This window comes from Gemmatimonas sp. (genome assembly GCF_046594945.1).
Taxonomy (GTDB): Bacteria; Gemmatimonadota; Gemmatimonadetes; order Gemmatimonadales; family Gemmatimonadaceae; genus Gemmatimonas.
In genome coordinates this window covers 1-57,671 of sequence record NZ_JBKJRB010000070.1, presented here as the reverse complement: position 1 = coordinate 57,671, position 57,671 = coordinate 1, and the positions used below count along the sequence as shown (strand labels likewise).

Below are 57,671 nucleotides of genomic sequence, written 5' to 3'. Positions count from 1 at the left end.
CGAGTCGATCTTCCGGCTGCTCATGCGATCGAGTCGCGATCATCAGGCCGCCTTGCGCGCCGAAGTGCCGATGGATGCCGCGTCGTACACGATCGCGATCATCGGTGGGAATGGACGCATTGGCCGCGTGATGGCGCGTCTCTTCGGTGACCTCGGCCATCGACTGCTGCTCGTCGACACCGACACGTCGTTGCGCGCGGAAGAGGCGGCCTCGGTAGCCGACGTGGTCGTGGTGAGCGTGCCGATCGATGTCACCGATGCCGTGATTCGCGCCGTCGGTCCACATGTGCGCGAGGACGCCCTGTTGATGGACGTCACGAGTGTGAAGCAAGCCCCGTTGCAGGCCATGCTCGAGGTCACCGGCGCCAGTGTGGTCGGCACACACCCGATGTTCGGGCCGAGTGTGCACACCCTCCAGGGACAGCGCGTGGTGATCTGTCGGGGTCGCGGCGACACATGGGCGGATTGGGTCGCGCAGTCGTTCGCGGCTCGTGGCCTCGTGATAACGGAAACCACCGCCGCGCAGCACGATCGGGCCATGTCAGTGGTGCAGGTGCTCACGCACTTTCAGACGCAGGTGCAAGGACTCACCCTCAGTCGCCTTGGGATCCCATTGTCCGAGACGTTGCCGTTCACATCGCCGGCGTACTTACTCGAGTTGTATGTGGCGGCGCGACATTTCGCGCAGGATCCGGCCCTGTACGGCTCGATCGAAATGCGGAATCCGCGAACTGCCGAAATCACGTCGGCGTTCGGTCAGTCGGTGCAGGACGTCGCCGATATTCTCGCCCGCGGCGATCAGGCGGCGTTCTCGCGGTTGTTCGACGACGTGCGCGAATTCTTTGGAGACTTTACCGCCGAAGCGCTCGAGCAGTCCAGTTTCCTCATCGATCGCATTGTGGAGCGCGCCTGATGTCGGAGCACAATCCGCCCGTCGGCGTGGTCGAGCAGATTTGGCTCAAGCGTGCCAAGCGCGGACCGATGGATCCCGTCGCGTCGGCACGTGTGCGGACACAGCGCGGACTCGTTGGCAACGCCAACCAGGGTGGCCGTCGGCAGATCACACTGCTTGAAGCCGAGCGCTGGGCCGAACACCTCTCGGCGGTCTCGCGCGAAGACGATCCATCGATGGGCCCCGCACGGCGACGCGCCAACGTGCTGGTGCGCGGGTTTCCGCTGGCGAATTCACGCGGGCGCGTGCTGCGTATCGGCGCGGTACGGATACAGATCGCCGGCGAGACGAAGCCGTGTCATCAGATGGATGAGGTGTGCGCCGGGCTGCAGGCCGTCATGCGGCCGGAATGGGGCGGTGGTGCGTTCGCCATGATCCTCGACGACGGCGAGATTGCAATCGGTGACACGATCCGCTGGGATGACGCGTCAAACCCGCCATCGCTCTTCGATCGCGTGCCGGCATGAACGCGCGACTGCGATCGATGCTCATGCGCGTCCCCCCGGTGCGCTGGTTTCGCGCGCTGGAGCATGGCGTATTTCGATTGGCCAGCGAAGCCGAGTATCGCCTCCAGATCACGCCGCGCGCTACGAAGCTCGTGCCGAATACCTTCGATCGACGCATCGTCCGTCTATTTCTGATCGTCGTGCCGGTTCTTGTTTCCACCATCTGGGTCGATGGTCGGCCCATGCGCGCGCGCGTGCTGTTCGCGATCCTCGTGCTGGCGGCGCTGGCCTTGGCATTCATCTTTGTGGCGGACGCGTTCCCGACAGGAAAATCGTCACTCCCGCGCTCGCCCTCGTCGCGTCCGCCGACCCGGCCGCCCGCCAACAAGCCCCCGCCGTCCGCGCGCCCGCCTGCCCGTCGTCCGTAGTCTCCTCGCTCGTCCCCGCACCGGAGTGCTCGATGCCCCGCCGCACGACTTTTCGCTGGATGGCGCTCAGCGCCGCACTGGTCGGCAACAGCGCCGTCCTGTTCGCGCTCGCCCGTCCGATCACGGACTACGTGGCTACGCTGGCCGGCCAGGAAGGCCGCAAGGTGCATGGCACCGCGACCGTCACGCCCACCAAAGACGGCACCGGCACCGAGGTCGCGGTTACGCTGACCGACGACACCCCCGGCGCTACCAGGCCTTGGCACATTCACTCCGGGAGCTGCGTGAAGAGCGGCGGCGTGGTGGGTGGTGGCCGCGTGTACACGCCCATCGCGATCAATGACAAGGGGCAGGGCGCGGGCAAGGCCACGGTGCCCGTCGTCCTCGCCGATACCGCGACCTACTACGTCAACATCCACGACGCGGCGGCCGCGATGGGCATTGTCGTGGCCTGCGGCGACCTGACGCAGAAGTAGGCGCCACTGCGTGCGACTCCCTGAAGCCAGCGGGGTATGCCGGTAGCACACACGGAACGTCTCTTCGGTAAAGAGAAGCCGATATCTTACTACAATATGCCTAGAACACATTCCTTTTCAGCGAACCACGACCTGCGCCGACACCTTCGCCATGCGGCCGCTGTCATGCTAGTGCTGCCGTGTCTGTCCGAGTCAGCGGCGGCACAGGTGCGCCCGACGATCAAGGACCGAGTGGCCATCGAAAAGGAACGCGCTGCCGCGGCTGTCGCCGCACGCATGTCTGGCGAATTCGCCGTCATCGATGGGGTCGTTACGGACACGCTGCTGCACCCGCTCGGTTCAGCCGACGTCTCCGTAGTCGGTATTGGTGCGCGGGTTATCACCACGGAGAACGGGCGCTTCCGCATGCTGCAGGTGCCGTCCGGGCAGTATCTGCTCGTGGTGCGACGCATCGGGTACGCGCCGACCTCGGGCATCATTCAGGTTCCCGAGGGCGACACAGTACGTCTCTCGTACACGCTCGTCCGTTCCAACGCGTTGCTCGATACGGTACGCGTGCGTGAGCGTCGCGTGTCGATGCGCATGGCGGACTTTGAGGCCCGTCGGCGCCAAGGCCAAGGGCAGTTTGTCACGCTGGAGGAGATCGACCGGCGTGGCTCGTTGCAGACCTCCGACTTCATGCGCTCCATGCGCGGCGTCGAGATCTCGCGCGTAACCACCCAGGCCTTCGCTGGCACGCAGGTGTACTCGCGTCGTGAGGGTGGCGGCTTCGATGCGAACGGCCAGCAACAGTATTGCGCGATGCAGGTCGTGCTGGATGGAATCATTCTTCCGCGTAACTTCGATCTGGATCTGCTCCCACTGCCCAAGCAGATTGCCGGCATCGAGGTATACACCGGCGCGGCCACCATCCCACCGCAGTTCGGTGGCCCCGATCGGCGCTGCGGTGTCGTGGCGGTGTGGACACGCGACGGGTATTAGGCGAGTAGGGAGTACGCAGTCGGGAGTACAGGGTACAAAAACGCCCTCGTGAGACCAGTTCTCACGAGGGCGTTTCAATACTCCGTACTTCTCACTCCCAACTGCTTACTTCCTACTCGACTAGCATCCCGGGCCGGCCAGCGCGCCCGTCTTTCCGATGCGCTGCAAGCATTCAGCCTGCGGCAGCGGCTGCACCTTCGCCACGAAGTGCGCGTTCACGCCCGTCGTGATGTCACGCGGCAGATCGGCGAGGCGTCCGTAGCGGCGCATGTCGATCCAGCGATGACCTTCCAACAGCAGCGAGTACCGCTTCTGCAAGAGAAGTTCCGTCACGAACGCCGCGTCGGACGATGCCGCGGTGAGCGTGGACGGCGCCAAGCCACCCGAGTTCACGCGGATGCTGTTGATGAGGGTCAGCGCACCGGCCTTGTTGCCGGTCGCCAGAAGCGCTTCGGCACGGAGGAGGATGAGCTCCTCGTTGCGAATGATCGGAATCGACGTGCTGATCGCCGGATAGAGATTGAATCCGAGCGACGATGGGACACCAAGTCCGCTCGGCGCATTGCGCGCTGGCCGAGTGCCGATCTTGGCGAGGAATCGATTGTCCTTCGTGAGGTCGGCCTTGAGCGGCGCGTCGGTCTCGATGGACATGTGCGCGTACAGGTCCGTATTGGTGGCCTGCGCAAGCGGGTTTGACGCATCCGGTGCTGCCGCATACGGGTGGTACACGCCCGCGTTCAACTGCGCCGCCGTCGTGGCCGCCTCGTTGATGAACGAGCCGTTCAGCGCTGTGATCGCACGCTGCCAAGCCGTCGCTCCACCGCCTGCGGTGGCGTAGTACGCCGCCGCCCGCGCCGCCATAGCGCGGTTGAACAGCCGGAACGTCGTCGGCGTATTGAATCCCGTGAAGCCGGCGTTGAGCACGAACGGGAATGCGGTGCCACCGGCGCCGAGATCCGTGTTCGCCTCATCGAGCGTGTTCAAGATGTACTTGTAGACTGAGTCACGCGAAACGAATGCCGCCAGCTCGGCCGCGTTTTGCTTGATCTCGACCACGGCGCCGATCGTGTCACGGGTCGAAATGACCGTGAGCAGTTCGATGCCTTCGATCGTCTTCGCGAAGCCAAGCGCCGCCCGCTTCTGCTCGGCGCTGAGCGTCGACGCCGCTACCGTGTTCTTGAAGTTGAACACGTCGCGGAGGTTGCCGTAGGGGCCGCCCCAACTACCGACCGCGAAGCCGGTCGGATCGAGCTTGTTCTGGCCGGAAAGTCCGATCAGGTACGCCGATGTATTTCGTCCTTCCTGCGGCGTGTAGACATAAGCTTCGCGACCGAAGCGGCCCGTCTCGGTAATGAGCCCGCCGCGGCCGTTGCGGTTCTGCCGGAGCAGGCCCGTGGCCAGCAACTGGAGCGCCTGCGGATCAGCGCTGGCGCCGGCCACCGACGGGGTGTTCGGATTCGTGATGTCCAACGTGTCCTTGCTGCAGGCAGCCAAGGACATCGTGGCAAGCGACAGGGCACCAAAGGTGCGCAGGGGCAAACGGGTCATCTGCACGCGCGAAGCGCCGGAGAGGTTTTCAGTGGTCGTCATGGATTAGAACCCCACATCGACGCTGAGGAAGAACTGCCGACTCGACGGGAACGGCGCGAGGTCGATGAACCGGTTGAAGTTCGTGTTACCGAAGTTGTTGAACTCCGGATCGAAGCTCCAATAGTCCGTGAACAGCGCCAGGTTACGGCCACTCACGTTGAAGCGCAACGAGCGTGCGCCCGGGATCTTCTTGGCCCACGACTCCGGCGCCTGATAGTTCACGGTCACTTCGCGGAGTTTCACGTACGAGCCCTTCTGGATGTACGGACGGATGTCGCCGCCATTGAAGGTGGAATAACGGCACTCACCCAGCGTCTCCGTACCGCACGGGCGGGACCCCGGGAGGATCGACGTCGGAGCCGCGGCGTCGTAGTCACGCGCCTGTCCGCCTTCGTCCCACAGGTTGTTCGTCATGTTCGACACGTAGCCACCCGCGCGCCAGTCGGCGAGGAACGAGAACGTGAACGACTTGAAGGAGAAGTCGTTATTGAACGTGGTTGTGTGAATAGGATTCGCATCGGCCAGCAGCGTGTCGCGCGTGGCGCCGTTCACACCGAACGGAGCGTTGCCCCAGATCATCGAGGAGCGCGTATTCGCTTGAATGCGGTTACGACCGTAGGCGGCACCGTACGAGCCCGGTACGGCGAACGCCGGCACCGGGATACTGTCAGTGAACTGCGCGTTCCGATTGTAGATGATGCGGCTGGTCCACTCGAAGCTGCCGCGACGGATCGGTACAAGCGACAACACGCCTTCGGTGCCGAGGACGGCCAGCTGGCCACCGTTGATGATCTGGTTGCCCAGACCCGACGACGGCGGGAGCGGGAACGTGAGCAGCAGATCCTTGATCTGGCGCTGATAGCGCGTCACTTCGATACCAACGCGCGAGCCGAAGAGCGACGCGTCGAGTCCGAATTCGAGCTCGTTCATCACTTCCGGCTTGATGCCGGTGTTGCCAAGCAGGCCGGCCGACACGAGCGAGTTGTTGCCGCCGATCAGGCCGCCGTCGGCGTACAAAATGTCGCGATCGCCGAAACGTGGGCGGTTGCCCGACTGGCCCCACGCCGCGCGGACCTTGAACTCATCGATCTTCTCGGTAAGCGGCTTCACGAAACGATACGAGCTCGAGAACTTCGGGAATGTGTAGAACTTGTCGCGCTCACCGTTCGCGCTCGATCGGTCGGCACGGAAGCCGGCATTGACCGCCAGCTTTTCGTCGAGCAGCAACATCTGCTCGTTCACGTAGTACGACTGGTCGCGGAACTCGGAGCGGTCGTCGACCGTGGCGATGTCCTGCGCGCCGGCTGCCGTGCGGCGTGTCGGGAGCAGTCCTCGACCGCGGATGCGATACACGTCCTGTTTCTGACGCTCGTACGAACCGCCGAACGATGTCGTGAACGATGTGATGTACTTCGTCGTCGGGCTCCAGGTCCACACGGCGTTCATGCCGGAGTTGGTCTGCAGGCTCGACGCGTTGTTCTGACCGGCCGTGCCGAGGAAACCGTCGGCCGGCTCGAACTGCAGATAGTTGGGCGAGTATTGTACGCCTTCCTGTTGGAACCGGTCGAAGCCGCCGAGATAGGACAACTGTACCGTGTGGCGCGTCGTGCTGACCAACGCGTAGCCAAGGCGGATGTTTGCCGCCTGACGGAACACCGTCTCGTCACTCTGCATCGCGTTCAGGACTTCGAACGGATTGGCTGTGCCCGAGCCACCGCCATCGAACGGCATACGGATGTACCGTCCCGACGCGTCACGTGACCGCAGGTCGACGATCGCCGGCGTGTAGCCGAACGTGTACGTCGGGCTGACACCGGCATTGTTATTGTTGCCGATACCGCGCTGGAAGAAGTTGCGCGTGACGTCGATGCCCATGCTCGCCGTGAGCTTGGTGCCAATCGTCTGGTCGAGGTTGATGCGGCCACCGGTACGACGCGCGCCGGTGTTGATCATGATACCCGATTCCTGACGGTCGCTGAGCGACGCGAAGTAGCGGGTGTTGTTTGCGCCGCCGGAGGCCGACAGCAACGTTTCCCACGACGGATCGGTGCGGCCGTAGAGCTGCTGCTGCCAGTCGTAATTCGTGCACGTCGGGGTGCAGGCGGCAGTCGCCGCCGCGAGTCCGATCGGGCCGCCAACGAAGTCCTTGACATCGTCCAGTGTGCCGTATTGGCGATGTCCAAGGGAGCGCATGAGCTGCTGCGTTCCGGCGCGCTGCGTCAGGTTCCAGCGCGGTGCGCCGGACGTTCCCCGCTTGGTCGTGATCACGACCACGCCGTTCGTTGCACGTGATCCGTAGATGGCCGTGGCGGCGGCCGACTTCAGCACTTCGATGTTCTCGATGTCGTTCGGATTCAGGTCGGCCAATCGATTCACCACCTGGTCTTGGTTTGAACCGGTCGAGCCGCTCGCACGCGTGATGGCGCTCTGGCCCGATGAAATACCCGCGTTCGAAATGATGATGCCGTCGACCACGTAAAGCGGGTCGCCCTGTCCAAGCACCGACGTGGCGCCACGGATCTGGATTTGCGCACCACCGCCCGGCGCACCGCCGTTTTCAAAGATGCGCGCACCGGCGACCTTGCCGGCAAGGTTGCTTTCCACCGAGCGAGCCGGAACGCGATTGAGTTCGAGCGAGCTGACCGTCGCCACGGCCGTCGCCGCCACCCTGCGGTCGGTCGTGGTGGCTTGACCGGTCACGGTCACGCCTTCCAGCTGCAGTACGTCCTTGTCGAGGACGAAATTCGCCGTGTTCTCGGTCGCGCCGAGGCGGATCGTCTGTCGCTTGTAGCCAAGCTGACGTGCGAGCACGACGACTTCGCCCGACGGCACGCGCATACGGAATTCACCGCGTTCGTTCGTGCGAACACCGACCTGCTGTCCGACGATACTGACCGTCACGTCAGCGAGGGGAGTGCCGACGACCGCTTGAGTCACCTTGCCCGAGATATCTCGGGTCTGCGCGTCCGCACCAAGCGGCAGCATGGCCACCGCGAGCGCCGCGGCGAACGAGAAAAACCTACCCATAAAGGGTCTCCGATGGAGGGGAATGCCGAGCGGGAGCGCAACGGCCGATGACGCGACAATCCCGCGTCGCGCCGTCAACCGCCTATTCGTTGTCGGGTTGGGACGAAAGCGTCACACAACCCCGACAGTTGTCACTAACAACAAGGTATCGCGGACGAACGTCACAGGGCTAGGTCACAAAAGGCGCCTGACAGGGATAGGGCGCAGTTTGGGACATACCGTCACCGGCCCCGGAAAACGAGGCAGCGGCGTGCGTGGGAGGACGTCGGTCAGGGACGAGGTGTCGCTTCGCCGAACGCCTGCCGGATCCGTACCGTCCGCTCGAGCTCGTCTCGGCTTTGCCGGACCTTCTGCTGCAGGTCCGCCGCCAGCGTAGGATGCGCCGCCAGCCAGCGATCAACCTGCTGCAGAGCCTCGGCATCGCTCTGCCCGCCCATCGTGGCCCCGAGCCAACTGCCCAAGAAGAAGATGCGGCGGTTCCGCTGAATCCACGGGAGCGTATCGAGGGCCGGCACGAGGAACCGTTTCGTCATCGCCGCCTGATCGCCGTCGTGAAAGCTCCGCAGGCTCGACGTCACCCATTCTTCGTTGAGCGCCGCATCGGCGAACCACTGCGTGAACAGCGCCTGTTTGTGCGCCGAATCCGGGCGAGCGGCATCGGCCACGAACGCCAAACGCTGTCCTTCGCTCGTGGAATCGCGACGGGCTTCGGCCGCCAGGCGCGATGGCGCCGACGGTGCCCCGCGCGCTACCAATCGCGTCACGATCGACCACCGCGTAGGCGCGCGCAGCGCCAGTCCCGCCACGCTGTCACGATCCAGCCACCCGTCCAGTCGCTGCAACGATGCCCGTGAACGTGCCAGCCCGATTACCGCGTCGAACTGCGCTTTCCGCTGTCCATAGCTGCGTGCGCTGTCGGCGGCGCCACGGAGAAGCAGCGGCTCGGCGCGCGCCAGCAGCGCCTCACGCGACGTGCTGTCGGTGTAGCGACCGATGACCGTGGCCAGTCGACCCACCAGCGTGCCCGTGATCTGCTCGTCGCGCTCGATGGGCAATTCGCGGAGCACCATGTCGGCGTAGCGTGTCGGCGAGAGCCGCGCTTCACGTACCAGGTCCCACAACGATCCCCACAGCATGGCGCGGAGAAAATCGTCGTCCACACGACCGATGTGCTGCTCGAGCCACCGCACGCTCATCGAGTCAGGAAGCACGATCGCGTAGCCGTAGTCGCCGTCATTGGCGAATACGAAGTCGGGAGCTGGCCGCCCGGCGGCCGCGGTGACGATGGTCGTGTCGCCGCGCATTTCCACCGGCAGGCGCACCGCCGGCTTGTTCGCGTAGAACAGCAGCACCTGCACCTTGAGCGGCCAGGCCCCGCGGCCGGAGAGCGCGGGCTGCGCGGCGCGCTGCACCAGTGCCAGTCGCTGCACGACGCCGTTGCGCACGGTGACGCGCTGTTCGACCACCGGCATGCCGGGGCGCAGCATCCACGCCTGGCCCCACGTCGTGAGATCACGCTTTGCCGCGCGTCCCACGTTGCCGAGCAACTCGCGCCAGGTGCCGTTGCCGTACGCATGCGTGCGCAGGAAGTCCCGCACGCCGCGCTGAAAGGCGGGCGCGCCGACCAAATACTCGAGCTGCTTGAGCACGCCCGGCGCTTTGTTGTAGACGATCGGGCCGTAGTTGCTCTTGGCCTGATCGAGGTTGCCAAGCTGTTGCCAGATCGGTGTCGTACCGGCCGTCGCGTCGGTCGCGTAGGCCACCGGCTTATTGCGCAGATAGAATGTCTTCCACGCGTTCGAGCTGGGCTCGAGATCGGCTTGCATGCGCGCCGCCATGTACGTCGCGAAGCCTTCCTTGAGCCACAGATCGTCGAACCAGCGCATTGTCATGTAGTCGCCGAACCATTGGTGGGCGACCTCGTGAAACGTCGTCGCCTGTCGGCCGAGCAACTGCGTTACCGTCGGCCGCTCACGATAAATGAAACTCTCTTCGTTGTAGAACACCGCGCCCGGATGCTCCATGCCGCCGAACGGGAATGCCGGCGCGAGCAACGCGTCGAATTTGTCAAACGCATAGGGGATACCGAACCACTCGCCCAGCCAGCGCAATGCTCGCGCGTTCATTTCGATCAGCGTGTCGCTCTCGGCTTCGGCCTTGCGTGACTGTCGCATATACAGCGACATCGGCACCGGCGCCGCCTTCGTGGTCGTCGTGACGGCGCGTGTCACGCTGGCCCACGGGCCGGCCGCAAACGCAATGAGATACGTACTGAGACGCCGCGTTTCGGCGAAGCGATGCGTGACCAGCGCGCCGGCAGTGTCGGCGCCGATCTGCGCGCCATTGGCCAGCGCGCGCCAGGCGGTCGGCGTGGTCAGCGCGAGACGGACCTTGGCCTTGAGATCGGGCTGATCGAAACACGGGAAGAGCAAGTTGGCATCGGACGGCACGAGCAATGTGTACAGATACACATTGCCGTCGGTGGCGTCGCGGTGGCGAATGATGCTCGCACCCGCTTGGGCCACTGGTGTCGAGAACCCGACCTCGACCGCGTTTCGGCCGGGGCGGAGGCGCGCCGCCGGAATGACGAGGTGGTGCCGATTCCACGCCGTCGCGACGTCGGGCCACGCCGAGCCGTTGATCCGCCCGTCGCCCACCGAGAGGCCGCGGAAGTCGAGCACCACGTCTCCCGGCACGCGCTGTGTAAAGGACACCGTGACCCGGCCAACGGCGGTGTCTCCGGCGCTCACGCGAAGGGCGAGGTCGTACGCCACGTCCGTCACCTGCGCCTCACGGAGGCGGGCCAGGTTGGCCGAGACGCCCGGACCGATAAGACTCGGCTGCTGAGCGTCAAGGGGGGCAGGCGCCACGCATGCGAGCACGGCCGCGGCCACGAGGCGGGCACGCGGAAACACGAAGGATCGGGGAAAAGACATACCCGCAAGCTGCCGGAGTCGACGGAGGCTGTCCAGCAGGCTCCCCGCCCGGGGAATAGTTTGCGTCATGGCCCCGTCACCCTCCATATGACTTCCGTTTCGGGCAGCAACCTCGCGCTTCGGCAGCAGCGCTATGAGGAGCTTGTGCGTCCGCACCTCGATCGCCTGCTCGGTTTCGCGGCGCGACGCACGATCTCGTTCAGCGATGCCGAGGACGCCGTGCAGGATATGTGCGTGCGGGCGTGGAGCGCGTTCGATGAACTGCGTGATCCTGCGCGCGTGCGGCCGTGGCTGTTCAGCATCTTGCGGACCGTTCTTAGCGATGCCTTCGATCGCACCAGTCGACGCGCCCGACTCGTGCCGATGTCGCGGCTCGAAGACGTACACGAGCAGTTCGTCTCCACCGATACCGACGTGGTGTTTGCGGACGTGGTCGCGCGCCTCGACGAGGAGATGCTGCGCTTGGCGCTCGACGCGATCCCCGAGGATTTCGCGTCGGCCGTCGAGCTCCATGACATCGAAGGATTCAAGTATCACGAGATTGCCGACATCGTCGGCGTACCGATCGGCACGGTGATGAGCCGGATTTCGCGCGGTCGCCGGCTACTCGCCGGCGTCATCATGGAACGTCGACAGCAGTGGGCCCTGGGTTCGACGGACGATGGTGGTCGCCGCGACCAGCGGAGCAGTCGTGGCCGAACGCCGAGGACATCATGACTGAGTGGCTCGGAGCGTTGGCCGCGGGCCGAGCCGTGCCTGAGGATGACGCGACACGCGAGGCGCGACACGAGGTCCTGGCGACGTTGCTTGCGGCGTACGTCGATGGCGAGTTGCCGCCGGAAACGACCGCGCAGATCGATGCCCACCTGCTTGGATGCGGCCGCTGTCGTCGCGAGATTACGGTCCATCAAAGTCTGGTCACCCGGCTGTCGCGTGTGACACGTCCCGCCGTCTCGACCGCGCTCGATGAACGATGGCGCGCCGCCATCGCGGCGGCACCCGCGGTGTCGCCGATGCCTGCGGCGTCGATCGACTCGGCGCCTGAGGCACCCCTCGCGGCGGCGGCGGGCCGACGTCGATGGATCGTGGGCGTCCTCGTTGTCGCGTCTGTGCTCGCCGTCGCTCTCTTCCTCGGCGTGCGCGGTCGTGCACCAGCAATCGTCGTGCTCCAGCCGGCCCCGCTCGCGGTCAGCGCGTCGGTCCCGTTGCTGGAGCTTGTGGCCGCCGACTTCCGGGCGGCTAGCGCGCGCGACCTGCCCGGACGCGCGCGCGATCTCGAAACGGTTCGCCGTGCGGTCCCCTTCGCGGTCGATCCGCTGCGCGGTGCCGATCTGCAACTGGTCGCCGTCTGGACCACCGAATTCGATGGCGAGATCGCAGCCGTGCTCGCCTACAAGTGGCGGGAGTCGCTCGTGATGCAATACGTCGTCTCCGACGCATGGCTGTTTCGTTCGCTCCCCATTCGCGGTGCGTTCGCCCAGGGTCGCGCCATCGCGTCGGAGTCGCCAGGCGCCGGCCTTCTTGCGTGGTCGTCGGGACAGGGAAGCTCCATTGTCGTCGCCGACCGGCCGTGGCCGGCGCTCGTGGCGCTGCATCCGCGCGCGCGCTGACGGGACGGCGGTGCGCGCGCCGTCGGTGCGCGCCGTCGGTGCCGCCGATGGACGTCTGGGCGAGTTGCGCTCGATTCGATCGGAGCGCTGATTGGAAACGTGGCTACTTCACGTCGATGGGTCCTGTGGTGGTCAGCGATATGGCTGATCGTCAGCGCCCGCAGCCTGCTCGCGCAGGAGCGGCCGCTTCGCGACTCAGTGGCCCCCGATCCCACGGGCGCACGCATCACGCTCGATTCGCTGGCGGCGCGATTGGCGCGCACGGAGGCGGCGTTGGCGTTACTGCGGCAGCAGGTCGCGACCGAGTCCGCCACGCAAGTGCGCATGCGCTCGCGCGTGCACCTCGAGCTGTCGGCGCGGTTGATCGTGAATGGGTGGCGCACCGCGGGCACCGGCTCGAGCTCGGAAGTGCCGACGTTCGCCGCCGTTGCGCGACCGGCCGATCCGCTTTTGGGCTCCACGGGCCGACAGTCACTCGGCCTGTCCATGCGTCAGTCGGTGCTCGGTGCGAGTGTGAGTGTGGACAGTGTCCTGGGGGGCGTGCTCCTCGCGGACATGGAGCTCGACTTTTTTTCGCGGGCACTCGATCCCAATCCACCGCTCTTTCCCGAACCGCGACTGCGGACGGCTCGGGCGATGCTGGTGTGGCCACGCACCGAAGTGATGGTCGGCATGGACACACCGCTCATCTCCGAGCTCACGCCGATTACGGCAGCGGGCGTGGCCATTCCCACCTTCGCGGCCGCGGGGAACTTGTGGAACTGGCTGCCGCAGCTTCGCCTGACCCGCGAACTGTGGCGGTACAATGGCGCGACGCCGATCTCCATCGCGCTGCAGGGGGCGGTCATGTCACCGTTTAGCGCCGAGCGTCACGTGACCGATGCCGCCGGACCGGATGCGGGACAGTTGAGTGGTCGACCAGCGCTCGAGTCACGGGCCCGTCTTCGCTGGGGCGGTGTTGACGATGTGGCCGGACTCCAGACGGTATTGCCGGAGGGCGGAGAGATCGGCCTCGGGACCCACACGGGCTGGTTGCGTGCGGTCGGCGATTCGAACATGACGAGTTGGGCGACCAGTGCCGATGCGCGGGCTGCGCTGGGGCACGGTGTCGAACTGCGAGGCGAAGCGTATCGGGGGCGTCTGTTGCGTGGACTCGGTGGGGCCGCCATCGGACAGAACTTCGGCGTGTTGGGCAACACCGTCGACAAGCCGGGCGTACCACTCACGAGCGCCGCGGGGTGGGTGCAGCTCAATGCCCAGTGGCATCCACGAGTGATCGCCGGCGTAGGCTGTGGCACCGATCGGGTGCTCGGGAGCAACGCCGATCGTCGTCGCAATAGTGTGTGTGCGGTGCATGCCATCTGGCGCCCGTCGCAACCGCTCATGTTTTCGGTTGAACTGCGCGATCTGCAAACCCGCTATGCCGCCGGACGGCAGCACGCCCGTCATCTCAATATCGGTTTCGGGATCGAGTTATGACAGCGCGCCTCGGCTTCGCGGCACGCTGCTGGGTCATCACGCTGGTCACGGGTTGCACCGTGCCGGCGCGACTCGACGCGCAGGGTGCGGTGCGCGGCCAGCTGCGCGTGATCGAGACGGCCACCGGGTCGTCCGCGATACTCACCGACGCCGTGATCTACCTCGAGGCCGACGGCGAGCGGGCGAGCGCACCGACGTCGGCCACGGCCAAGGCGTCGGTCGGCATGCGACGGCGCGAGTTCGTGCCGCGCGTACAGACCATCGGCATCGGTGGTGCCGTGGCGTTCCCCAATCAGGACCCGTACAGCCATAACGTCTTCTCGAATTCCGCGCTGGGCGCGTTCGACCTTGGTCTCTATCGCACCGGGAAAAACCGCGCCGCCACGTTTCCGAAGGCCGGTGTCTACGCGATCTATTGCAACATCCACGCGCGCATGGTGAGCTACGTGGTCGCCGTGCCCACGCCGTACGTATCGCGTGCCCAGTCGTCGGGCACCTTCACCGTTTCAGGAGTGCCAGCCGGAACGTGGCGCCTACATGTGTGGCATGAGCGCGCGCCGGAGCATGTCGAAACGATCAGGGTGCCGGCCGCGGGCCTGTCCGATATCGTGGTCGCGCTCGACGGACGAGGCTACGTACCGAAGCCTCACACGAATAAGTTCGGCCAGCCATACGCGACCTCGCGCGCTGACCGATACTGACGGCGCCGGCAATGCACTTCACCGCGCGCGTTTTCGTCGGAGCGGTCGCGATCGTCGCCCTTGTGTTGGGCGCGGTGTTCACGGTGGCGCGCACGGAGGCGCGCCGAACCGCCAACGCCGGTACCGTCCGCGCGCTGGAGCAATCGGCCGATCTGGTGGCGCAGCTCCTTGCCGGTCGCGGTCGTAGTCTCGCCGGCGGTGCTCGCGTCTTCGTGCAAGGGCCGTACTTCCGCACGCTAGTCGCCGAGAGTCGTCGTGACGATATCCTCGACCAGACGTTCGAAGCGGCCGAGCAGCTCGAGGCGTCGTGGGTGTTCATCACGGATGCCTCGGGCACATTGGTGGCGAAGTCCGACGAACCATCAGCGTCCGGCGATCAGCTCGCGAACGTCGCGCTGATCTCAGGAGCTCTGCGAGGTCAGGTAATGACCGGCTTCGGTGGCTCCGGCGATTCCGCACTCTTTCAGGCCACGGCAGTGCCGGTGGCGGCGCCGGGCGGTTCGCCGTTCGGCGTCCTCGTGGCCACGCGCCTGCTCGACTCGGCGATGGCGGTCGATATCGCGACGGCGACGGGGAGCGAGTTGGTATTCTACGTGCGCACCGCCGACGACGTCGCCCACGTGGCCGCGTCAACCATGACGCGCGATTCGTCGCTGCGTGCGGCGGTGCGACGTCGGCAGTCGGGGCAGGCGCCCCTGAGCATCGATGGACGCGCGTGGATCGCGCATGCGACCGCGCTCAACACCGCTGGCGGCACTGAAGTGGGCGGCTACCTCGTGCTACGACCCGCCGATGCGGATGTGCCGGCGATCGCCGCCCTGCGTCGCGCCCTCGTGATCGCCGGCGTGCTCGGGCTGCTGCTCGCCATTGCAGCCGCAAAGTACGCGCAACGTGTAGTGACTGTACCGGCGCGTCAGCTTGCCCAGGAGCTGCGAGAGTTTGGCCGCGACAGCGCGGCCGCGCCGACATCGCCTGCATTTGCCCGTATGGCTCCAAACGAGTCGGAACACGCTCCATTGAATGCGCTCGCGCACGAAATATCCATCGTGCGCCGCGACCTGCACGAGCAGGCACTGCTGCGCGCCCTCATGTCGCCGGGCGACACGGCTCCCGCGACCGACGACGGTTCGTCGCGCACGCGCGAGCAGCCTGCAGCGCCCGAACCGTCCCGGGCGTTGTTACCCAGGCGCGCCCGCGTCGAGCGCACGTTGTCGCTGCCCCGGCACGCTGGCGACGACGCGACGCCGTTCGCGCTCGGCCGTGTGGTCGCGCAGCGCTACCGTATTGAGGCCGTCCTCGGAGCGCGCGACGGCGGCGTGCTCTTTCGCGCATTCGACCACGATCGCGCGGGGGCTGTAGTGCTCGGCGTGCTTCGTCCGGAACGCTTGTTCCTCGACGACGACGCGAGGGCACGGCTCGCGGTCGACGTCGCGCGCGCCAGCGAGGTGGTGCATCCGCACGTCGCTCGGCCGCATGATGTCGGTCATGCGCACGGCGTGCCGTTCGTGACGACAGACTTCGTGCCGGGAATGTCCCTCGCCAGCGTGCTGCGTCAACGCGGTACGCTCCCCGCCGCTGTCGTGATCGCCGTGGCGCGACAGCTCCTGCGCGCGCTCGCGGCGGCGCACGCTATGCAGGTGGTGCACGGTGACATCAAACCCACCAACATTCGCGTGACGCCCGATGGTCGGGTAAAGCTCACTGGATTCGGCATCGCGCACGCGCTGCGCGACGCGGCGCAGCGCGCGCAGGCAGCACAGCGCACGGGTGATGCGGCCCTCGCCGGACGACTGACCGGACGACTGGCCGGCGCCACTGTCGGCACCCCTGAGTATCTCGCGCCCGAACAGCTCATCGGTACGCCAGCATCGAGTGCCAGCGACCTCTATGCCGTGGGCGTCGTGCTTCACGAGTGCCTCGCCGGCCACACGCTCCATCGCCAAGACATGCCGGTCACGCTGATCGGCGGACGTCTGAGTGACGCGAGCGTGGACGCGAAAGCGTCCAGCTGGGCGTCACCGCTGGGTGCGATCATTGCCAAGATGACGGAGACCGACGTGGCAAGCCGGGCCCGTTCGGCGACCTACCTGCTCGAGTGGCTCGACGGCTTGCGGGAACCGCGGGAATAGTTTCGCCGCTAGTTCAGTCTACACCGGTGGTCACGCGCGTCCGCGTCACCACTCTATCCTTCCGGGAGATCGACCGATGTCCACTACAGTCCGTGATGTACGCGGCATGCGCGTAGCGACACGCGCCAGCACCATGATGCTGCTGTTCACCCTCGCGGCCTGCAGTGACGGCGCCGGCGGCACCACGCCGAAGCCCACCGCCGTTGCCGCATCCGTTGCTGTCAGTGCCACCGAAACCGGTGCTCTCACGGCGATCGGCGCCACGCGGTCACTCACCGCGGTCGTGAAGGACGCGAGTCAGGCAACTCTCAATGGCGCGGCTGTCAGCTGGACAACCAGTAACGCCTCGGTCGCCACGGTTACCGCGTCCGGATCCAGCGCGACAGTGACTGCCACCGGCAACGGCACGGCCATCATCACCGGCACCAGCGGATCGGTCTCGGGTACGGTGACCATCGATGTCGCGCAGCGCTTCGCGACCTTGGCCGTGCAGGCAGCGGCGCTGTCACCAGCGATCGGCAGCACGACGCAGCTCACGGCCACCGCCCGCGACTCGCGTGGGAATGCCATCGCCGGTGTCACCGGCGTGACGTTCACGTCGGCCGATCGCACCAAAGCGATCGTGAGTGTCGATGGACTGGTCACCGCCATCTCGCCAGGCGCCGCGTCGATTGGCGCTTCCCTCACGCGCGATGGCGTCACCGCAACCGGGACGGCGGCGCTCACCGTCACCACACCGATCAGCGGTGCCACGGCTGTCACCGTAGAGGCGACGAACGCCAATGTGTTCACGCCGGCCACGACCTCGCTCGCCGAAGGAGGCGTCGTGACCTTCAGTTTCGGCACCATCGGCCACAACGTCATTTTTCAGTCCGCCGGCGCACCCTCCAACGTCCCCGTAGTCTCGAGCACGTCGGTGGCCCGCACCTTCCTGGCGGCGGGCAGCTATCCGTATGTCTGCACAATCCATGCGGGCATGTCGGGTACCGTCAACGTGTTGCCGAGCGGCATCCTGGCCCTGCTCAATGGCGCCAACGAGCGACCGAATCCGGTGACCACGAGTGCGAATGGCGCGGCGCTCTTCACGCGCAACGGCACCTCCGTGACCTATACCGTCACCTATCAGGGATTGGCCTCGACTCCAACCGGCGCGCACATCCACGGACCCGCTGGACTCACGGCCACGGCAGGCGTCATGGTCGACCTGGTGAAGCAGACGCAAACCAGCAATAGCGGCGTGCTGACCGGCACCTTCACGGCCACGGATATTCGCGGAATCAGCGGACAGCCGCCGATCGCGCTCGATTCACTGATGACGTTGCTGCGCACCGGGAACGCGTACGTGAACGTGCACTCGTCCACCTTCCCGGGCGGGGAAATCCGCGGGCAGACGGGCACGCCGTAACTGTTGCCGCCGCGTCAAGCGACCGACCGTCACTCGCGCATCGCTGACCGTCAATCATGGGAGATCATCCACACGCGATAGATGCTCGGCCGCGTGGGACCAGATTGCTCCGGTCAGGATCGCGAGTGCGGCAATTCGCGACGACGCGTTCATTGGGAGTCAGGGGCCAGACCGTCGGCGTCTGCAGGCGCAGACTTTTAGACGGCGTAGAGTGTTCAGACGTGAGCCCCACGGTGCCCAGTGCCGAGCGGTTTGGCAGTCACCGCGACACGCACGGTCGTACACCATCAAACCACTCGAAACTGTGCCCTGTCGTTGCTGGCGTCTGCACACCATTAAAAAGTCTGATCCCTCATGATGGCGACTGAGCTCGGAGCTCTGAGCGCTGTGCAGTCAGCGCTTCGCCATGCATCCATCGCCCGACATTGACCAGACCCTACGGCAAAAACATGCGGTCGGCGATTTCCGCGATCTCTTCCGCGTCACGCCACGCGTCCTCGAGCGCGCCGAGTTCGCCCTGCATGGCCTGACGTTCGGCGTCCTCGTTCATCGCGATCTCGAGCGCCAGGCGTTCCGTGCCCGTGAGTCCGAGCACGCCCACGTCATCGTCCCAGAATATGGTGTTTTTCTGACGGCGCGTGACCCGCAGCGCACTGCTGCTGCGGATGAATCGCTCGGCATCGCCGGCCTCGGTAATGCGCCGCGTGGCGTCGAGCACTTGTCCTTGTGTGCCGCCGCGCGCGTTCAGTCGCGCGAGCAACGGGCTCGCTACCTGAATCGCCTGCGCTTGGTCGAGATCGGTGATCCCTTGCGCGTGTGCGACGCGCAGGAGCCACGGTCGATCGTCTTCGGCAATGATCTCGAGTCGCGCGATATGGCTGAACCGCAGCGGCCGGAGCAGGCCATCCGGCGTGCGGACGTGCGCGATGGTCCGGTCATACTGCAGCCGCGCCTCCACCTGCTCGAGCGGGTCCACCACGGCTGCCTTCCAGTCGCGGCTACTCGTGAGCGTGTACGTGACGCCCGCGAGCGCCGCGACGGCGCCGACCATCATCGCGGCACCCTGACTCAAAAATGCGGTGGCGGTCGCGCGCACGTCGGGCAACTGTAGGCGCCGCTTCCGGAGGCGTCCGCCGTAGCGCCACGCCGCAAACTCTGGCCGCAGCGGCGTGCCGATCCGCACCAGATCGAGCCCCTCGCTCAACGTCGCCAGACCGATCTGATCGCTGCTCACCCGCACCGGTGTTTGTCGGTACAGCCGCTCGCAGGCCTCCACCGCCTCCCAACGCTCCTCGAGCGGCGAGAGATTCCAGTTGCGGCACGCGCGGCACACCACCCACAGCCGTCCGCGACGCGCATCGAATGCGAGCCGACGGCCCACAGGAAACTCCTCCAGGACCTCGTTCCGCCCGAGGGGACTGTGGCAGTACAGGCAGGTTGAGAACACGCGACGCACTCCGGTGGGGAAAAGCAGGGCACGGTTGGCAGAGTCCATCGGCACAACCGGCGCGCCGACCGCCTTGCCAACATGCAGCACGACGCGCCGGTCCGCACGCCGAGAACGTGACACTCTGATGATCCTCACGTGACGAATTGGTGAACGAGGCCGTGCTCTCGGAACTCGACAGCAGTCCGTCTGTGGTTATCATCCATCTATGCCACTCGATCCGTCGTCTGAGCCGTTGCCCGCGCTTTCGTCCGAGCCGCTGCTCGAGCCGTCGTCCTGCAGCAGTTGTCATCGCATCGATCGCCGTGGGTTTCTGGCCTCCGCGTCCGTGCTCTCGCTTGGGGTGATCATATCGGGCTGTGGCGATGGCGTACTGAGCGGGCCGGAACAGGTGCTCGACGCGATCCCGGCACCGTTCCGCCTCGATCCGGCCACGGTCCCTGAATTGACCGCCGTGGGCGGCCGCACCGTGGTCGTGTCCGGGACCTCGGCGCCCGTGATGGTCGAACGGCTGGGAAGTGCGCAGTTCCGCGCGGTCTCGCTGGTGTGTCCGCACCGCGGCAGCATCGTGGATGTGACGTCCACCGGCCTCCGCTGCCCGAACCACCAAGCCGTCTTCGCGAACGACGGCACGTGGCTGGGTGGACAACCCACGGCCGGACTCACCGCGCTCGATGTACGGCAGAACAGCGACGGTTCGCTCACGATCGGAGGTGCACTCACTCCGCCGGTGCTGAGTCTCGACCGCAACACGGCAGTGTTTCTCACCGCGCTGACCGGAAGCGCTCCCGCGGCACAGACGATCGCGATCGCCAACGGCGGCGGTGGCGTGCTGAGCGGACTGGCGATCGCCCTGACCTACGGGTCCGGCCAACGCACCGGCTGGTTGTCGCTGGCGCTCAGTCAGGCCACGGCCCCATGTACGCTCACGCTGTCGGCACAGCGCGGCACACTGCCGATCGGCAACTACACCGCCATGGTGTCGATCACCGGCGCCGGTATCAGCAACGGCGCGCAGACCCTGACGGTCTCGCTATTGGTCCAGGATCCCACCACGCCGGCCGCGCTGCAGCTCTCGGCCTCCGCGTTGTCGTTCACGGCTCCCATTGGCAGTACGCCGACCACGCAGGTTGTGCAGTGCAACAACAGCGGTGGCGGCTCGCTCCAGGGGCTTGCGGCCACGGTGGCGTACGGACCGAGCGGCACCGGATGGCTCACCCTCACGCTCAATCAGACGTCCGCCCCGGCCACCCTCACGGTACGGGCGAGTGCCGGCGCGTTGGCTGCCGGCAGCTACACGGCCACGATCACCGTCAGCGCGACTGGCGTCGCGTCACGCACCGTCATGGTCTCACTCACCGTGACCGCCGCTGGACTGCTGGTCACGCTCTCGGCTTGGCCCGCCTTGACCAACGTCGGTGGCGTCGCCGGCAGCGTGGGCAACGTGAATGGTGGTCCGGTGGCGGTGTCGCGTCTCACCGCCACCAGCTTCGCCGCCTTCTCGATGCGCTGCCCCCATGCCGGCACCACCGTCAACGTGGTGAACGGCAGCAGCTTCCGGTGCCCCAATCATGGCGCGCGCTTCGACCGCGCCGGCGTGTGGCAGCCATCGGAGCAGCGCACCGACAATCTGACCACGCTCACCGTGATCTACACGCCGGGCGCGGCCACCCTCACGGTGACCTGAGCCGTACCCGTTGAACACCGGGACCGACCCGGCTATGTTTCAAGGCTGTCTGACCCTAGCCAAGTAACGTAGCCATGCCAACTTACGAGTTCCGCTGCCCCGACGGGTCCCTCATCGAGGCGCGCTTCAAGATCTCTGAAGTTCCGGAAAGTATTCCGACGCCCGATGGCACAGGAGTCGCCACCCGTATCATCTCCGGCGGCGCCAGTCTCCTGTTCAAGGGATCCGGGTTCTACATCACCGACTACGGTAAGGACGGCAAGAAGGACCAGCGCACCAGCGGTGGGGCCTCGTCCGCCGATGACAGCCCCAAGAGCGACAGTAAGAAAGACAGTAAGAGCGACAGCAAGAGCGACAGCAAGAGCGACAGCAAAAGCGACAGCAAAAGCGACAGCAAAAGCGACAGCAAAAGCGACAGCAAAAGCGACAGCAAGAGCGAGTCGAAGCCTTCGACCAGCACGCCGTCCTCGTCTTCCGCCGACTGATGCGATCCTGCGTCGCGTTTCCCTTCTCGACATCCCGAACGCTGTGACTCACGCCGACGCCCTGCGCGCCGAACTCGCGCGCGCAGCGCGCACGCTTGGTGCGCCTGACGACGTTTCTCCCATTCTCGAACGTCCGCGTGATCCGTCGTTCGGTGATTGGGCGACCAATCTTGCGATGACGCTCGCGAAGCCGCTCGGCAAGAAGCCGCGCGATATCGCCGAAGCCCTCATCGCGGCGATGGACACGGCCACTGTCGGAGTGACGGCGGCGGAAATCGCCGGACCGGGCTTCCTGAACTTTCGGCTTGATCCGGGATTCCAAGCGCGTGGACTGCTCACGATTCTCGAGTCGCCGGATTCGTTCGGACGGCTCGACATCGGGCACGGCGCGCGTGTGGTCGTGGAGTTCGTCTCGGCCAATCCCACCGGCCCGCTGCACGTCGGACATGGTCGTCAGGCCGCACTGGGCGATGCGATCAGCACCCTGCTCGAGTACACCGGTTGGACAGTCGATCGCGAGTTCTACTACAACGACGCCGGCGCGCAGATCGCGAACCTTGCGAAAAGCACGCAGGCACAGGTGCGCGTCATTGGTGGAGCCCCGCTCGAGATTCCCGAAGGTGGCTATCACGGTGCCTACATCCGTGAAATCGCCGAACGATATGTGGCCGAGCATCCGGGTGACGCGGCGGGCAACGATCTTGCCGCCATGCAGGCCTTCGCCGTGGCCGCGCTGCGGCACGAGCAGGATCTCGACATGCAGGCGTTCGGCGTCAAGTTCGACACGTACTACCTGGAGAGCTCGCTCTACACCGACGGCTCGGTGACCAAGACCGTCGAAGGGCTGAAGCAGTCGGGCCATACATACGAAGAAGACGGCGCGCTGTTCCTGCGAACGACCGACTTCGGCGATGATAAGGATCGCGTGATGAAGAAGAGCGTGGCCAAGGGCGGAGACTACACATACTTCGTGCCCGACGTCGCGTATCACGTGACCAAATGGGAGCGTGGCTACCATCGCGCCATCAACGTGCAGGGGGCCGATCACCACAGCACGATCACCCGTGTGCGTGCCGGTCTGCAGGCGCTCCGTATCGGGATTCCCACGGGCTATCCCGACTACGTGCTGCACCAGATGGTGACCGTCATGAAGGGCGGTGAGGAAGTGAAGATCTCCAAGCGCGCCGGCTCGTACGTCACCGTGCGCGACCTCATCGACGAAGTCGGTCGTGACGCCGTCCGCTATTTCTACCTTATGCGGAAGGGCGATTCGCAGCTGGTGTTCGATGTCGATCTCGCGCGCAGTCAGTCGGAAGAGAACCCGGTCTACTACGTGCAGATGGCGCATGCCCGCATGTGCGGCATCTTCCGCGTCGGCGAAATCGACGCCACGACAGTCACCGGACAGGGCGTCGATCTGGGCGTGCTATCCGAACCGGCCGAACGGGAACTCGTTAAGCAGCTGCTCGATTTCCCGGCCACGGTAAAGGGCGCCGCCGATAGTCTCGAGCCGCATCGCATTGCTGCCTGGTTGCTGGAAACGGCCCGTGCAGGCCACACGTGGTACCACAAGCATCACGTCCTCGGAGAACCCGAGGCCATCACGCGCGCGCGGCTCGTACTCGCCCGTGCCACGCAGCTCGGCATCGCCGCCGGACTGCGCATTCTCGGACTGTCCGCGCCGGAGCGCATGTGAGCAGTTTCCCCAGTACCGCCAGTCAGGTGCTTGTCGTCGGATCCGTCGCGCTCGACTCCGTCGAGACGCCGTTCGGCAGGGCCGATGATGTGCTTGGCGGATCGGGCACCTACTTCTCGTCATCCGCGTCGCACTTCGCGCCGGTTCAGTTGGTGGGTGTGGTCGGTGACGACTATCCGGTTCATCTGCTCCAGCCGCTTGCCGACCGTGGTGTCGATCTGGCCGGACTCGAGAAGGTGAGCGGATCCAGTTTCCGCTGGCGTGGACGCTATCGCCACGATCTCAACTCCGCCGAAACGCTCGAAACGCATCTCGGCGTGTTCTCGAACTTCCGCCCCAACATTCCCGAGCAGTTCCGGAAAGCGCCGTTCGTGTTCCTCGCCAACATCGATCCGCGCCTGCAACTGCAGGTGCTCGAACAGGTCGAGCAGCCGCGTCTCGTGGCCTGCGACACCATGAATTTCTGGATTGAATCGCGTCGCCCGGAGCTCATCGAACTGCTTGGTCACGTTGATCTGATCACGCTCAACGACGGCGAAGCGCGCCAGCTCACCGAACACTCCAATCTCGTGCAGGCCGCGCGCTGGATTCTCGATAAGGGACCGAAGCACGTGCTCATCAAGAAGGGCGAGCACGGTGCGTTCATGTTTACGCGCGAGAGCGTGTTCTTCGCGCCGGCCTACCCTCTCGAGTCGGTGTTCGATCCCACCGGCGCCGGCGATTCGTTCGCCGGTGGTTTCATCGGGTCCCTCGCCGCCAGCGGTGACTTGAGCGATGCCTCCATGCGTCGCGCCGTCGTTGTCGGCTCGGCGATGGGTTCGTTTGCGGTCGAGAAGTTTTCAAACGGTCGATTGCTCGACGTGACACGCGCCGAAATTGACGCGCGGGTGCAGGAGTTCCGTCAGCTGGTGGCCTTCGACGAGGAGCTTCGCGCGTGACCTCGGGCGACATTCCGCTTACGTATCGATCGGCCGGCGTCGACATCGATGCCGCCGAAGACTCGAAGCATCGTCTCGCCACACTGGTGCAGTCCACCCTGACGGCGGGCGCGCGCGGTGCGTTCGGCGGCTTCGGCGGGATGTTTCGCCTACCGGAAGGCTATCGCGCGCCACTGTTGGTCTCCAGCGCCGACGGCGTCGGCACGAAGATCAAGATCGCGATCGAGGCGGACCGCCACGACACGATCGGGCACTGCCTCGTGAATCACTGCACCAACGACATTCTCGTGCAGGGTGCGGTGCCGATGTTCTTCCTCGACTACGTCGCGTTCGGCAAGCTGCTACCGACTGTCGTGGAAGGGGTGGTGGCCGGTGTGGCGGCGGGCTGCCGCGAAAATTTCTGCGCGCTGATCGGTGGGGAAACGGCCGAAATGCCGGGGGTGTACACGCCGCCGGACTACGACCTCGCCGGTTTCATCGTCGGTATCGTGGAAGAGTCGCAGGTGATCACCAGCGCGAACGTGCGCGTGGGCGACGCGCTCGTCGCGCTCGCCAGTGACGGTCTGCACACCAATGGCTATTCGCTGGCGCGTCGCATCATCAGTGATCGACTCTCGCTCGGCGTGCATGACGCCTATCCGGATGCGAACGGCGCCACCGTTGCCGACGTCATGCTCAAGGTGCACCGCTCGTATTTGCAGTGTCTCAGGCCGGTGCTGGGCCAGGTGCACGCCATGGCACACATCACCGGCGGTGGACTGCCTGGCAACTTGAATCGTGCGCTCCCCGTCACACTTGATGCCAGCGTCGATACGACCTCGTGGATCGTCCCATCGACCTTTCGGGTACTTGCTGACGCGGGAGCTGTTGCTCCGCTCGAGATGTTCCGAGCCTTTAACATGGGAGTGGGAATGGTCATCATCACGGCACAAGAGAACGTGCGAGACATCATGGCGCGCGCCGCCGCCTGCGAGATCGATGCTTGGGAATGTGGCGTCGTCGTGCCCGGCACCGGCCGCGTGCGCCTCGATGGCGTGATCACATGAGTGCGCGTCCTCGCACCCCTGCGCGTTGGCGGCGCGTCGTCGGCCTTACCGCCGTGACACTCGCGGTCGCCGGCGCACTGCACACGTCGTCACTCGCCGCCCAGACCACCGCGGGGCCGTGCACCGTCACGCCGGCCGTGGCGTCCGGCGCCGATGCCTGCCAGAAGGCGCGCGACCTGTTCGGCTTTGTGGTGCCGCAGATCGGTATCGCGGTGTCGTCGGGCAATCCCGTGCTCGGTGAAGGCGGCACGTTGGGCGGCTGGCCCAAGCGCGCCTTCTCGTTTCGTGTGAGTGCCGTTGACGGGCAGCTCCCTAAGAACTCGGTACCCATCAGTGTGACCGGTTCTGCCGTCGGCTCCGATTTCGGTGCCGCCCGTACGCCGATTCCATTGCCATCGGCCGACGCCGCGATCGGTATCTTCCCGGGTATTCCGCTCGGCCTCACCAATACCCTGGGCGTCGACGTGCTGCTGGGTGCGTCGTATCTGCCGTCGGTGAAGGAATCGAACTTTGACGTCGCTCCCAAGGATGGCGGGTTCGCCTTCCAGTACGGGCTGCGCGTCGGTGCGCTGCAGGAATCGTCGTTCATTCCCGGTCTCAGTGTAAGTTACATGCGTCGCAAGATGCCCACAGTTGATCTCGGGTATACGCCGAATAACGACACGCTCAATGTGACCGGCACGTCGGTCACTTCGAACGCCATTCGCATCGTCGCCAGCAAGCGCTTCGCGATCTTCGGGATTGCGGCCGGTGTCGGTCGCGACGAAATCGAAGGCTCGGCGTCCATGCGCGCATCCGTGAACGAAACGGTGCTCGGCACAAACCAACGCTTTCTCGTCGACCTTCCCAATCTGCGGTATACCACGAAACGAAACACCGCGTTCGTGAACGCGTCGCTCGGGCTTGGGCTCGCACGGCTGGTTGCCGAGTACGGCTGGTCGGGCGAGGGCACCGTGCGGGAAACCGTCAATCAGTTCGGCGGCCGACAGGCCGATGAAGGATATCGCTACGGATCGCTCGGTATCGCCTTCCGATTCTAGCGGGCCTCGGCCCGCATCGCCTGAAGCGCACGTGGCGGCCCCATCGGCCGACGACGTGCGCTTCATGCGTCGCGCTCTCGAACTCGCCGAACGCGGGGCCGGACGCGTGTCACCCAATCCGAAGGTCGGCGCCGTACTCGTGCGCGATGGCGTGGTGGTGGGTGAAGGGTGGCACGCCGAGTACGGGCAGGCCCACGCCGAGGTCGCCGCGCTCCGTCAAGCCGGGCCACAGGCGAGCGGCGCGACCGCCTACGTCTCGCTCGAGCCCTGCAACCACACGGGCATGACCGGACCCTGTTCCGACGCCCTCATCGCCGCCGGCGTGTCGCGGGTCGTCTATGCCGCGCACGACCCCAACCCCAAGGCGGCCGGTGGGGCGGCGCGCCTCGCTTCCGCTGGGATCGACGTGCGCGGTGGGATGCTCGAACGTGAGGCCCTCGACCGGAACGCCCCGTTCTTTTTTGCCGCGTGTGGCGCCGATCGCCCCTTCGTCACGCTGAAGCTTGCGCTCTCCATCGACGGGGCAATCGTGGACGCCTCTCGCCAGCCCGGCTGGCTCACCGGCGAAGAAGCCCGCGTCGCGGTGCACGAGCTCCGTGCCGAATGCGACGCCATCGCAGTCGGGATTGGCACCGCCCTCGCCGACGACCCGGCGCTCACCGTCCGCCATGCCGCCACGCCGCGTCTCCCGCCACTGCGCGTCGTCTTCGACCGTGCCGCCCGACTCCCGCTTGATAGCCAACTGGTCCGTTCGGCTCGCGAGCTCCCGCTGCTCGATTTCACCAATGGCTCGCGTCCACACGCCGAAGCCGCCCTCCACGCCGCCGGCGTCGCGGTCAACGCCGTCGGATCCGCCGCCGAGGCCCTGCGGCAGTTGGGCACCCGCGGCGTCCGCCATCTCTTGGTTGAGGGCGGGGCGACGCTCGCTTCTTCGCTGCTGGAAGCCGGACTCGTCGACCGACTGGTTATCTTTCAGGCACCGGTCATTCTCGGCGCCGGCGCGTTGTCGGCCTTTGCGGCGTTCCCATCGCAGCGGGCTGGACTGGCGCCGCGGTTTCGCGTCGTGGAACGGAAGGCACTGGGTGCCGACCTGATGACCGTCTACGCTGTTTCTGGAGACTGACGAGAGGATGTTCACGGGGCTCGTGGACGATCTGGGATTTATCACCCACGTCGCCGACACGCCGGCCGGGCGCGAACTGCGCATCCGCTGCCGCTATACCGACCTGAACGACGGCGAAAGCATCGCCGTCAACGGCGCGTGCCTGACGGTGCGGGAGCATGGTGTGCACGACGACGGCAGCCGGTGGTTCACCGTGGCCGCCGTCATCACCACGCTCGGCCGTACCACCATCGACGCGTGGCACGCCAACTCGTTCGTGAACCTCGAGCGCGCCATGCGCCTCGGTGATCGACTCGGCGGCCACTTGGTGCTCGGGCACGTGGACGACCTCGGATTGATCGCGCGGACCGAACAGGTCGGCGATGCATGGCTCGTCGATCTCGTTCTTCCCGTCGCGCTGCGTCCGCTCATGGTGGCGCACGGCTCCATCACGGTGAATGGCGTGAGTCTCACCGTGAATGCCCTGCACGCCGACGGCGTGCAGCTCTCCATCATCGAATACACCAAACGGCACACCACGCTCGGCGAACTCGTCGCCGGCGACCGGGTGCATGTAGAAGCGGATGTGCTCGCAAAGCACGTCGAACGGTTGCTGACGCCTTGGCGCAGCGCAGGGGTTGAAGTCGCATGACGGCAGCGGGCGAAGAGGCGCAGGAGATGACGTTCGGGACGGTCGAGCAGGCATTGGCCGATATCGCTGCAGGCAAGTTCATCATTGTTGCCGATGACGAAGATCGTGAGAACGAAGGAGACCTCGTGTGCGGCGCCGAGATGGTGACGCCGGAGATGGTCAACTTCATGCTCGAGGCGAAGGGCATGATCTGTCTCGCGATGGAGAATATGCTGGCCGATCATCTCGGCCTCGAGATGCAGGTCGATGACAACACCGAAGCCATGCACACCGCCTTCACCGTGAGCATCGACGCCGCCGCGAAGTACGGTGTGAGTACCGGCATCAGCGCCAGTGATCGCGCCACGACCATCCGCGTCGCGGTCGATCCCAACAGCACGCGCGCAGATCTGCGCGTGCCGGGACATATTCACCCGCTGCGGGCACGCGATGGTGGCGTGTTGCAGCGCGTTGGGCACACCGAAGCGGCGGTGGACCTCGCGCGACTCGCCGGACTGCGGTCGGCCGGTGTGATTTGCGAAATCCTGAACAAGGACGGCACCACCGCTCGTCGCCCGCAGCTTGAAATCTTCGCCAAGGCGCACGGCCTCACCTTCATCACGATCGCGCAGCTGGTGGCCTATCGCCTCAAGCACGAGCGACTGGTGCACCGCGTTGCCGAAGCGCGTCTTCCCACCGAGTTCGGTGAATGGCGCATTGTCGGATACAAGAACGACGTCGATGCGCGCGAGCACATCGCAATCACGTACGGCGACGTCGCGGAGGGCGAAGGCGTGCTGGTGCGCATGCACTCCAAGTGCCTCACCGGCGACGTTTTCCATTCGCGCCGCTGCGATTGCGGCTGGCAGCTCGAAACGGCCATGCAGATGATTCAGGCCGAGGGTAAAGGCGTGATCGTGTACCTCGATCAGGAAGGTCGTGGTATCGGGCTGCTCAACAAGCTCAAGGCGTACGAGCTGCAGGACAAAGGCGCCGATACCGTCGAAGCCAATGAGCAACTCGGCTTCAAGGACGATCTCCGCAACTACGGCATTGGCGCGCAAATTCTGCTTGACACGGGGGTGCGCTCCATTCGCGTGCTCACGAATAATCCCCGCAAGCTCGTGGGCCTCGATGGCTACGGTCTGATCCTCAAGGATCGGGTTCGCATCGAAGCTCCCTCCACCGACGAAAACGCCTCGTACCTCGAAACGAAGCGCACCAAACTCGGTCACCTGTTCGCAATCTGAGACGTATTCCTGATGGCCGAGTTCAACGGTAGTCCGCGCGGTGAAGGTCGCCGCATTGTCGTCGTCGCCAGTCGCTTCAACGAGGGCATCACCATGCCCCTCGCCGAAGGAGCCGTCGGCGCGTTGGTAGGGCAGGGTGTGAAGTTCGAAGACATCGACGTCCTCTGGGTTCCCGGTGCCTGGGAGATCCCGGTCGCGGTGCGCCGTGCCCTCGCCACCGAGCGGTACGACGCCGCCGTGGCCGTCGGCGCGGTCGTGCGTGGCGATACGCCGCACTTCGACATTGTGGCCGGCGAAACCTCGCGCGGCCTCATGGATGCCATGCGTGACTTCGACGTGCCGGTCACGATGGGAGTGCTCACGACCGACACCATGGAGCAGGCCGAAGCCCGCGCCGGTGGGGTACACGGCAACAAGGGCGTCGACGCCTCCATGGCAGCGCTCGAGATGCTCGACCTGTTCGATCAGCTGACGCCCCCCGAAGAGTTCGAAGGGGACGAATAGTGAGCAACATGCAAGATGACGCGTTCTGGGACACGCCGGTCCAGGAGCCCCTCGCCCCGCGCGCCGGACGCCGCTCGCGTGGCAATCGTGCGGCCACGAAAGTGGAACGCGTGGAAACTCGCGGGCGCGCCCGTGCCTTGCAGGCGCTGTACGCGGCCGATCTCCGTGATCTGACCCAGCTCCGAAAGATCGCCACGCACGTGTTCGACGATCTCGCGGTAGACCCCGGCGAGCGGCAGTTCGCGTCGCGCCTCGTGGCCACGGTGGCCGACAAGTGTGCGCAACTCGATGCCGACCTCGCCCAGGTCACCAACAACTGGCGACTCGAACGACTGGGTGCCATCGAGCGCAGCGTGCTGCGCCTCGCCGCCGCCGAACTCGATCGCAACGAGACCCCGGTCAAGGTGGTCCTCCAGGAGGCCGTTCACTTGGCCGAGCGCTACGGCACCACGCGCAGCGCACGCTTCGTGAACGGCGTGCTCGACGCCTACGCCCGCAAGCTCGGGCGTCTGTGACCGACACCGCCGCACGTCCGGGCGACCGGCTGCGGATCGCCGTCGTTAATTGGCAGTGTCGGGAAAATCCGCTCGCCGGTGGGGCCGAGATCCATCTCCATGAAATCTTCGGCCGGCTGGCAGCCCGTGGTCACCACGTCATGCTGCTCTGCGGCGGCTGGTCAGGATGCCCCCCGCGCGCCACGCTCGATGGCATCGAGGTGTACCGCGTCGGTACGCGGGCGACGTTCCCGTTGCTCGTTCGCAAGTACTGGCACGCGCACTTCGCCAACCAGCACTTCGACGTCCTGGTCGAGGATATCAATAAGGTGCCGGTGTTCACTCCCTGGTGGCAGGCACCTCCCGTCGTGGCGCTCGTCCCGCACCTGTTCGGTGGCACGGCATTCCAGGAATTGGCAGCGCCCCTCGCCACTGCCGTCTGGCTGGCGGAACGTCCGCTCCCGTTCGTGTACCGACACTGCGCCTTCGAGGCCATCAGTGAGAGCACCCGGGACGATCTGGTCTCCCGCGGGGTGCAGCACGACCGGATTCGCGTCATTTTCCCGGGCATCGACACCACGAGCTACACGCCCGACCCCTCGGTTCGGTCGGATCGCCCCGTTTTTGCCTACCTAGGCCGACTCAAGAAGTACAAAGGGGTCGACCTTGTCCTGCGGTCGTTCGCACAATGTGGCGTTCCGGAGGCTACACTGGAGATCGCAGGGGCTGGCGAATTCCGCGCGGAACTCGAACAGTTGGCGGGAACCCTTGGCGTGGCCTCGCGGGTACGGTTTTTAGGACGTATTGACGAAACTCAGAAGTGCGCCCTGCTTCGACGGGCTTGGGCGTTTGTGTTCGCATCACCTAAAGAGGGCTGGGGGATCACGAATCTCGAGGCAGCGGCAAGCGGCACTCCGGTAATTGCGTCGAATTCTCCGGGGATTCGTGAGTCCGTGCGGCATGGCGAGACAGGATTTCTCGTTCCGCACGGCGATGTCGCTGCGATGGCCGAGTCGATGCGGTACCTCAGCGGCGAGCGAGCGCTCGTCGAACGCCTGGGGATCGCGGCGCGGCGTTTCGCCGAGGCTTTCACCTGGGAAAACGCCGCCACAGAGACTGAAGCTCACCTCCGCGAGGTGGTGGGCAAGGAGGAAGGTCGCTGATGGAGATCATCCTGCACGCGCACCATGCCGACGTCACGGAATCGCTCCGGGCACAGGCCGAAGCCGCTGTCATCCGCCTGGCGAAACGATTGCACCGCGTCGCGAGCGCCATCGTGCGTTTCGTCGGCGATGGTAACACTCGACGAGTCGAGATCGTACTGCAACGTGCGCGAGCCCGAGAATTGTTCGTGCACGCCGATGCGCGTGCGTTCGCGCCGGCGCTCAGTGCTGCCGTGCACCGACTCGAAAGACAGGTCTCACGCGTGCGCCGCTCGCGGCGCGTTTCGAACGGCGGAGATCGCGCCGGGTGAGTCGACGCCTCACGGTGGGCACGCTCTTCGAGCGGATGAAGGATCCGCTCCAACTCGAGCTGCTTGGTTCCCCAGCCGGTTTCGATCGTGAGATCACGAGCCCCGAGGCGTCCAGCCCGGGGCTCGTCCTCGCCGGCTATCTCAATCGCTTTCCGTATCAGCGCATTCAGGTCCTCGGCGAAACCGAGATCACCTATCTGCAGTCGCTCAGCGACCCCGTGCGCAGCAGTCATCTCGAGCAGTTTTTCGGCTTTCCGCTCCCTTGCGCGTTTATCACCAAGCACCTCGAACCGCCCGAGCCGTTGCTGCGGCTGGCCGAGGATGCGGGCGTTACGATCCTTCGCTCGCGCCTCAAAACGGCCGAGTTTTATCGCCTCATCAAGCCGTACCTCGCCGATCAGTTCGCCCCCACCACCACCCTGCACGGCTCACTGGCGGACGTGTACGGCGTAGGTCTTTTCTTTACCGGCCAGAGTGGCATCGGGAAGTCGGAGTGCGTGCTCGATCTTGTCGAGCGCGGACATCGGCTGGTGGCCGACGATCTCGTGTTCGTCTCGCGTCGCGGCAACGATGTGCTCATCGGCAAAGGCCATGAACTGCAGCGACACTTCATGGAAATCCGCGGCGTCGGCCTGCTCGACGTGCCGGCCATCTTCGGCATTCACGCCGTGCGCCAGCAGAAGCGACTCGAAGTGGTCGTCGTGCTAGAAGAGTGGGACGCCGACGCTTCCGTCGACCGCACCGGACTCGACGTGCAGACGCAGGATATCCTCGGCGTCGAGGTGCCCAAGATCACCGTGCACCTCAATCCGGGCAAGAACATCACCGTCATCGCCGAAGTCATCGCGATGAACCATCTCTTGCGGTATTATCGCGGCTATGATTCGGCAACGGCATTCAACGAACGGTTGATTGGCCAGATGCGTCGGACCTCTGACGTTCAGCGATACCTGCAGGAGGATGATGAGTGATGGGGAGGCCCGCGTGAACACCGCGACCGACGTCGCACCAGCGACTGTCCGTGCCATCGTCGCCGGTCATGGATCGTTTGCCAGCGGCATCATTTCCGCCGTGGAGCAGATCACCGGCAAGGGGTCGTCCTTTCTGGCCATGTCCAACACTGGGTTGTGTCTCGATGACATTCAGGGCACGCTCGCGCGCGCGCTCGACGACACCGGGGCGCGTGTGATCTTCACCGATCTGCCCGCCGGGAGCTGCACCATGGCCGTGCGCCGCATGATCCGGGCGCGCCCCGGCGTGTTGCTCGTGACCGGCATCAACCTCTCGTTACTGCTCGATTTCGCGATGCAGGAATCGGTCGATCCAATCGTCGCGGTGCACGCGTCCCTCGAGCGCGGACGCGCGTCGATGGCTGTACACGGCGCCTGAACCGATGCCCATCGCGCTTTATCGTATCGATGATCGACTGATTCACGGCCAAGTCGTGGTCGGGTGGGGCCAGCCGCTCGAACTCCGTTTCATTGTGCTGGTCGATGACGAGGTCGCGACCAGCGATTGGGAGCAGGAGCTCTATCGCATGGGTGTGCCCCCCGAGATGTCCGTGCAGTTTTACACCGTCGACGATGCCGCGGCGCATCTCCCCGAGCTGCAAAAGCGCCCCGAGCCGGGCATTGTACTCGTCGGCGATATCGGGACGATGGGTCGACTCGTCAGCCAGGCCAGCGGCCGTATCCGCGCCGTCAACGTGGGCGGTGTCCATCACTTGCCCGGCCGCGTGCAGCGATTGCGCTTCGTGTTTCTCACCCCCGCCGAAGAGCAGGGGCTTCGCGACATCGCCGCGCTGGGCGTCGACGTTTCGGCGCAGGACGTGCCCAGCGCGCGCCCCGTGCCGCTGGGCGAACTGCTGGCCTCTACCACGGGCGCTTGATGAACGGGTCGACGTGGTGGCTCGACGTCCTGCCGCTGTCGCTGCTGGCTGGCGTCATCGGACTCGACGTCGTCAGCTTTCCGCAGGCGATGATCTCGCGGCCGATCGTGGCCGCCACGCTCGGTGGCGCCTTTGTGGGCGCCCCCTTTGCCGGACTCGTGTGCGGCGCCGCGCTCGAGTGCCTCGCGCTCGAAGCCCTGCCGGTCGGCGCCTCGCGCTATCCGGAATGGGGCAGCGCATCGGTGGTCGCCGGTGCCGTCGCCGCCACCGGCGCCACCGCTGGTGGGCCCGCCGGTGGGCCCGCTGGGGCGATGCCGTTGGCCGGAGCGTTCGTCGTCGCCGTCGCCCTCGGGATCGCGACCGCGTGGATCGGTGGACTCACTATGATCAAACATCGGCAGATCATCGCTCGCTTTGCGCGTCCGCGTCTCGGTCAACTGGCCGCCGGCAATCGCAATACCGTGGTCGGACTGCAGGTCTTTGGGATGACCCTGGATCTCGTCAGGGCGGCCCTGCTGGGCGCGGTGTGCTTCATCCCGGGGCATCTGCTGGCCGTGCAGGTAAACGGACGCTGGAGCGTCCCTGAGGACCTGTCGCGGGCCATCGTGGTGACCTGCGTGGCGGCCGTGGCCGCGGCGTCTGTCTGGAAAGACTTCCACGCCATCAGTGGCACTCGGCGGCTCTTCTTGATTTCACTGGCCGTCGGCACGCTCATGGTGGTGCTCGGTGCCTGACGAATTTTTAAGCCAGGATCCCCTCCGCACCGACACCATCAGCATGCCAGTGGCCGGGTTCGCGGCGGCACCGCAGATGGACACCAAACTGCGGCTGTCCATGTACCTGCGCTGTCTCGCCATTCAAGGCTCCTGGAACTACGAGATCCTCGTCGGGAACGGCGTGGGGTTCTGCGTCGAACCCGCCCTCCGACAGCTTCCCGGTGGGATCGACGGACCACTGTATCGCGAGGCGTTGGCGCGACAGTCGGTGTACTTCAATGCCCATCCGTATCTTGCGGCGCTGGCGATCGGGGCGCTCGCCCGGGCCGAAGTGGAGCAGGTCGCGCCCCAGCGCATCGAACGATTCCGCACCGCCCTCTGCGGGCCCCTCGGTAGCGTCGGGGACCGGTTGGTGTGGGCGTCGTGGCTGCCGGCCTGTTCACTCGTGGCCCTGCTGCTTTTCGGTGTCGGCGCCACGGCGCTCGTGGTCGTGCTCGGTTTTCTCGTCCTGTACAACGTGGGGCATCTGGGACTGCGCGAATGGGGACTGCGCGCCGGCTGGCGCCACGGGCTCCGGGTCGCGACGGCCCTCGGCCATCCGGTACTTCAGCACGGTCCGCGCTACATTGGACGGGTATCAGCGGTGTTGGGCGGACTGGCGCTGCCCCTCGCCGTCCATCGTGCTATCGGCGGACAGGCACCGTTGACACCCATCCCCGTCGGCGTCGCCGTCGTGACGCCCCTCCTGGCCGTGCTCCTCGTGCGACTCCAGGGACGCGCCGAGGGATGGCGCGTCGTCCTTATCCTGCTCGCGGCCTTCGTCCTCTACTCGGTGGTCCGTTAATGGCTGAACTCTCGGTTCAAATCGTGAATAAGCATGGACTCCATGCCCGACCGGCCGCGGAGATGGTCAAGGCCGCCTCGCGTTTCAAAAGCGACATCACGATCTCGCGCGATGACCTCGAGGTGAACGGCAAGAGCATCATGGGAGTCATGATGCTGGCGGCCGAACACGGGGCCATGATCACCCTGCGCGCGTCCGGGCCCGATGCCGACGATGCACTGGAGTCGCTGGCCGCGCTCGTCGCCGCGCGGTTCGGGGAGAGCTGATGCAGTCAGTGCTCCGCGGCATTCCTGCATCGCCGGGAATCGTCGTTGGACCGGTCCACCTCCTGCGTTGGGAGGTGCCCGAAGTGAAGCATCGCCTCATCGATGATGACGCCATCGAGGCGGAAATCGTGCGGTTGCACGAGGCGTTTGAACGCGCCCGCGATCGCCTGCGCCATCTGCGCGCGCGAGCGGAGCAGCAGGCGGGTCCCGAGGAAGCGGCGATTTTCGATGTGCAGGTCTCCATTCTCGACGATGGGGAACTCACGCGCAGCACCGAAGCGCTGATCCGCCAGAACCTCGGTGCCGAAAAAGCCTTCGATATCATTTTGCTCGAATGGCGGCAGCACTTCGCGCGCCACTCGGCGCCGATGCTGCGCGAAAAAGTCGGCGATCTCATGGACGTGCACATTCGCGTGCTGTCCATGTTGCTCGATCTCCCTGATCATGATCCCGTCGACGTCCCGCCGGGCGCCAACGCGATTCTCGTCACGCACGACCTCACGCCGTCGCTCACGATGCAGCTCGATCGCAACTGCATCGCCGCCATCGCCACCGAGGCGGGTACTGCCACCGCCCATGTCGCCATTCTGGCCCGTTCGCTGGGATTGCCCGCCGTGGTCGGTCTGCGCAGCGCGCTCTCGTTCCTCGTGCCGGGCCAGATCGCGATCCTCGACGGGGCCGAAGGCACGCTCCTGATCGCGCCGTCCGAGCATGAGCTCGAAGACGCGCGCCTCCGTGTGGAACAGGAAGCCGGTCGCGAAGGCGAGATGCGAGAGATCGCACACAGCGAAGCCATCACGCCCGACGGCATTCGCATGGTCATTCGCGCGAACGTCGACATTCCTGATGAAGCGGAGATGGGCGCCACCAGCGGCGCCGATGGAGTGGGCTTGATGCGCACGGAGTTCCTCGTGGTCGGCCGAGCCACCATGCCCGACGAGGAAGAGCAGTACAAGGCGTACAAGAAGGTGATTCAGGCGTTCGGCACGCGACCCGTGATCATTCGCACCTTCGACGTCGGTGGCGACAAGCTGCCCGTCGGTGGATTCCCGACGGAAGCCAACCCGTTCCTCGGCTGGCGCGCCATCCGTATGTGTCTCGACGAGCGCGACTTGTTCAAGGTGCAATTGCGCGCGCTGCTACGGGCGGGCGTGCACGGCGATCTGCGCATCATGCTGCCGCTGGTCGTCACCGTCGATGAAGTCCGGGAGACGCGTCAGCTGATCGATGAAGCCGTCGCCGAATTGGCGGAACGTCGCGTGCCATTCCGCGCTGATGTACCGCTCGGGGTGATGGTCGAAACGCCGGCGGCCGCCATCGCCTGCGATACCCTCGTGCGCGACGTCGATTTCTTCAGCATCGGATCGAACGACCTCGTGCAATACACACTCGCGGTCGACCGTGGCAACGCGAACCTCGCGCCCCGCTTCACCCCGTTTCATCCGGCCGTCCTGCGCCTCATCGCGCAGGTGCAGTCCACCGGCGCGGCGCACGGCATCGACGTCTGCGTCTGTGGCGAAATGGGCTCGCAGCCGCTGGCCGTCTTCGCCCTCATGGGGCTGGGCATCCGTCAACTCAGCGTCGCGCCGCGTGCCGTCGGTGAGGTCAAGCGCGTCATTCGCAGTGTGCGCATGACGGCGGCGCGGGACGCGGCGCAGGCCGCACTGGCCGCCAGCACCGCACGCGAAGCGGAAACGCTGCTGCGTCGTCGCTTACGGACTGAGCTCGATGCGGCCGCCCAGTCGGGCGGGTTGCCCGCACTTTCCTAGCGGACTAGTCTACGCCAGACCTGCTCCTACGAACCTTCTACCCAGAGTGCTGCGTGGCCGATCGTCACCTGTTTACGTCGGAGTCCGTGACCGAAGGACATCCGGACAAGATCGCGGATCAGATTTCTGATGCCGTGCTGGATGCCATCCTCGCCAAGGATCCCGCGGCGCGCGTCGCCTGTGAGACGCTGGTGACGACCGGCCTGGTGGTGATCGCCGGCGAGATCACGACGTCGGCCTACGTGCCGCTGCCGGATATCGTGCGCAAGACGATCGAAGGGATCGGCTACACCGACGCCAACTTCGGGTTCGACAACAAGACCTGCGCGGTCATGAGCACCATCGACGCGCAGTCGCCCGATATCTCCCAAGGTGTGGACACCGGCGGTGCCGGTGACCAGGGCATGATGTTCGGCTACGCGACCGACGAAACGCCCGAACTCATGCCGCTGCCGATCCAGCTCGCGCACGCCCTCACCCATCGCCTGTCGGCGTTGCGCAAGGACGGTTCGCTGCCGTGGCTCCGCCCCGACGGCAAGGCCCAGGTGTCGGTGATCTACGAAGGCGATCGTCCGATTGCCGTCGACACGGTGGTCATCTCCACGCAGCACGACGAAAAAGTCTCCAACACCAAGCTCCGCCGCGCCATTCTCGACGACGTCATCATGGCGTCGATCCCGGACGAGTATCTGCCCAAGCGCCTCAAAACGCACATCAATCCCACCGGGCGTTTCGTGATCGGCGGCCCGCAGGGTGATGCCGGGCTGACCGGACGCAAGATCATTGTCGACACGTACGGCGGCATGGGTCGTCACGGCGGCGGCGCCTTCAGCGGCAAAGATCCGTCCAAGGTCGATCGCTCGGCCTGTTACGCCGCGCGCTGGGTGGCCAAGAATATCGTGGCCGCGAAGCTGGCCACGCGCTGTGAAGTGCAGGTGGCCTACGCCATCGGGGTCGTCCAGCCGGTGTCGGTGTACGTCCAGACCTTCGGCACCGGCGTGGTGTCCGATCGCGTGATCGAGGCGGCGGTGAACGCGGTGTTCGACCTCACGCCTCGTGGCATCACGCGCGACTTGGATCTGCGCAAGCCGATTTATCAGGCGACCGCGGCGTATGGGCATTTCGGTCGCCGTCCTGAAACCGTGGGTCGTGGCCGCTCGGCCCGGACCACCTTCACGTGGGAGCGCACCGACCGCGTCGCGGCGCTCAAGCGCGCGATCCGGTGAGTCGCGCCGGTGCACCACTCCGCACCACGCGTGCGGAGTGGTGCACCGCGCGAACCGCGCGTCGTCCTCGCGCTCGCCTGCACGAGGTACAACGATGATGGTGGAAGTCACGGTGGCCCGACTCGGGCTCGATAGCGCGACCAATTCCTATGTCGTCATTCTCCGCGAGAAAGGCGGGCGGCGTGTGCTTCCGATCTGGATCGGTCAGCCGGAAGCGGAATCGATCGTGATGCAGATGAATCAGGTGAAGCGCGAACGTCCGATCACCCACGATCTCTGCAAGTCGCTCATCATCGGACTCGGCGGCACCTTGCGCCGCGTCTCCATCACCCGCGTGCAGAAAAGCACCTACTACGCGGAGATGCAGATTGACGGACCGACGGGTGTGGTCGAGGTCGATGCACGCCCGTCTGACAGTATCGCCATTGCGCTGCGGCTCGACGCGCCGATCTTCGCGCCGGCCGCGCTGCTGACGGCCGTCGACAACGACCAAGACGCCGACGAAGGCGATTTCTCCGTCGACACTGCCGACAGTGAACTGACGGCCGAGCAACTCAAGGCCTATCTCGAGAATCTGCGACCGGAAGATTTCGGCAAGTTCTCGCCCTGACGTTTCCGCCCCTCAACCCGATTGTCCTCCGCGTGCCCCGACTTCCGTCGTTCCTCCGACTCCTCGCGTTGACGCTCGTCGTCGCAACCGCGACCGCAACCGCGACCGCAACCGCGCTCACCGCCCAACCGCGTGCCGTTGACGGTCGCGTGCGCCGTCCGGTCAACGTCAACGCCGACTCGACCGGCATGGGGCCGGCCGCCGGCACGTGGGTCACGTTGCATCGCGTCGGAAAGGACACCGCTGGGCCGATCGACTCCGTGCGCACCGACGCGCAGGGGCACTATCGCTTCCGGTACACGCCGTTCGGCAGTGGTGACGGAGTCTACTTCGCTTCCACGACATGGGGCGGTATCGCGTACTTCACCCCGCCGCTCAAGAACGCCGAGTCGCGTGGTGATGATGCCGAGATTACGGTGTTCGATACCACGTCCGTACGGTTTCAGCTTACGGTGAAAGGGCGGCATTTCATCGTCGGCAAGTCCGATACGACACAGTTCCGCACGGTTATCGAAGTGTTCGAATTGTCGAACGACAGTCTGCGCACCCTCGTGGCGACTGATACCACGTCGCCGATGCCGACGTGGAGCATCGCCATTCCCGCGTCGGCGCTCGATGTCCGCGCGAACGACGGTGAGATTTCACCCGATGCGTTCGTCGCGGGACCCGGTCGCGTGTCGGTGTACTCGCCGATCGCGCCCGGAATCAAGCAAGTCGCGTTCTCGTACAAAGTGCCGAATAGCAGCTTCCCGCTCTCCATGCGCGCCGAAGGTGGTGCCGTCGTGTTCGAAGTGCTCCTCGAAGAGCCGCAGGGATTCGTCACCGGGAAAGGCTTCGCCAACGTCGATCCTGTCGCGCTCGAAGGTCGCACCTTCCGGCGCTTCCTGTCACAGGATGTGCAGCCCAACGCCGAACTCATTATCGAACTGCCGTCGTCGGGCGCCCCGGCGCGCAACTTGTACATCGCCGGGTTGCTGGTGGCGATCGGCCTGCTCATGATGGTCGTGCTCATGCGCTCCATGCAGCGTCGAGCGGCGAGTCGTGTAGCCGTCGAGCCCACCATGCGTCCACGCGAATCGGATGCGCCATGGCACGAACGTCTGGCGCAGGAGATCGCCGCCCTCGATGAAACGTACGCCCGTATCGCCGAGCCGTCGGATACGGTCAAGCAGGCCTACAACACCCGCCGCACCGAACTGAAGGGCGCCCTTGCCGCGGCGCTTGCCGACCTGGGAACGCGAAGGTAGGTTCCTGTTGTCGCGCATTCGGCGCGATGACAACTGATTTCAGAGCGCAGGACACGGAAACCGGTTCAATGCCGGTGCGGCCCCGCCACTGTAACGGGACCTGCAACGCGACCAGTCACACGCGATGCAGCAGCGACACTCACGATGCCACTGACCTTCGGGTCGGGAAGGCGAGTGGAGCGACCCGGAGCCAGGAGACGACCGGCGCTCATTCTCGGACGAAGACCCTCGAGGGGGGGCTCGCGCCACGTGTCGTCGCTCTGTACCGTGCGATGGGCACGCGTGCTCGGGCGTCTTCTCGTGGGAGAGGACGCCTTTTTGTATCCTCACCCACGATTGGTACGCCGTGCGCTGGTGGTCCTGTTGCCGGTCATCGGCGCCGTGGCTTGCTCGCGCTCGGATACCGGTACAGCGGAGCAACGCGACGCACGCGCGGTAGCGGCCGCCGGCGCGTTCGCCGCGGACACCGACGATTTTGGTGCGCCGTTGCCCACCAATGCCCGCTTCGCCGCCCGCGTCGTATCGCTCAATCCCGCCGCCACGGAAGCGATCTTCACGATCGGTGCCGACTCGCTGCTGGTCGGTCGTTCGCGCTGGGACGAGTATCCCCAAGACGTCAGTCGCATCGCGGCCCTTGGGGATGGTATTCGTCCGAACATCGAAGCCGTGCTGTCCGCGCGGCCGACGCTTGTGGTGCTCTACGCCACCGCGGAGAATCGCGCCGCGGCCGATGCCTTCGCACGGGCCGGTGTGCGCACCATCGCGCTTCGCGTCGACCATATCGCACACTTTCACCGCCTGCTCGCGGTGCTCGGCCGTGCCGTCGGCGCCAACGTCCGCGCCCGGATCGTGAGCGATTCCGTGCAGGCCACGCTCGACCGCGTTCGCGCGCTCACCGCGTCGCGACCGCGGCCGAGGGTTGTGTGGCCAGCCTGGGAATTCCCGCTGCTCGTGATCGGTGGCGGCAGCTACATCGATGAACTCCTCACGATCGCTGGCGCGGACAATGTCTTTCACGACATGCGCGCGCCCTCGCCCCCAGTCTCGATCGAAGAAATTGCCAGGCGCAATCCCGATGTCGTCGTAACCGGTGTTGCGCGCGCGGCGAAGCTCACCGCCAGCCCGTCGTGGCAGGCAGTCCGCGCGGTGCGTGAACAACGATTCATCGTGCAGGATCCCGCCGTGACCGGTCGCCCCTCCGTCGTACTGGGCATGGCCGCCGTGCAGCTGGCTCGTGCGCTGCACCCCGAATTGCGCGACTCGCTGAAGTGATCGCGACCACGCGCCTCCGTGAGGATCACGCCGCACACTCGTCCTGGCTTGCCTGGGGAGTGGGCGCGTTGCTGTTGCTCGCTGTGGTGATACTCGGGCTTTCCATCGGCGCGGTACCGATTGCCACCGGCGATGTCGTCAACGCGCTGCGCGGTATCGGAGATCCGTCCACCATCGCGATCGTGCGCGACCTACGGGCTCCTCGTGTGCTGCTAGCCGCGCTGGTCGGCGCCGGCCTCGCCAGTAGTGGCGGTGCGCTGCAGGGCACGCTACGCAATCCGCTAGCCGAGCCGTATTTGCTCGGCGTGTCCGGCGGGGCCGCCGTCGGGGCGGTCACGGCGATGGCGTTCGGCGTCGCGCAGCCCGCGCTCATCACGGCCTTCGCGTTTATCGGTGCCGGCATCGCCACGGTCGTCGTCACGGCGATTGCGCGTGTCGTCGGCGGTAGTGCCGATACCAAGCTGCTGCTCATGGCCGGTGTCGTTGTCGGCGCGTTCGCCAACGCCGCAATACTCGTGGCACTCGCCGATGCGCCGCCGGAGCGGCTGCGCGGTGCGCTTTTCTGGATGATGGGTTCGGTCGCCGACGCCACCTGGCCCGCCGTTGCGCGCGGCGCCGGCGCGCTGCTCCTGCTCGGTGGTGTACTGATATGGCGTGCCCGTGACCTTGATGTGCTTTCGCTCGGCGACGAGCCGGCCGCCGCGCTCGGCGTCGATGTCGACCGGGTCTCCCGTCAGCTGTTCCTGGTGGCATCGTGGCTCGCCGCCGCCACCGTGGCCGCCGCTGGGCTCATCGGCTTTGTGGGATTGGTGGTGCCGAACATCGCGCGCGCGCTCGGCGCACGTCAACATCGACCGATGCTGCTCATGTCGGCGTTGTACGGGGCGGTGCTGCTGGTCGCGGCCGACCTGCTGGCACGCACGCTGCGCGCGCCCGCCGATCTGCCACTGGGCGCCGTCACGGCCTTGGTTGGCGTTCCCTTCTTCCTGCTGCGTCTGCGGCGGCTCGCCGCATGAGCCGCGCCTTGCCCGGAACGGAGCCGGGAGCCGCGCTCACGTTTGACCACGTGAGCGTCCGCTACGCCGGTCGGGCGCAGCGCGCACTCGATCACGTGTCGGTGGTGGCCGAACCGGGAACGATGACCGCCGTGGTGGGGCCGAACGGCAGTGGCAAAAGCACGCTCGTTCGCACGCTGTTGCGCCGCGTTCCACTGGAGTCTGGCCGCGTGACCGTGGGCGGCGTGGATGTGGCCGCGCTCGACACGCGCGACCTCGCCCGTCGCATCGCCATCGTACCGCAACGCGAGGAGCCGGTGCTCCCGCTGCGGGTCGAGGAGTTCGTCGCGCTCGGCCGGCATGCGCGTCGCAGTGCGTTCGGCGGAATGAGTGCCGACGATCGCGCGGCCGTCGTCAGCGCGGTCGATCGCGCAGGCATCGCTGATGCCATGGGTCGACGCACGGACACGCTATCCGGCGGCGAGTGGCAGCGGGTGCGCATCGCTCGCGCCTTGGCGCAAGCGGCACCGGTGCTGGTGCTCGATGAGCCGACCACTTTCCTCGACATCGCGCATGAGATGGCGGTGTTCGAGTTGCTCGACGAGCTCGCGAGCCAAGGACAGACCGTGTTGCTGGTGAGTCATCAGCTCAACCTCGTGGCACGGTTCGCGTCGCATATCGTGCTCTTGCATCGCGGCACCGTGGCTGCTGCTGGCGACGCCGACAGTGTGATGCGTGGCGAGATTCTCGAGCGCGTGTACGAGTGGCCGCTGGTGGTGACCCGGGATCCCGCCGTCGGGGCGCCGGCGCTGCTACCGCTACGGGGACGCGGCCGTCATCGAGAGCGACCGTCGTCGTGAGCGTCCTGATGTTTTTGCTGGCGAGCGTGGTCGCGCACGCGAGCCAGCCGCCGCTCGATTCCGTCACGATCTGCGTGGCCGATGCGCGTACGCGAGCGCCGCTGATCGGCGGCGAGCTCACGTCGCGGCCTGCGCCACGCTCGGCACATGCGGCACATGCGGCACATGCGGCACATGCGGCTCGTCGAATCGCCGGTGCGTGCGCTCACGTGCATACGACGCACGTCGACAGCCTGCACATCGACAGCCTGCAGGTCACGCGCGCCGGGTATCTGCCGCGCGCGGTCGCGTTTCCTCGCGCGCCTCGCCACCGTGGCGACACGCTCTGGGTCGCGTTGTACGCCGTCGATGCTACCCGAGCAGAGCGTTTGGCCGCCGTCCAAATCACCGCGGCCGTCGCCGGCGGGGCTGAGCGTGCGAGCGATGTGCGAACCGCCGGGCGCACGACCACCACCGTGCAGATTGCCGATGCGCGGACCGCCGGCGCTTCGACCGTGCACGCCGTGCTGGCGCTCATGCCGTATACCAATCTGCGCTCGTCCCGCGGCGAGACTGGCCTCTCGCTGCGGGGAGCGCGTCGGGAGCAGGTCGCCATCACGCTCGACGGGATGCCGCTCAATGATCCGGCCACCGGCATCGCCGACGTGTCCGACATTCCGCTGGCGGGACTGCAGTCGGCAACCGTGGCCCTCGGCGCTGATCCGGTCGGCAGCGGGGCAGGGGCGACCGGCGGTGTGCTCGCGCTGACCACGTCGGCGCAGCGTGTGGCATCGGTCCGCACCGGTGCCTTCGGGCAGCGCAGTGTGGAGGGGGCATGGCAGGTCGCGGCGGCCGGAGCGGTGTGGCATGCCAGTGCCGCGTGGCGCGACGCGACCAACGACTTCGCGTTCGTGAACGATGCCGGCGTCGCACCGCAGCGTGAAACGCGCATCAACAATGATGAGCAACGGGCTACGCTGTCGCTCGGCGCTATTGGAAGCCGAGCGCAACTTTCCGTGCTCGGTTCCACCAGCGAACGCGGCATGGTCGGCCCCGCCAACGTGCGCAGCTACGATGCCGACCGCGCCTTCACCGACCGCCTACTGGTACGGGCACAAACCTCCGTGCACGGTACCACACTGGTGTCCGGTGTGCGACGACTGCAGTTGCGCTACGTCGACCCCACCCGTCCGGCGCTCGACTCACGTGCCGTCGCCTGGGCCGCTGACGCCGAATGGCGTGGGGCGATGCACAACGTCGCGTGGCGCGTTGGCGTCGGGGCCGATCGTCTCACGGCCGCCGGTGGCATCTCGCAACGGCGCAGGCGTGGTTTCGCCGGTGCGCAGCGCGCGTGGACTGCGCGCACCGCCGGCCGGTGGAGCATCGACGTCGGCGCGCGCGCCGATCTCATCGAAGGCAGTGGACTGTTGCCCACGGCGTCCATCGGCCTCGAGCGCCGCGTCGCACGACTCCGCGATCAACTGCAGGTGGTGGCATTCGGCCGCGTTGCGCAGGCGGTCCGCGTACCGACCTTGTACGATCTGTACTTCTCGTCGCCGCAGCGGCTGTTCGTGAAGTCACTCTCGCCGGAGCGCGTCGATCTCGACGTGAGTACCGGCGCACGCGTGATCACTGGCGCGTCACGCTATCACGCGAGCATCGAAGGCGCCCTCGTGGCGCGTAACACACGCGACGCGATTGTCTGGTTTCCGGGCAACTTCGGCTGGAGTCCCGCCAACGTGGGCATGGAACGACTGCGCGGTATCGAGTCGCGCGCTGAGCTCACGTCGAGCCGGGCATCAGTCTCGGCATGGGTGACCGCGTACAACGCGGCGCTCAGCACGAGCGGCCTTCGCATTCCCACACCGTACGTCCCGCGCCTGTCCGGCGGAGCACTGCTGCAGCTGCATACGCGCGCGCAACACGCCACCGTGGTGTGGCGCGGCATGGGCGCTCGGCCCTATACCGCCGGCCCACGCAATCCTGATTTCGAACTGGCAGCCGTGTCGCTCGTCGACATCACCGTCGCGCAACAACTACGCGCGCTGCCCCACTGGCCGCGGCCCCGCCTCGATGCCTTGGTCGCGTTCTCGCTCGAGAACGCCACCGATGCCTCGTGGCAGTCGGTCCGCGGTTTTCCATCGCCCGGACGCTCCTGGGCGATGTCATTCACCCTGCAACACTCCCCACGATGATCCCGCAGGCCCGCTCTCGCACGACCCTTCTCCGCCGCCTGACCGTAGTGATGTCAGCCGCTCTGCTCACCGCATGCGGTGATGATGGCATCAGCAACAGCACCCCGCAGCCGCCGCGCGGCATTATCGTGCTCGACGGCTTTATCCAGCCTGGCCTCACGTTTCTCGGTGACACTGGAAGCGCGAGCACCAAGCTCACGCTCGCCCCGACCACCGAGTTCGATGCCGGCGGCTTCACGCTCCTGCGTGATACCGTGCTGGCCGTGTCGAGCCGCGGTGCCGGTGATCTGCTGTACGTCACCGATGTGCGCCGGTCGACCACGCGTCGTATTCAGCTCCCCACGCGCAGCAACCCGTCGCGCGCCCGCCTGCTGTCGGGTACCGGTGGGCAGACGCTCATCGGCGCGGCGCTGCGCGACTCGTCGAGCGTTGCACTGGTGTCCTTCGCCGGGGCCGGGGCCGTGACCAGTACGCGGATCTCCAACGCCGGCACATGCCCCACCGATCTCTTTCAGTTCGACAACGCCACCTGGATCGTCGACGCCAACGCTAACTGCAAAGTGAACTACGCGGTGCAGGGCGATGTCCGTCTCATCCGCGTGCCGAACACGGGCACCACGCGTGACACGATTCTCCTGCCGGGACTGCGCGGCTCGGGCGCCTCGGCCCTCGTGGACGGCGACGTCGCCTACATCAGCGCCGGTGGTGACGCGAGCTTCGCCGCGTTTCCGTACACGCTGATTTCGAGCGGCCGTATTACTAAAGTCGATCTGCGCGGCAAGCGCGTGCTCCTTACCAAGCAGATGCCAGCCACCACCTACGGCGCCGGCGTGAAACTCGGTCTCGACGGATTCCTCTACGTCTCGCTGTATCAGGATCTCGCGTCGTTCACGAACCGTATCATCAAAGTGCGCACCGCCGATCTCAGCTTCGTCACGTCGACGTCGGCCGACTGGCTGGTGCTCACCGGTGCCACCGGTGCCGCCGTGACCTGCGGCAGCGGACAAGCCGATGCCCTCGGCCGTCTCCATTGCATTCAGAACGGAACCGGCTCGGTAACGTCACTGCTGGTCTTCAGCCCGTCGGGTACCGAAGTGCGGCGCGTGGCCGCGAATCAGGGTGGAGTGGATATGGCAATCCGTCCCTAACGATGCAGCGGTCAGCGGTCAGCATGTGCAGAAAGAGATAGCGGACTGGGTATAGTGCTCAGTTTCGAGTGGCTCGACGGGGGGCGACCTCGCGGCTCCTGGTGAGTGCCAAATGGCTCGGCACTGTGCACTGTCGTTGCTGACTTCTGAACACTATACCCAGTCTGACGTCTCCCGCTTGCCGACTGAGCTCTGACCTCTGAGCAGTTAACAGCTATTCTCCGTCATGTCCCTCCTCACCACCGACGCGATCGTTCTGCACGCCGTCCCGTATCTCGAGTCGTCGCGCATCCTGCGTCTGGCCACGCGTGAGGCCGGGGTGCTGTCGGTGGTGGCCCGCGGTGCCCGCTCATCGAAAAAGCGCTTCGGCAGCGGGGTCGATCTCTTCGCCGAAGGGCAGGCGCAGATCGTCGTCAAGCTGGGACGTGACCTCCACGCGCTCACCGCTTTCGACGTCACCCGCTCGCGGGCCGGTCTGGCCACCAACCTCGGCCGGTTCACCGCCGCCAGCGCCTTGGTCGAGATCGTCATGCGGGTGGTCCACGACGAGGCGGCGCCCCGTGTCTATCACGGCGTCGCCGCGGGGCTGGATGCCATCGCCGAGTCAGCTGAAGCCGATACCGTAGCCCTTACCCTCGGCGTCTTCTGGCAGCTCGTCAGCGAGGTCGGCTTCATGCCGAGCCTCGATCGATGCGCCGAGTGCCAGGCCGAGATTCCCCCGGAAGCGGAGGCCCGCTTCAGTCACGCCGCTGGCGGCGTTCTCTGCCCACTCTGTGCCAAAATGGCGCCTACCGGACGCCGTTTACCTGCGGTGGCTCGCCAGACCATCAACGTCTGGCTGAGGGGTGATCAGCCCGTGGTCGAGCCCGCCGACTGCCGGGCCCACCAGCGGCTACTGCGGGAGTTCATCACCCAACACCTCCCCGACAGCCGCGAGCTACGGGCCTTTGGGGTATGGGAGCAGGCGCGATGGTGAGTCCCCCCGGTGCGAACGGGGAATGTTGCTTGACGGCCCCGTTTACGCGTCCTAGCTTTAGGAAGACCTGATCCGCAGGTCTGACGTCCACCTTTCACTTGGAGACTTCGACTCACAACCCTGATTCGTCAGTCGGAGAAGCAACATGAAACGTGTGTGGGGAGCACTGGGTCTGGTGCTCGCTCTCAGCGTGATCATGCCACGAGCCGCGGCCGCGCAGGATAGCAAGCAACGCCGCAATGGATCAACGCTCGGACAGAATTATCCGAATCCGTTCAATCCTGAAACTCGCATCCCGTTCAGTGTGGGTGATTCGCCCAACTGCACCGAACCTGGTCGGCAGTACCGCGTCAGTCTGAAGGTCTACAACATGATCATGCAAGTTGTAGCGACGCCGGTGTTGCAGGGCGGATCCGGAGGGGTGGCCGGAGGTCAACCGCTGGAAAAAGTGTCTGTCCAATGCGGCGACTATGTCGCGTACTGGGATGGCAAGGTCCAAGCAACCGGGCGGGAGGCCGCTTCGGGCGTGTACCTGTATCGCCTCGAAGTGGATGGCGTGCCGCTGGTGAAAAAGATGATCGTGGTCAAGTAAGCTGGGAGTAAACGAGCACCACGAGACCCAACGAAAATTCAAAATGGCGCGCCGGGTGGACGGACCCGGCGCGCCATTTTGTGTTCACGATCGGCGATCGCGGCGATTGTAGGGACTTCCCTCTCGAAACTCGACGCCTGCGTATGCAGTATTGGCAGCAGAAGTGCGGCACCGTGATTGCCTCTCTGGAACACCATGATCAATCCTGACCGTCTGACCGTGAAGAGCGCTGAGGCGCTCAACGAAGCCGTCTCGCTCGCGCGCAAGGCCGGCAATCCGCTCGTCTACGATCTGCATCTCCTGCTGGCCCTGCTTGCCCAGGACGAAGGCATCGTTGTCCCGGTGCTGCAGCGCGTCGGAGCCAATGTCGCCAGCGTTCGCGCCGCCGCTGACCAGGAGGCCGCCCGCTACGCCAAGCAGAGCGATGCCCAGCCCACCTTCAGCCGCGAACTCACTCAGGTCGTCGATGCGGCCGAGAAAGAAGCCAAGGCACTCGGCGACGAATACGTCTCGACCGAACATCTGCTGCTCGCGCTCTCCGACGCCAAGGGCACCGACAGCACGCGCGTGCTCACCACCGTCGGCGCACACCGCAAAGCGCTGCTCGATGCGCTCAAGCTCGTGCGTGGCTCACACAAAGTCACCGACCAGTCTCCCGAAGGGCAGTATCAGGCCATCGAGAAGTTCACGCGCGATCTCACCGAAGCCGCGCGCAAGGGCAAGCTCGATCCCGTGATCGGACGCGACGAAGAAATTCGTCGCGTTATTCAAGTGCTGTCGCGCCGCACGAAAAACAATCCGGTGCTCATCGGTGAGCCGGGCGTGGGCAAAACCGCGATCGCCGAAGGACTCGCCCAGCGCATCATCAGCGGCGACGTTCCCGAGGGGCTGCGCAACAAGAAGCTCGTGTCACTCGATCTGGGCGCACTGATCGCGGGTGCCAAGTTTCGCGGTGAATTCGAAGAGCGTCTCAAGTCCGTGATGAAGGAGATCACGAGCGCTGAGGGACTGTACGTGGTGTTCATCGACGAACTGCACACCCTCGTGGGCGCTGGCAAAGCGGAAGGCAGCATGGATGCGGGTAACATGCTCAAGCCCATGCTGGCGCGCGGCGAACTGCGCGTGGTCGGTGCCACCACGCTCGACGAATACCGACTGCATGTCGAGAAAGACGCCGCGCTCGAGCGTCGCTTCCAGCCGGTGTTCGTTGGAGAGCCCAGCGTGGAAAGCACGATCGCCATTCTTCGTGGCCTCAAAGAGCGGTACGAAGCGCACCATGGCGTGCGCATCACCGACGGGGCCGTCGTAGCCGCCGCCACTCTGTCTAACCGCTACATCGGTGATCGCTTCCTCCCCGACAAGGCCATCGACCTCATCGACGAAGCCGCGTCACGGCTGCGCATCGAAATCGATTCCGTGCCACAGGAAATCGACGAAGTCGATCGGCGCATCGTGCAGCTCGAAATCGAGCGACAGGCGCTGCGCAAGGAAACCGATCCGGCATCGGTCGATCGGCGCGGCAACATCGAGGGCATACTCGCCGATCTGAAAGAACAGACCACCGGCATGCGTGCGCAGTGGCAGCAGGAGAAGGAAACGCTCGGCGCCGTGGGTCGCATCAAGCAGGAAATCGAAACCGCGAAATTTGAAGCAGAGCAGGCCACGCGTATCGGTGATCTCAACAAGGCCGCCGAGATTACCTACGGCAAGATTCCGCAACTCGAACGCGATATGAAAGTCGCCGAGGGGAAGCTCGGCAGTCAGGATGGCCGTCCGCAGTTTCTTAAAGAAGAAGTCGGGGCCGACGACGTGGCCGATATCGTGGCGCGATGGACCGGCATTCCCGTCACGCGCATGCTCGAGAGCGAACGCGAGCGACTCACAAAACTCGAAGACGTGCTCGCCACGCGCGTGATCGGACAGCGGGAAGCGGTGAAGGCCGTATCCAACGCCGTGCGGCGCTCGCGTGCCGGATTGCAGGATCCCAATCGCCCGATCGGTTCGTTCATCTTTCTCGGCCCCACCGGCGTCGGCAAAACGGAAACGGCGAAGGCGCTGGCCGAATTCCTGTTCGACGACGAACACGCCATGGTCCGCATCGACATGTCGGAGTACATGGAGAAGCAGGCCGTGGCGCGGCTCATCGGCGCGCCTCCGGGCTACGTGGGCTACGAAGAAGGCGGGCAGCTCACCGAAGCCGTGCGTCGCCGTCCGTATTCGGTGATCCTGTTCGACGAAATCGAGAAGGCGCATCCGGATGTGTTCAACATTCTGCTGCAACTGCTCGATGATGGACGACTCACCGATTCGCAGGGACGCACCGTCGACTTCCGCAACGCCGTCATCATCATGACGTCGAACGTGGGGAGTCAGATGATCCTCGAGCGCGGCCAGTCCGGCCACACCGCCTGGGCCACCGTGGAGCAGGAGGTCCTGATGGCATTGCGCGGCGTGTTCAAACCCGAGTTCCTGAACCGGATCGACGACATCGTCGTCTTCCATCCGCTTAGCCGCGGCGACATCGATCATATCGTGGATCTGCAACTCGCGCATCTTCGCAAGCTGCTCGCTGACCGCAAGCTCACCATCCGACTCACCGACGCCGCGCGTACGTTCCTCGCCGACGAAGGCTACGATCCCGTGTTCGGCGCGCGACCGCTCAAGCGCGCCGTGCAGCGCATGTTGCAGAATCCGCTCGCGCTCGCGGTGCTCGAAGGCACGTTCAAGGAAGGCGACGTGATCGTGGCCGACGTGCAGGAAGGCACCGATGCGTTGTCGTTCACGCACGGTGACGCCACCGACGCCGCGGCGCAGGCCGCGTTCACTGCGGCCGCGCTGTAAGCGTGGCCGATGCCTCAGAAGCCGGCGCTTCCTTCGGTGCACCGTCGGGAGCCCCCTTGGGCGCCGGCATCGAGGCGGCCATGACGGAGGCGCTCGATCAAGCACGTGAAGCCGCGCTGGCCGGGGAAGTCCCGGTCGGCGCGGTCGTCGTGCGTGACGGTGTGGTGGTCGCCCGCGCGCAAAACCGTATGGTGCGCGACGGAGATGCCACGTCGCATGCCGAAGTCCTCGCGTTGCGTGAGGCAGCGCACGTGCTGGGTAACGCACGACTCACCGCGTGCACGCTGGTGGTTACCCTCGAGCCCTGTGCCATGTGTGCCGGCGCGATCGTGCTCGCGCGGGTTGGCGCCTTGGTGTTCGGCGCCTGGGACGACAAAGCCGGCATGTGCGGCTCCGTGGGTGACGTGGTGCGCCACCCTCGGCTCAATCACCGGCCCGAGGTACGGGGCGGCGCGATGGCGCAGGAATCGACCGCGCTGCTGCGCAAGTTCTTCGCGAGCCGCCGGTAAGCGGCCGCGCAGAGACAGGTGTCATCGGTACAAATCCTCTAGGCTCCACAAGTACACCTCATCGCGGTCTCGGCGCACCGCGTTTCGGAACTCGTCGGTAAAGCCGCCCGCCGCCACCCAGATAAGCGGCGCCTGCGATTGAGACGCCTCGCGCGCCCACGGCACGGCCGCATGTTCCAATCGCTCGAGCATCGACATGTGATGGTAGTGCACCTTGGCGTCGAGCGGCTTGGCGTTCCACTTGATGCCTCCGGTCATGACGCGCCCATCGACCAGGGGAGCCACGATGTCCATCTCGAGCGATTGGCGTGCGCGGTCCTGTCCTTCCCATCGTCCCCACTGTGACACGGCGGGCAGCTTTAGCGGGATCGTAAGGCGCGTATAAGCTTGTTCGGCGACCCACGCAAAGATGTGCCCGATGTAGCGGTCGAACTGGTCGCGCATGTACGTATCCCACACGTGCACCGGCGCGTTGCGCGCGAGCGCCGCCTCATGGCGTGCCGTGAACTCGTAGTAGAAGGCGAACGCGGGATCGTTGAGGTAGTAGTGGTAGGTCGATGTCTGCTTGGCCCCCACGTTTCGTCGCGCGCCCACATAGTCGAGGTCCTCGAGCTTCTTGAGCATCTGGCGGACGGGCGTGTCCGACGTCTCCTGCAGGCCAGCCTTCGACCGGATCTCCGCGAAGGTTGTACTGCCGGTGCCGATGGCGCGGAGAATGGCGCGATAGCGATGCACCTCGTGCAAGCCACGCTCCTGCGAGAGAGCGGTTTCGAGCAGCTCCCGCACTTCACCCTGCGGATGAAGCAGGAGATTGGCAATGTTGGTGTCGAGTGAATTGGCGGCGTTGATCGCGGCGAGGTAGCGCGGGGTGCCGCCGAACGCGGCGTACGCACGGATCTTATCCCGCAGGCTCAGGTCGGGGACCATCTGCGCCGCGTACCAGTAATTGAAGGGGCGGATGCGCGCCGTGTAGTTGAAACGGCCGAAAAGTGGCCCGGCTTCAACGAGCGACTCCATAGTCTTGACGTGCGACCCCGAGAGAACGACCACCAGCGGCCGCCGCGGCCGTCGCTTCTCCCAAAGCGCACTGAGATCCGAGGCGATTCGCCGGACATCGGCTAGTCGGTCGCCTACGTACTGGAATTCGTCCAAGATGACGACCAATGGCTGGTCCTCGCGCATCTCGAATAGCAAGCCGAAGACCGAGCGCCAGCTGCGGTAATCGTCCATCGACAGTGTCTCGCCCAGGAAGCGTCCAATCTCCTCGACCAGTGTTTCGCGATTCTGCTCTTCGGTGGTCTCGGACGCGGTGAAGTAGAACACCTGATCCGTCGGCCATGTCCGGTTCAACAAGTGGGTCTTCCCAACTCGACGGCGACCGAAAACCAAGGCGAGGCGTGGCGCGCCCACATCGAGGAGCGCCCCGAGCGCGGCGCGCTCCTCGTCTCGGTTGATCATGTCGTCTGACTCGTTCATCACGTCCGCTCCTTGGGATCCGAACCGATCGCTTCACCGAGCCCTGCGATCGCTGTACTAGCCAATGAGTATAGTTCGAAAGAATATACTAGTAAAACAGCATAGTCGTCCAGCCGCGGCTTCCACTGCGCGCTTGACGCCGCCTCGCGCCGCACGAACGTTTCGCCATGCCATCTCTCCCGGTGCCGTTCCTTCGTTTCTTACCGCTCCGCGGCCGTCTGCGGCTCGCGTCGCAGGCCCTGCTGGCCGTTGCCATCGCCGCCCCCGCCCCCGCCCTCAGCGCCCAGCGCGCCGAACGCTTCACCGCCTGGACCCAACCGGTGTTTCCGGTGGCCGAGTACGTGGCCCGCCGGGCGGCGGCGCTGGCCAAGCTGGGGGAGAACGACGTGCTGCTCATTCCCAGCGGCGATGGCACCAGCGGCGGTGAGACCTTTCGTCAGCAAGACGATTTCGAGTATCTCGTCGGACTTGAAGTACCGCGCACCATCCTCGCCATCGATGGCCGCAGTAAGCGCGCGCTGTTGTTCTTGCCGCGCACCGACGCACGCTTTGAGAACGCCGCGCGCCCGAATGATTTTCCCGGCCGACCGCTAGCCTCCGATCCGGCGTTGCATGCGTTGAGCGGCGTCGATTCCGTGCTCACCGATTCCACGCTGAACGCATTTCTCTTTTCGGCCACGCAGCGCGGCGCGCGCGTGTTCATCAACGCTGGTCGCCCAGGCGCCACCGTACTGCCGGCGCCGTCGGCGTTCGCCGTGCCATCGGCAGGTGCGGTGCTCGCCACCGAGTTGCAGCATGAGCACGCCGAACTCACGCTCACCAACGCCCACCCGCTCATGGCGAGCCTCCGCATGATCAAGTCGCCACGCGAAATCGCCACTATGCGAGAGGCGGCGCGACTCACCATGGTGGCCATTGCCCGCGGTGCCGCGCGTGTTGCGCCTGGCATCGACGAGCGCACGCTCACCGGCATCTTCAGCAGCGACTGCCTGGCGCTCGGCGGGCAGCGCGATGCGTTCACGCCCATCATCAAGTCGGGTGACAACTCGCTCTGGCCGTGGCGCATTTTGGGCGCGCACTACACCCGTCGCAACCGCGCTCTGCGTCGCGGAGAACTGGTCATCTACGACGTCGGCTGCGAGCGCAATCACTATGTGAGTGACGTAGGGCGCACCTTCCCCGTCAATGACACGTTCACCCCGCGGCAGCGCGAACTCGTCGAAATGGTGCGTCGAATTTCCGACGCCGTCATTGCGGCGGCCAAGCCCGGAACCACGCTCGCGGAATTGCAACGCATAGCCGATTCGCAAATTCCGGCCGCTGCCAAGCCCTTCATGCAGGCGCCCCTGTTCTTCGGTCACCACCTCGGGCTCGACACCGGCGATCCGTCGCTCGCCGAGGCACCGCTCGCTCCCGGCATGATCTTCACGGTCGAGCCGTGGTACTACAATCATCGCGATTCCGTCGCCGTCTTCATCGAAGACGAGATCCTGATTACGGCATCGGGGAGCGAGAATCTCACGGCAGCGTTGCCGCGCGATGCGGCTGGTCTCGAGCGGCTGCGAAGTGGCGCCGACAAGAGCGCGCAGGCCGATAATGCGCACCGCACCATCACACGCGACGGCGTGCTCGCCTTCACGTTGGTGCGTGCTGCAGGGGCAGTGCAGGTGTACGACCTGCTTAACGGGCGTGAGGTGGCCACCACGCCGGTCTGCGCGCGGCCACTCTCCGGCGAGCTCACGGAGGGCGATGTCGCGTTCGTGGTGCGCTGTGAGGGGGCCGAACGCCCTGTGTACGTCAATACGGCGTCGTACGCCGTCGTAGCGCCGCCGCTGCGCGAACCGGTCATGCGTACACTCTCGGCCACGGTGTCGTCTGCCGTGGCGTCCGCACGTACGATTGCTGGACAACCGATCAAGAAAACCGAAGTCGTGGTCGTAGGCACCATCCACGCCGAACACCGCACCAGCCCTCGGTACAGCACCGATGTATTGCGACGTCTGCTACAGTCCATGCGTCCCGACTACGTATTGACCGAGATCGCACCGAACCGCTTCGACGCGGCCATGCGGCAGTTCACCGATTCTGGCGCGATCACTGAGCCGCGGGTGCTGCGGTTCCCGGAGTACATCGACGTGCTCTTTCCGCTCACCAAGTCCATGCGTTTCACCATCGTGCCTACCGCGGGATGGTCGGTGCCGATGGACAGCTACCGCACGGCGGCACTCAAGCGCATCGAGGCCGATCCCACACGGCGCGCCGAGTGGGAGGAGTATACGCGCGCCAACACGGTGGCCGATTCATTGGTCAAGCGCCGTGGCGCCGACGACCCGTTCTTCATCAACTCGGCGGCCTACGACTCAATCCAGACCGCCGCGCATGAGCCCTACAATCGCCTGTTCAACAGCGAGCTCGGTCCCGGCGGATGGGACCACATCAACGAGGCGCACTTCGCCAACATCGCCCGCGCGCTCGATGAGCACAGGGGGGAAGGGAAGCGTATGGTGATCACGTACGGCGCCGGTCACAAGGAATGGTTCCTGCGGGCGCTTCGTGCTCGCGATGACGTCACGATCCTCGAGGTCGCACCGTTTCTGCAGCAGATTGGCGTGAATAACAAGCAGTAGCAGGCCCACTTCCACGTAAGGGGTATTCGTAAAGCATGACAACGTCTCTATTCCGCCAGCCGTTCACGTCGCTGTCCGTCGCATTCGTATTCGCGTTCGCGTGTGCCGCCTGCTCGCCCAAGGCCGAGTCGGCGTCGGCGACCGCCGAGCCTGCCGCTCCGAGCTTTCAAACGCTGTCGTTGCTCGGTGACACGTTACGCACGCTGCCGCTCTCGTTGGCGGTGCGCGAGAAATACGAAGCGCAGCTCGCCGACGCGCGTCGTGCGTACGAACACACGCCCACTGATGTCGACTCGATCATCTGGTATGCGCGCCGGCTGGGGTATCTCGGTCGTTTGCGGGAGTCCATCGAGGTGTACACCCGTGGCATCGCGCTCTATCCCGCTAACCCGTGGCTCTATCGCCACCGTGGTCACCGCTACATCTCGGTCCGTGATTTCCCCGCCGCCGTGCGTGATCTCGAGCGCGCCACCGAACTGGTGCAGGGTAAACCCGACGAGGTCGAACCCGACGGACAGCCCAACGCCAAGAACACGCCGATCGGCACGCTGCACTCCAACATCGGCTACCACCTGGCGCTCGCGCACTATCTCATGGGCGACTTCCCCAAGGCTGCGACCGTCGCCCAGCGCGAGGTCGACTCCGCCACCAACGACGATCGTCGCGTGTCCATGGCGCACTGGCTGTACATGTCGCTGCGCCGATCGGGCCGCGATGCCGACGCCGCTAAAGTGCTCGTCCCGATGAATCGCGGCATGAACATCATTGAGAACCAGGCCTATCATCGCCTCATGCTGCTGTACAAGGGTGAGCTTCCCCCCGACTCGGTGCTCACCGCGGCCCCCGGCGGCGAATTGTCGGTCACCGACGCCTCGGCCGCCTACGGCGTGGCCAACTGGCACTGGTACAGCGGTCGTGAGGCTGAGGCCACGGCGCTCTGGCAGCGGATCGTGGATGGCGGCCAGTGGGGCGCCTTCGGCACCGTCGCGGCCGAGGCGGAATTGGCTCGGGGCAAGGCCGGCGCGCCGCGTTAAGCGGCCGCCGCGCCCTTGAATCGGGCCCGACTCGCGATTAATTATCGGGACTGTAGAAGGATTGGATCGCGATTTGTGGCGATTCATCGCGAGCGTAGGACAGGTGGCTGAGTGGTTGAAGGCACCGGTCTCGAAAACCGGCGTACCGGCAACGGTATCGTGAGTTCGAATCTCACCCTGTCCGCTGCAGCAGGTGCTGCGCGTGACATGTCGTGTTGCAGCAAGTGGGCAAGGACGCGCCGTCGTGGAACCCCGCGCCGGCGCGTTCGTCTATCAGGACGCAGGACAGAGTTTGGGATGGATGGCCGAGTGGTTTAAGGCGCACGCCTGGAAAGCGTGTGAACGTGAAAGCGTTCCGTGAGTTCGAATCTCACTCCATCCGTGGTGTAAAACGCAATTCCGCATCGGGTTACACCGCCGATGCGGAATTTTGCGTTTAGGGGGTGTCTGTACTCGGAGATCCCGGGGTGTCTGTAATCGCCTTCATTCCACAACGGCGTTCACGGATCTCTGCGCATCGGGAAGCGGCGTTGCTCACTGACCTGATCGCGCTGCGGAGAGCTCTACGACTAGCTCAGTCCCGCCTGCGTGGAATTCCCAGCTGCGGGAATCCCCGCGATTGAACGGGTGCGTTCGCGAAGGCCGCG

50 protein-coding genes, 2 tRNA genes, 1 pseudogene and 1 riboswitch (1 of these 54 running past the window's edge) are annotated in these 57,671 nt (G+C 65.5%); of the genes and pseudogenes, 48 read left to right on the top strand and 5 right to left on the bottom strand.

What is annotated here, in order from left to right; all coding sequences use genetic code 11:
• The 5 genes from tyrA to ACLL97_RS07820 form a co-directional block, all read left to right on the top strand.
• Positions 1 to 913, top strand: the 3' portion of a protein-coding gene (gene tyrA, locus ACLL97_RS07840; protein WP_411279915.1) for a bifunctional chorismate mutase/prephenate dehydrogenase. Its footprint begins 221 nt before the window's first position; only the last 913 of its 1,134 coding nucleotides appear in the window; the start codon falls outside the window, past its left edge; the stop codon is at positions 911 to 913.
• On the top strand, positions 913 to 1,419 hold the full coding sequence (locus ACLL97_RS07835) for an MOSC domain-containing protein (RefSeq protein ID WP_411279914.1): 507 nt from the start codon (positions 913 to 915) through the stop codon (positions 1,417 to 1,419). Before tyrA ends, ACLL97_RS07835 begins: the two co-directional genes overlap by 1 nt.
• Positions 1,416 to 1,826 carry a hypothetical protein gene (locus ACLL97_RS07830; RefSeq protein ID WP_411279913.1) on the top strand — a complete coding sequence of 137 codons (411 nt, stop codon included), beginning with the start codon at positions 1,416 to 1,418 and terminating at the stop codon, positions 1,824 to 1,826. The genes ACLL97_RS07835 and ACLL97_RS07830 overlap by 4 nt, the downstream gene beginning before the upstream one ends.
• A gap of 32 nt (positions 1,827 to 1,858) precedes the next feature.
• Positions 1,859 to 2,302, top strand: coding sequence for a hypothetical protein (locus ACLL97_RS07825; RefSeq protein ID WP_411279912.1), 444 nt, complete (start codon positions 1,859 to 1,861; stop codon positions 2,300 to 2,302).
• Positions 2,303 to 2,467: 165 nt separating this feature from the next.
• Entirely contained in the window at positions 2,468 to 3,283 is an 816-nt protein-coding gene (locus ACLL97_RS07820) for a carboxypeptidase regulatory-like domain-containing protein (protein WP_411279911.1), read from the top strand.
• Between the two features lie 120 nt (positions 3,284 to 3,403).
• Here ACLL97_RS07820 and ACLL97_RS07815 read toward each other — a convergent pair whose 3' ends face one another.
• From ACLL97_RS07815 to ACLL97_RS07805, 3 genes are all read right to left on the bottom strand, one after another.
• Positions 3,404 to 4,873: a RagB/SusD family nutrient uptake outer membrane protein gene (locus ACLL97_RS07815; protein WP_411279910.1), complete on the bottom strand. Its 1,470-nt coding sequence runs from the start codon at positions 4,871 to 4,873 to the stop codon at positions 3,404 to 3,406.
• 3 nt (positions 4,874 to 4,876) lie between these two features.
• The gene (locus tag ACLL97_RS07810) at positions 4,877 to 7,900 is read right to left on the bottom strand and encodes a SusC/RagA family TonB-linked outer membrane protein (protein WP_411279909.1); all 3,024 of its coding nucleotides are present in this window, start codon (positions 7,898 to 7,900) and stop codon (positions 4,877 to 4,879) included.
• 269 nt (positions 7,901 to 8,169) lie between these two features.
• Positions 8,170 to 10,836: a M1 family metallopeptidase gene (locus tag ACLL97_RS07805; RefSeq protein WP_411279908.1), complete on the bottom strand. Its 2,667-nt coding sequence runs from the start codon at positions 10,834 to 10,836 to the stop codon at positions 8,170 to 8,172.
• Between the two features lie 87 nt (positions 10,837 to 10,923).
• Between ACLL97_RS07805 and ACLL97_RS07800 the strand changes: the two genes are divergently transcribed.
• From ACLL97_RS07800 to ACLL97_RS07770, 7 genes and pseudogenes are all read left to right on the top strand, one after another.
• The gene (locus ACLL97_RS07800) at positions 10,924 to 11,553 is read left to right on the top strand and encodes an RNA polymerase sigma factor (RefSeq protein ID WP_411279907.1); all 630 of its coding nucleotides are present in this window, start codon (positions 10,924 to 10,926) and stop codon (positions 11,551 to 11,553) included.
• Positions 11,550 to 12,446: a zf-HC2 domain-containing protein gene (locus tag ACLL97_RS07795; RefSeq protein ID WP_411279906.1), complete on the top strand. Its 897-nt coding sequence runs from the start codon at positions 11,550 to 11,552 to the stop codon at positions 12,444 to 12,446. Before ACLL97_RS07800 ends, ACLL97_RS07795 begins: the two co-directional genes overlap by 4 nt.
• A 99-nt stretch (positions 12,447 to 12,545) precedes the next feature.
• Positions 12,546 to 13,925, top strand: coding sequence for a hypothetical protein (locus ACLL97_RS07790; protein ID WP_411279905.1), 1,380 nt, complete (start codon positions 12,546 to 12,548; stop codon positions 13,923 to 13,925).
• Positions 13,922 to 14,626 (top strand): hypothetical protein, encoded by a 705-nt coding sequence (locus ACLL97_RS07785; protein WP_411279904.1) that lies wholly within the window; start codon positions 13,922 to 13,924, stop codon positions 14,624 to 14,626. Before ACLL97_RS07790 ends, ACLL97_RS07785 begins: the two co-directional genes overlap by 4 nt.
• An 11-nt stretch (positions 14,627 to 14,637) precedes the next feature.
• Positions 14,638 to 16,755 carry a protein kinase domain-containing protein gene (locus ACLL97_RS07780; RefSeq protein ID WP_411279903.1) on the top strand — a complete coding sequence of 706 codons (2,118 nt, stop codon included), beginning with the start codon at positions 14,638 to 14,640 and terminating at the stop codon, positions 16,753 to 16,755.
• A gap of 76 nt (positions 16,756 to 16,831) precedes the next feature.
• Positions 16,832 to 17,740: pseudogene (locus ACLL97_RS07775) on the top strand (Ig-like domain-containing protein); the annotation flags it as partial.
• Positions 17,732 to 18,160, top strand: coding sequence for a CHRD domain-containing protein (locus ACLL97_RS07770; protein WP_411279971.1), 429 nt, complete (start codon positions 17,732 to 17,734; stop codon positions 18,158 to 18,160). The pseudogene ACLL97_RS07775 and the gene ACLL97_RS07770, both read left to right, overlap by 9 nt.
• Positions 18,161 to 18,596: 436 nt before the next feature.
• Here the strand turns inward: ACLL97_RS07770 and ACLL97_RS07765 are convergent, their stop codons facing one another.
• Positions 18,597 to 19,541 carry a hypothetical protein gene (locus tag ACLL97_RS07765; RefSeq protein ID WP_411279902.1) on the bottom strand — a complete coding sequence of 315 codons (945 nt, stop codon included), beginning with the start codon at positions 19,539 to 19,541 and terminating at the stop codon, positions 18,597 to 18,599.
• Positions 19,542 to 19,815: 274 nt separating this feature from the next.
• Between ACLL97_RS07765 and ACLL97_RS07760 the strand changes: the two genes are divergently transcribed.
• From ACLL97_RS07760 to tadA, 32 genes are all read left to right on the top strand, one after another.
• Complete coding sequence (locus ACLL97_RS07760) at positions 19,816 to 21,294, top strand: Rieske (2Fe-2S) protein (protein ID WP_411279901.1); 1,479 nt, start codon at positions 19,816 to 19,818, stop codon at positions 21,292 to 21,294.
• Positions 21,295 to 21,368: 74 nt separating this feature from the next.
• Positions 21,369 to 21,779: an FmdB family zinc ribbon protein gene (locus ACLL97_RS07755; protein WP_411279900.1), complete on the top strand. Its 411-nt coding sequence runs from the start codon at positions 21,369 to 21,371 to the stop codon at positions 21,777 to 21,779.
• Between the two features lie 43 nt (positions 21,780 to 21,822).
• Positions 21,823 to 23,475: an arginine--tRNA ligase gene (gene argS / locus ACLL97_RS07750; RefSeq protein WP_411279899.1), complete on the top strand. Its 1,653-nt coding sequence runs from the start codon at positions 21,823 to 21,825 to the stop codon at positions 23,473 to 23,475.
• Complete coding sequence (locus tag ACLL97_RS07745; RefSeq protein ID WP_411279898.1) at positions 23,472 to 24,413, top strand: PfkB family carbohydrate kinase; 942 nt, start codon at positions 23,472 to 23,474, stop codon at positions 24,411 to 24,413. The genes argS and ACLL97_RS07745 overlap by 4 nt, the downstream gene beginning before the upstream one ends.
• Positions 24,410 to 25,459 (top strand): phosphoribosylformylglycinamidine cyclo-ligase, encoded by a 1,050-nt coding sequence (gene purM / locus ACLL97_RS07740; protein WP_411279897.1) that lies wholly within the window; start codon positions 24,410 to 24,412, stop codon positions 25,457 to 25,459. Before ACLL97_RS07745 ends, purM begins: the two co-directional genes overlap by 4 nt.
• A 53-nt stretch (positions 25,460 to 25,512) precedes the next feature.
• Entirely contained in the window at positions 25,513 to 26,499 is a 987-nt protein-coding gene (locus tag ACLL97_RS07735) for a hypothetical protein (RefSeq protein ID WP_411279896.1), read from the top strand.
• Positions 26,500 to 26,530: 31 nt separating this feature from the next.
• Positions 26,531 to 27,622, top strand: coding sequence for a bifunctional diaminohydroxyphosphoribosylaminopyrimidine deaminase/5-amino-6-(5-phosphoribosylamino)uracil reductase RibD (ribD, locus tag ACLL97_RS07730; RefSeq protein WP_411279895.1), 1,092 nt, complete (start codon positions 26,531 to 26,533; stop codon positions 27,620 to 27,622).
• A 7-nt stretch (positions 27,623 to 27,629) separates the two neighbouring features.
• A complete protein-coding gene (locus tag ACLL97_RS07725) occupies positions 27,630 to 28,253 on the top strand; it encodes a riboflavin synthase (protein WP_411279894.1) in 624 nt (207 codons plus the stop codon).
• A 26-nt stretch (positions 28,254 to 28,279) separates the two neighbouring features.
• A complete protein-coding gene (locus ACLL97_RS07720) occupies positions 28,280 to 29,482 on the top strand; it encodes a bifunctional 3,4-dihydroxy-2-butanone-4-phosphate synthase/GTP cyclohydrolase II (RefSeq protein WP_411279970.1) in 1,203 nt (400 codons plus the stop codon).
• Positions 29,483 to 29,494: 12 nt separating this feature from the next.
• Complete coding sequence (ribH, locus tag ACLL97_RS07715) at positions 29,495 to 29,986, top strand: 6,7-dimethyl-8-ribityllumazine synthase (RefSeq protein WP_411279893.1); 492 nt, start codon at positions 29,495 to 29,497, stop codon at positions 29,984 to 29,986.
• An 8-nt stretch (positions 29,987 to 29,994) separates the two neighbouring features.
• On the top strand, positions 29,995 to 30,501 hold the full coding sequence (gene nusB / locus ACLL97_RS07710; RefSeq protein ID WP_411279969.1) for a transcription antitermination factor NusB: 507 nt from the start codon (positions 29,995 to 29,997) through the stop codon (positions 30,499 to 30,501).
• Positions 30,498 to 31,643 (top strand): glycosyltransferase family 4 protein, encoded by a 1,146-nt coding sequence (locus ACLL97_RS07705; protein ID WP_411279892.1) that lies wholly within the window; start codon positions 30,498 to 30,500, stop codon positions 31,641 to 31,643. Before nusB ends, ACLL97_RS07705 begins: the two co-directional genes overlap by 4 nt.
• The gene (locus ACLL97_RS07700; RefSeq protein ID WP_411279891.1) at positions 31,643 to 31,954 is read left to right on the top strand and encodes an HPF/RaiA family ribosome-associated protein; all 312 of its coding nucleotides are present in this window, start codon (positions 31,643 to 31,645) and stop codon (positions 31,952 to 31,954) included. Before ACLL97_RS07705 ends, ACLL97_RS07700 begins: the two co-directional genes overlap by 1 nt.
• Positions 31,951 to 32,925: an HPr(Ser) kinase/phosphatase gene (hprK, locus tag ACLL97_RS07695; RefSeq protein WP_411279890.1), complete on the top strand. Its 975-nt coding sequence runs from the start codon at positions 31,951 to 31,953 to the stop codon at positions 32,923 to 32,925. Before ACLL97_RS07700 ends, hprK begins: the two co-directional genes overlap by 4 nt.
• Before the next feature lie 13 nt (positions 32,926 to 32,938).
• The gene (locus ACLL97_RS07690; protein ID WP_411279889.1) at positions 32,939 to 33,343 is read left to right on the top strand and encodes a PTS sugar transporter subunit IIA; all 405 of its coding nucleotides are present in this window, start codon (positions 32,939 to 32,941) and stop codon (positions 33,341 to 33,343) included.
• Positions 33,344 to 33,347: 4 nt separating this feature from the next.
• The gene (locus ACLL97_RS07685; RefSeq protein ID WP_411279888.1) at positions 33,348 to 33,842 is read left to right on the top strand and encodes a PTS system mannose/fructose/N-acetylgalactosamine-transporter subunit IIB; all 495 of its coding nucleotides are present in this window, start codon (positions 33,348 to 33,350) and stop codon (positions 33,840 to 33,842) included.
• Positions 33,842 to 34,576 carry a PTS sugar transporter subunit IIC gene (locus tag ACLL97_RS07680; protein WP_411279887.1) on the top strand — a complete coding sequence of 245 codons (735 nt, stop codon included), beginning with the start codon at positions 33,842 to 33,844 and terminating at the stop codon, positions 34,574 to 34,576. The genes ACLL97_RS07685 and ACLL97_RS07680 overlap by 1 nt, the downstream gene beginning before the upstream one ends.
• Positions 34,569 to 35,402: a PTS system mannose/fructose/sorbose family transporter subunit IID gene (locus ACLL97_RS07675; RefSeq protein WP_411279886.1), complete on the top strand. Its 834-nt coding sequence runs from the start codon at positions 34,569 to 34,571 to the stop codon at positions 35,400 to 35,402. The genes ACLL97_RS07680 and ACLL97_RS07675 overlap by 8 nt, the downstream gene beginning before the upstream one ends.
• A complete protein-coding gene (locus ACLL97_RS07670) occupies positions 35,402 to 35,668 on the top strand; it encodes an HPr family phosphocarrier protein (protein ID WP_411279885.1) in 267 nt (88 codons plus the stop codon). The genes ACLL97_RS07675 and ACLL97_RS07670 overlap by 1 nt, the downstream gene beginning before the upstream one ends.
• Complete coding sequence (gene ptsP / locus ACLL97_RS07665) at positions 35,668 to 37,437, top strand: phosphoenolpyruvate--protein phosphotransferase (RefSeq protein WP_411279884.1); 1,770 nt, start codon at positions 35,668 to 35,670, stop codon at positions 37,435 to 37,437. Before ACLL97_RS07670 ends, ptsP begins: the two co-directional genes overlap by 1 nt.
• Before the next feature lie 53 nt (positions 37,438 to 37,490).
• Positions 37,491 to 38,663: a methionine adenosyltransferase gene (metK, locus tag ACLL97_RS07660; RefSeq protein ID WP_411279883.1), complete on the top strand. Its 1,173-nt coding sequence runs from the start codon at positions 37,491 to 37,493 to the stop codon at positions 38,661 to 38,663.
• 94 nt (positions 38,664 to 38,757) lie between these two features.
• Positions 38,758 to 39,273, top strand: a complete 516-nt coding sequence (locus ACLL97_RS07655; protein ID WP_411279882.1) for a bifunctional nuclease family protein — start codon at positions 38,758 to 38,760, stop codon at positions 39,271 to 39,273.
• Between the two features lie 32 nt (positions 39,274 to 39,305).
• Complete coding sequence (locus ACLL97_RS07650) at positions 39,306 to 40,520, top strand: hypothetical protein (RefSeq protein ID WP_411279881.1); 1,215 nt, start codon at positions 39,306 to 39,308, stop codon at positions 40,518 to 40,520.
• Positions 40,521 to 40,522: 2 nt separating this feature from the next.
• Positions 40,523 to 40,741, top strand: a riboswitch (cobalamin riboswitch).
• A gap of 61 nt (positions 40,742 to 40,802) precedes the next feature.
• On the top strand, positions 40,803 to 41,792 hold the full coding sequence (locus ACLL97_RS07645; protein WP_411279880.1) for an ABC transporter substrate-binding protein: 990 nt from the start codon (positions 40,803 to 40,805) through the stop codon (positions 41,790 to 41,792).
• Positions 41,789 to 42,808 carry a FecCD family ABC transporter permease gene (locus ACLL97_RS07640; RefSeq protein ID WP_411279879.1) on the top strand — a complete coding sequence of 340 codons (1,020 nt, stop codon included), beginning with the start codon at positions 41,789 to 41,791 and terminating at the stop codon, positions 42,806 to 42,808. The genes ACLL97_RS07645 and ACLL97_RS07640 overlap by 4 nt, the downstream gene beginning before the upstream one ends.
• Positions 42,805 to 43,647, top strand: coding sequence for an ABC transporter ATP-binding protein (locus ACLL97_RS07635; protein ID WP_411279878.1), 843 nt, complete (start codon positions 42,805 to 42,807; stop codon positions 43,645 to 43,647). The genes ACLL97_RS07640 and ACLL97_RS07635 overlap by 4 nt, the downstream gene beginning before the upstream one ends.
• Entirely contained in the window at positions 43,644 to 45,821 is a 2,178-nt protein-coding gene (locus tag ACLL97_RS07630) for a TonB-dependent receptor plug domain-containing protein (RefSeq protein WP_411279877.1), read from the top strand. Before ACLL97_RS07635 ends, ACLL97_RS07630 begins: the two co-directional genes overlap by 4 nt.
• Before the next feature lie 47 nt (positions 45,822 to 45,868).
• Entirely contained in the window at positions 45,869 to 46,969 is a 1,101-nt protein-coding gene (locus ACLL97_RS07625; RefSeq protein WP_411279876.1) for a hypothetical protein, read from the top strand.
• Between the two features lie 226 nt (positions 46,970 to 47,195).
• The gene (gene recO / locus ACLL97_RS07620) at positions 47,196 to 47,945 is read left to right on the top strand and encodes a DNA repair protein RecO (protein ID WP_411279875.1); all 750 of its coding nucleotides are present in this window, start codon (positions 47,196 to 47,198) and stop codon (positions 47,943 to 47,945) included.
• 145 nt (positions 47,946 to 48,090) lie between these two features.
• On the top strand, positions 48,091 to 48,537 hold the full coding sequence (locus ACLL97_RS07615; protein ID WP_411279874.1) for a hypothetical protein: 447 nt from the start codon (positions 48,091 to 48,093) through the stop codon (positions 48,535 to 48,537).
• Positions 48,538 to 48,732: 195 nt separating this feature from the next.
• Positions 48,733 to 51,378: an ATP-dependent chaperone ClpB gene (gene clpB, locus ACLL97_RS07610; RefSeq protein WP_411279873.1), complete on the top strand. Its 2,646-nt coding sequence runs from the start codon at positions 48,733 to 48,735 to the stop codon at positions 51,376 to 51,378.
• Positions 51,379 to 51,458: 80 nt separating this feature from the next.
• Positions 51,459 to 51,887, top strand: coding sequence for a tRNA adenosine(34) deaminase TadA (gene tadA, locus ACLL97_RS07605; RefSeq protein WP_411279968.1), 429 nt, complete (start codon positions 51,459 to 51,461; stop codon positions 51,885 to 51,887).
• A 21-nt stretch (positions 51,888 to 51,908) separates the two neighbouring features.
• On the opposite strand, the gene ACLL97_RS07600 is transcribed toward tadA, so the two are convergent.
• Positions 51,909 to 53,363: an AAA family ATPase gene (locus ACLL97_RS07600; protein ID WP_411279872.1), complete on the bottom strand. Its 1,455-nt coding sequence runs from the start codon at positions 53,361 to 53,363 to the stop codon at positions 51,909 to 51,911.
• A gap of 167 nt (positions 53,364 to 53,530) precedes the next feature.
• Between ACLL97_RS07600 and ACLL97_RS07595 the strand changes: the two genes are divergently transcribed.
• The 4 genes from ACLL97_RS07595 to ACLL97_RS07580 all read left to right on the top strand — a co-directional run bounded on the left by ACLL97_RS07595 (position 53,531) and on the right by ACLL97_RS07580 (position 57,406).
• On the top strand, positions 53,531 to 55,990 hold the full coding sequence (locus ACLL97_RS07595) for an aminopeptidase P N-terminal domain-containing protein (protein ID WP_411279871.1): 2,460 nt from the start codon (positions 53,531 to 53,533) through the stop codon (positions 55,988 to 55,990).
• A gap of 35 nt (positions 55,991 to 56,025) precedes the next feature.
• Positions 56,026 to 57,024 carry a tetratricopeptide repeat protein gene (locus ACLL97_RS07590; protein ID WP_411279870.1) on the top strand — a complete coding sequence of 333 codons (999 nt, stop codon included), beginning with the start codon at positions 56,026 to 56,028 and terminating at the stop codon, positions 57,022 to 57,024.
• Between the two features lie 97 nt (positions 57,025 to 57,121).
• Positions 57,122 to 57,208 (top strand) — tRNA-Ser (locus ACLL97_RS07585).
• Between the two features lie 111 nt (positions 57,209 to 57,319).
• Positions 57,320 to 57,406, top strand: a tRNA-Ser gene (locus ACLL97_RS07580).
• Positions 57,407 to 57,671: the final 265 nt, after the last annotated feature.

Coding starts and splice junctions, on each gene's coding strand:
- ACLL97_RS07835 (WP_411279914.1), top strand. CDS start 913: ATGTCGGAGCACAATCCGCCCGTCGGCGTGGTCGAGCAGATTTGGCTC.
- ACLL97_RS07830 (WP_411279913.1), top strand. CDS start 1,416: ATGAACGCGCGACTGCGATCGATGCTCATGCGCGTCCCCCCGGTGCGC.
- ACLL97_RS07825 (WP_411279912.1), top strand. CDS start 1,859: ATGCCCCGCCGCACGACTTTTCGCTGGATGGCGCTCAGCGCCGCACTG.
- ACLL97_RS07820 (WP_411279911.1), top strand. CDS start 2,468: ATGCTAGTGCTGCCGTGTCTGTCCGAGTCAGCGGCGGCACAGGTGCGC.
- ACLL97_RS07815 (WP_411279910.1), bottom strand. CDS start 4,873: ATGACGACCACTGAAAACCTCTCCGGCGCTTCGCGCGTGCAGATGACC.
- ACLL97_RS07810 (WP_411279909.1), bottom strand. CDS start 7,900: ATGGGTAGGTTTTTCTCGTTCGCCGCGGCGCTCGCGGTGGCCATGCTG.
- ACLL97_RS07805 (WP_411279908.1), bottom strand. CDS start 10,836: ATGTCTTTTCCCCGATCCTTCGTGTTTCCGCGTGCCCGCCTCGTGGCC.
- ACLL97_RS07800 (WP_411279907.1), top strand. CDS start 10,924: ATGACTTCCGTTTCGGGCAGCAACCTCGCGCTTCGGCAGCAGCGCTAT.
- ACLL97_RS07795 (WP_411279906.1), top strand. CDS start 11,550: ATGACTGAGTGGCTCGGAGCGTTGGCCGCGGGCCGAGCCGTGCCTGAG.
- ACLL97_RS07785 (WP_411279904.1), top strand. CDS start 13,922: ATGACAGCGCGCCTCGGCTTCGCGGCACGCTGCTGGGTCATCACGCTG.
- ACLL97_RS07780 (WP_411279903.1), top strand. CDS start 14,638: ATGCACTTCACCGCGCGCGTTTTCGTCGGAGCGGTCGCGATCGTCGCC.
- ACLL97_RS07770 (WP_411279971.1), top strand. CDS start 17,732: ATGTCGGGTACCGTCAACGTGTTGCCGAGCGGCATCCTGGCCCTGCTC.
- ACLL97_RS07760 (WP_411279901.1), top strand. CDS start 19,816: ATGCCACTCGATCCGTCGTCTGAGCCGTTGCCCGCGCTTTCGTCCGAG.
- ACLL97_RS07755 (WP_411279900.1), top strand. CDS start 21,369: ATGCCAACTTACGAGTTCCGCTGCCCCGACGGGTCCCTCATCGAGGCG.
- ACLL97_RS07725 (WP_411279894.1), top strand. CDS start 27,630: ATGTTCACGGGGCTCGTGGACGATCTGGGATTTATCACCCACGTCGCC.
- ACLL97_RS07720 (WP_411279970.1), top strand. CDS start 28,280: ATGACGTTCGGGACGGTCGAGCAGGCATTGGCCGATATCGCTGCAGGC.
- ribH (WP_411279893.1), top strand. CDS start 29,495: ATGGCCGAGTTCAACGGTAGTCCGCGCGGTGAAGGTCGCCGCATTGTC.
- nusB (WP_411279969.1), top strand. CDS start 29,995: ATGCAAGATGACGCGTTCTGGGACACGCCGGTCCAGGAGCCCCTCGCC.
- ACLL97_RS07700 (WP_411279891.1), top strand. CDS start 31,643: ATGGAGATCATCCTGCACGCGCACCATGCCGACGTCACGGAATCGCTC.
- ACLL97_RS07685 (WP_411279888.1), top strand. CDS start 33,348: ATGCCCATCGCGCTTTATCGTATCGATGATCGACTGATTCACGGCCAA.
- ACLL97_RS07680 (WP_411279887.1), top strand. CDS start 33,842: ATGAACGGGTCGACGTGGTGGCTCGACGTCCTGCCGCTGTCGCTGCTG.
- ACLL97_RS07670 (WP_411279885.1), top strand. CDS start 35,402: ATGGCTGAACTCTCGGTTCAAATCGTGAATAAGCATGGACTCCATGCC.
- ptsP (WP_411279884.1), top strand. CDS start 35,668: ATGCAGTCAGTGCTCCGCGGCATTCCTGCATCGCCGGGAATCGTCGTT.
- ACLL97_RS07655 (WP_411279882.1), top strand. CDS start 38,758: ATGATGGTGGAAGTCACGGTGGCCCGACTCGGGCTCGATAGCGCGACC.
- ACLL97_RS07635 (WP_411279878.1), top strand. CDS start 42,805: ATGAGCCGCGCCTTGCCCGGAACGGAGCCGGGAGCCGCGCTCACGTTT.
- recO (WP_411279875.1), top strand. CDS start 47,196: ATGTCCCTCCTCACCACCGACGCGATCGTTCTGCACGCCGTCCCGTAT.
- ACLL97_RS07615 (WP_411279874.1), top strand. CDS start 48,091: ATGAAACGTGTGTGGGGAGCACTGGGTCTGGTGCTCGCTCTCAGCGTG.
- clpB (WP_411279873.1), top strand. CDS start 48,733: ATGATCAATCCTGACCGTCTGACCGTGAAGAGCGCTGAGGCGCTCAAC.
- tadA (WP_411279968.1), top strand. CDS start 51,459: ATGACGGAGGCGCTCGATCAAGCACGTGAAGCCGCGCTGGCCGGGGAA.
- ACLL97_RS07600 (WP_411279872.1), bottom strand. CDS start 53,363: ATGAACGAGTCAGACGACATGATCAACCGAGACGAGGAGCGCGCCGCG.
- ACLL97_RS07595 (WP_411279871.1), top strand. CDS start 53,531: ATGCCATCTCTCCCGGTGCCGTTCCTTCGTTTCTTACCGCTCCGCGGC.
- ACLL97_RS07590 (WP_411279870.1), top strand. CDS start 56,026: ATGACAACGTCTCTATTCCGCCAGCCGTTCACGTCGCTGTCCGTCGCA.